The sequence below is a fragment of the Stenotrophomonas sp. GD04024 genome, assembly GCF_029837545.1.
Classification (GTDB): domain Bacteria; phylum Pseudomonadota; class Gammaproteobacteria; order Xanthomonadales; family Xanthomonadaceae; genus Stenotrophomonas; species Stenotrophomonas forensis.
The window spans coordinates 1-51577 of sequence record NZ_JAOEDV010000005.1; the positions used below are offsets into that span (position 1 = coordinate 1).

The following is a 51577-nucleotide window of genomic DNA, read 5'->3' on the forward strand; positions in this document are numbered from 1 at the left end:
GCCTCATCCGGCATGCCGGGGAAGCCGCTGTGCCAGACCTGCACCCCCTCATAGCTGCTCAGCAGGGCGTCACCGTTGTACAGCTCGTCCACGCGGCCAACGTTGAGCCCCGGCGTCAGCACCAGCGACAGGTACTGCTCGTCACCCTCATAGTTCATGTAGGGCTTGCTGGCCACGTCCGGCGCGATGCGCACCGTACCGAGAACGAACGACAGCGGCTCATAGGCACGCATCCGATTCCGGGGCGCCGAAATGGAGAAGAGTGTGTCGGCCGGAGCCGAGGCGGCAGCGCTGGGCAGCTTAGGGCCCAGCACCTTGTTGATCAGCAGGCTGCCGGCGGCATAGACGGCCACGCGCGCGAGCGTCGTACCCAGCACCGTGGACGTGCCGATGCTGAAGCCGGCAATCGCCGCGCCGCCGAGGGTGAAGTAGGCCAGCGCGACCTGGGCCACCAGCCGGATCGCACTCTTGCCGACCACGCCCCGGATTTCGATCACCTGGCCGTGCTTTGGATACACGTTGCTCCACAGGTGCCGCTCAACCGGCCGGCCGCCGATGGTCACCAGCCACGCCTGCCCGTCCAGACCTTCCACATGGCGCGCCAGGAAGGCATAGAGGCTCTCGCCCGGGCGCAGGTCGGCCTGCAGGTTGCGCTGGCCATCAAGCATCACCGGATGCGGGGTGATGATCAGGCGGCCGGCATCGGTAGGCGTGTGCATCAGGCCCATGCGTAGTAACCCTCGATTCGCAGCCCGAAATCGGGCAGATCGCGCACGCGGTGCAGCACGCTGCAGCCGTTGCGCTCGTTGCTGTGAAGGACCCAGCCCTCATGGGCCAGGAAAAAGAAAACCCCGGCATGGCCGGGGTTTCGGTGTCCCTGATCGAACATCAGGACAAGATCGCCGTCTTCGGGTGGTCCGTCTCGGCGGTGGGCGTAGGGCCGCGACAGTGCCCCCAGCTCAGCCGCGCCCTGCAGCCCGCGCGGGCGGCGCCCCGGTAGGGTGATCACCCTATCGAACAGCTGCAGCTGTACGAGCACCACCAGGTCGGCGCAGTCGAACCCGTCTTCGTCGTAGGGGATGCCCACAAACTTTTCCACCTCGCCAAGGCGCATCAGAAAATCCCCGGCAGGGTGTACGGGTTGGCCCGCAGCGTCACGGCTTGCTGGCGCGTCAGGAAGTCCACCCCGAGCTGGGCCGATGCCGTGCTCGTGTTCACCACGACCTGCGTCATCGGCAGGTCGTAGCTCGCCTCGATGACATTGGCATCGGCGCGGTCGGTAATCATCAGGCGCGCCGTAACCAGCTCCCCCGGCTGCAACCGCTCCAGATCTTCGGTGATCGATCGGCCCACGTTGTCCAGCACCAGTTGCGCCCGCGGCGCCTGCCCGCCCACGTCGTCAGGCAGCTTGAAGCCGAACGGGAAGCCCATGTAGGACTTGCCCTGACTCACCCAGTCTGCCGTGTCATTGACGATGCGCAACGCCTCCACGAACGATGGGGCGCTCAGCTCCAGCAGCAGCAAGATGCCGGTGGTGTCGTCGGTGCGCTGTCGGCGCTCGGTGAAAGTGCTCATCGAAGATACTCCACGACCGCGTCCAGCCTGAAGTCCCCGGGAAGCTTTTCGTCAGGCACAAGATCGCCAATGGCTCCATTCTCAAACCGTGCCTTGATCACCTTCCCTGTATATGGATGCACCATCTCAAACCACCCGATTCGCTTGATCGCGTCGAAGTACCAGGCATCGAAAGCCATGGCATCATCGATGTTCGCGAAGTAGAAATTCATGGATTGCTTGACGAGCACATGGCTGTTCAGAAGCCGCTGCCGCGGAACTCCCCTCTCCATCTCCGTCCGCTCGACCGAAGGATCGAACGAGCGCTTCTGCCCGTCGAAAGTGATCCTTGCAACTGCTGGCAGAGTTTCCATCAGATCGAATCTCCCAAACCGAAACGGCCCTTGATTGCCGCGTACGTTGAACCTGTGCCGCCAGCGATACGCCCGCCAATTGCCTGGTCCAGCTGGCCAAGCAGCACCTCGATCTCGAGGCCGCCGTTCCCGGTACGCGATGCGCTGGCCGTCGTGCCTGCTGGAGCGTTCTTCACGCTCACATTCACGTCCAAGGGTCCAATCGCGCCCCACGCACCTCGACCAGCTACCACGCCTCCGTCTGCATAGCCGCGCAACCCACGGCGCATGGCCTCGACCACACCCAGGCCGCCCGCACGTGCGATGTCAGCCTGCGACCAGACAACCTCGCCCTTGTGCACAACGCCGGCTGGTTCGTACATGCCTCCATCACCGGTGTAGCCGCCGGACGAGAAGCCCCACGAGCCGGAGAACAGGGTTCCCACGTTCCCGGTGTGGCCACTGCCTCCGCCAAAGCCGTTCGCGATACCCATGACCGCCTGCCGCAATGCGATCTTGGCCAGATCAGCCAGGATGGAGCGGGTCATGTCTGAGAAGCTGACCTTGCCGTTCTGCGTGAACTTCACCCACACATCTTCGAGTCCGCTGAACACCGATCCGACAACACCACCCATCTGCTGCGCGGCGTTGGCGGCCTGCTGGCGGTAGTTCTCCCATGCGCTGGCAGCCCCCAGCAACCAGTTTCCCTCTGCGGACTGGAGCTCTGCATACCCATCGCGGACAGCCTGCACGCGATCCAGCGTCTTGGCCAGCAGGATCGCCTTCTCTTCGTCGAAGGTGGAATCATCGATCTGATCCGCGTTGCGCTGAAGCGTGAGCTGCCGGAGCTTTTCAGCCTGATCGTCGTATGCATCGTTGATGCGCTGCTGGATCTCATACTCGCGATCGCCCATGCCGACCTGGGCAACGCGTGTTTCCAGGTGGCGCCGGAGTGCGACGTTGCTGGCCTCCAGGGCGGCCGTGTAAGCGTCGATCGCGGACTTGCGGTTCTTGGTCGCCCGCTCTTCCTCAGTAGCCAGCACCTCCAGCTTTGCTGCCCCTTCAGTTCGAACTTTCGCCAGCCTTGCTTCGAGCTCTCCGAGCTGGCGTTGAACGGTGATTCCTTCCTTGCCAGCAGCGTTCTGCGCGCGCAGGAATGAGATCTGCCCCTCCAGAGAGCGGGCATCGGCATCAGTGCCGGCCTGGGTCAGCTCCCGCATGCGGCTGTAGTACGCCTCGGCAGTGATCTGCCGCGCGGCATACTGTGCGCGAAGCGTCTGGGTACTGGCAGTAATGGACGCCTGCTCCTGCACCAGATCGTCCTTATACCCTTGAAGAGCTGCGCCGCGTGCCACGGATCCGTTGCCTGACTTCGCCTTTTCCTTGTACTTCTTCTCGATCGCCTCGACCGCCGCAGCGCGACGACCTTCGATCTTCTCGACCTCTGCGGTCAGGCCGGCAGCCTCGGCCTGGCGCCGAACCTTCTCCGCCTCTCCGTTGATCCGAGCAATCTCGTCCTTCTTCTTCTGCTGCTTGCTCGCCTGTGAATCGATGATGGCATCACTGCGTTGCAGAAACTCAACGCTTGCGTCTTCCGCAGCCTTCAGCTCCGCTTCCTTCCGCTCCTTTGTAAGGTCGGTGGCCAGCGCCTTGATCCTGTCTGATCGATCCTTGATCGACTTCTCCATCGCAGCGAGCGCGATCGGATTCCTCGCCAGCGGCAGGCCTCGCTGGGTGCCGTTGGCCAGATCGTTCAACTTCGCCAGCTCTCGCTGGTTCTCGGCAATCAGGTGCTGCATCTGCGCTGCCGCCGGCGCGAGGCCTACGTTCGCCTGCATGGCTGACCACGCCTTGGTGGCTTCGGCCCACAGATCCTTGAAACCACGGATTACCTGGTTTTGGCTGGCACGCACCTTGGCCATGGCCATCACCGTCTCATCGGCAGCAGCACGGGTGATTACGGTCACCGCATCCTGATTTCGACCCTGCTCTTGCAGCGCTTTCACCTGCTCGTAAAGCGCCACGGTCATGAAGTTGACCTGTTCGTTGAGCTTCTGCGCTCCCTTGACCGGGTCTTCGGCCAGCTTCGCGTAGAGGGCAATTGTGTCTTCCAGCGCCTGGCCGGTGACTTCCTTCATGGCAACAGCCGCGTTGGCGACGTCCTGAAGATTCTGCGCTGCGATCTTTCCGTTCGATCCAACAGCCTGCGCCGCCTCCGCTCCTGCGCCAGCCGATACCTGCAGCGTGTCACTGGTCTTCTTGGCCATATCGACCAGCGTTAGAGTGGTTGCTGCCGCTTCATTGCGCGACAGCACCAAGGCCCTTGTGTAGGCTTGGGCTTGCTGTTCCGCGTCATACCATGCGTAGACCACTAGACCGACAGCTGCTGCCGCGACGGTGTATGGGTTCACCATCCCCAGCAGCGCCGACGACACGCCCTTCAACGCCGGCTCGACACCACCGAAGCTGTCCTTGATCTGGCCACCTTGCTGCACCAACACGGTAAAGAACGGCATGCCGCCCTGCAGGCTGGTGAAAATATCGGTGAACTGCGCAGGCAGCTGACGCATCGCCTGCGCCGTCTGGCCCGCAGATACTCCGAGATCTGCAATTGGGCTCTTCGCCGGCAGCGGCCTGCCTGCCTCGCTGCGCACTTCGCGCAGCTGCCTGGTCAGCATGCCAAGGCCCTGTCGAATGTCGGCCAGGTCGGCGCTGATACGTACACGCAGGTTGGCAGAGGGCTCAGCCATTTGTGGGTAACTCCTTCGGGGGTTGAGCCGGACCGGTGCCGGTCATCAGGTTCTGGAACTGCTGCCAGCCAGCGGCATCGGCGCCGAATGCCACGCGAACGGCCAGTGCGAGCTCGGCCAGTCGCTGCCGGTCATCCCTGGCCGCAGCGGCGGTGAAGGCCCGCAGCTGCGCCAGGGTGTAGCCGAGTACTTCGCGCCGGCGGTGCCCGCGCGCGATCAGGTACTGGGCGAGGTCGGCGGCACCGACGGGATGACCGCCGTCCTGATCGCCTCCACCATTCGCCTCAGTCGGAGGGCAAAAAAATCGCGATTGAGGCCCGCCACCGCCTCGAGCAGCTGCGCCACTTCTTCCAGTGACCCTGCAGCAATCCACTGCGGTTCGCGCCCGACCACCACGGCCAAGGCAGTGGCGATCTCGGTGCTGTCCTGTTCGAGCAGGTCCAGCACCAGCGCTCCGACGTCGACCGCCGACGAGCCCTCGGGCAGGCCAGCGATCATCGCGATACGCCCGATCGTGGAACGGCTGGCGGTTATGAATGGCCCCAGCTGTTCGAGCCGCAACGGCCCCACTACCAGCACTTCACCGCGGAATGAAACTGAGCGAGTGGGCGGGGTGATGGCGTCCATGTCCTGCACCGTCACTTCTCCTGCTGCCAGTAGAAGTAGGCCGATTTGTCGCTGCCAGTGGCCTTGGCGGCGTCCTTCAACAACTTGCCCGGCACGCTACCCTGGCCGAACTCGTTGCCGATGAGCCCCATGCTTTCGATGACGCCGCCAGACACCTTGTGGCACACCAGGCGTACGGCCTTGCCGCTGCGTGCTTCGTTGGCGCCGTAGAACTGAACTTCGTAGAACTTCTGGCTGGTAACTGCGGCTTCGACGTGGCCCAGAGCCGCGTTCTTGTACGAAACCTTGACGTTCGGGCTACCGTCGGGGTCTCCGGCTGGGATTGAGGTCCCGACCGGGATGAACAGCATCCCGCGCTCCAGGCGGTAGTCCTTGCCAGCCTCATACGTGGCGGTACCCGTCATCGGCTTGACCGAGGTGATCTCGGCAGCAATGCGCGCCAAGGGTGCATATGCCCCTACCGATACGCGCACTGCCTCGTCAGCAACGGTGCCGGCGGCGATGTCGGAGGCCTTGCCGCGGGTGGCGCGCGCGAAGTTTGCCGGGCTGAAGTCGTGGAAGGCGTAGTTGAGATTCCACCCGGTGACACGGTCGACGCTATTGGCCGTTCCGCCACCCGGGTTCTGGTTGTCGGCCAGCTCGATGGTGTTGGTCTGCGCCGAGGTGCTGAACGCGGATACGTTGCCGATCTCTTCGAACGGCAAGCCGCTGTTCCACTCGCGGATGAGGACGATGCCGCTGCCCAGGTAGCTGTAATCTTCGGCCATGATGGCTCTCCAGTTGGGTTGCCGCGGTGCGGCGGGTTACTTCTTGGGGATGTGGGACTGGTAGGTGATCAGTACGCCGACCCAGCCTGCGCCGGCCCTCTCCGGCATCAGCGGCTCCATGCCGACGTACACCGGCACCTGGATGCCGTCAGGGAAGTTGCGGGCGACTTCGCGGGTGTCCAGAGCCGCCTCGATGTCGGTCACCAGGTCGTCCAGCACCTGCTGGTATTCCTCGGTGTCGGAGGGAACCTTGGCGATGACGCTGACCGTGGTCAGGCGGTGCGTGTTGACCTTCGAGGGGCTCTCCGCCCGCTGCTGCTTCTCGATCACGGCCGTCAGCACGGCCTGGGTGTCCTGGTCACCGGGTTTCGGCTCCAGCGTCCACCCCGCGCCAGCGTCGGTCAGGTAGTCGTTCGCGGTGCTGATCTGCTGCAGTGTCTTGCCCATGGCCAGCAGCAGCTGCTTCCGTGGGCTGGGGGCGCGGTCAGACATTGGCCACCTCCCACACCGCCGTCGATTCATCGGCGCGGATCTTCTGCACCAGCTTCAGGCGGCGCCCGGTGCCTTCAATGCGCACCACACCACCAGCCCGCGGCTCCACTTCGGACAGCTGCAAGGTCACCTTGTCGATGGTGGTGGCCACAGGCGCCACGTCATCCGGCGTGAACTGCTCGACGCCCTCATCCAGCAGCACCGTGCACGGCACCTCCACGCTCGCACCAGGCGGCAGGTAGAAGGCGCCGTCTGCAACGCCGGCGGCGCGGAATGCGCCCATGGCCACGGCGTCGAACGCCTGTAGGAACGCTTTCTGGTTCAAGGCAGCGGCCTCGCGGTTTCCATCGCCTTCTCCAGCTCGCGCTTCAGGAAGAACGGCATCAACCGCTTCCAGGTGTCCTCGGCCATGCCGAAGATGTCGTAGCGCGGCGTGTAGGCAGCGGTGTTGGTGAAGATGAAGATGGAGCGGACACCGGATCCGCGTCCGATCCGCTCGTAGATGCCCGGGCGCAGCACGCCGCGGCGTTTGGTGATCACGAAGTACTCGCCATCACGGTTGTTGTGCTTGCCCCGCCGTCGTTTCTGGCTGACGTTGGTCTGGTTCTGGTACCGGTCCCGCTGGGCGCCCAGCTGCGACAGGATCTTGGTCACCTGGCCGGCCGGCACGTTGCCGAACTGGTTCGCTTGGGCACCGCGCCCCATCACCGCAAACTGCGTCGGCGAAAGCAGACCTCGGCTCTGCAGCAGCCGCTCGAAGCCCTTCCGGCGGCGCTGACCACCATCGACCTCGGCCAGCAGGTACTTGGCCGGCGGCGTGCCCTTAAATGCCTCGTCTCGGATGAAGATTTCGGCGTAAGGCTGGTCTTTGGTGGCCTTGCGGTACATGGCCGCGTTGACCGTGAGCGGCGTCGGGCGGTCGAACACCTTCGGCGCTTGGCGCTTCCATCGCTCGCGGATCTCGTAGGCCACCTTGTTGGCGGCCTGCGATGCGGCATAGGGGAGCTGCGACTGCTCCAGGTCGGTCAGCTTTCGCCCGAAGGCGTTGTCGGGGTCGACCCCGATACTGATCTGGGCCATACACCCTCCTGCCCGGCCCGCCGAAGCGGGCCAGGCACTGCTTGCTTACTTCGAGCCGGCCTTCAGGCGGATCACCGCGTCCGGTCGGGTGTTGATGTTCAGCGGGTTGGACTGGCTTTCCAGCTGGATGCCCTTGTTCATGCGCATCGGGGCGGTCTTGGTGTAGTACGGCAGGCCGATGCCGCGCACCGTTTCCAGGTAGTCCGCCGGCGCAAAGCGGGTCAGGAACATGTCCGGCACACCCAGCGGGAACGCGATGGCTTCGCCGTCGGCCAAAGCCAGGTCGCCGCCGGTGTTGCCCTGCAGCTCTTCGAAGGTGATATCGCCGAACACGAAGCCCTTACGGACGTCATCGCGCAGCGCAGCACCGTCCTGCCAGCGCTCGTAGGCCTTCTGCACGTCCGGGTGGTCGGTCAGGGCATCGAAGAAGCCGGCGCTGCAGAACACATGGATGCCGGTGTACGGGATGCCGCCCAGCTTTTCCTCGATCGCGCGCTTGATGGCCATGCACTTGGCGCGGACCTTGGTGGCGTCCTTGTTCAGCTCCATGCCGATGATGGCCTGGTCGACACCGAATTCTTCATAGAAGTCGATGATCACCGAGCCGTCGGCATCGAGCATCTTTCCCTGCAGCGCGCCCATGCGGTGATACTCGATGGTGAAGTCCAAGTCACGCTTGTGCACCGCCTGCAGCGCGTTGACCACGGCGGCAACGTTGTTGCCTTCCGGGTCGGCCGGGTCATAGACGCCCAGCAGCTGGTCAGCCATGACCGTCGAGTTCTGCGGCAGGTGAGTGGTTTCCAGCAGCTTCACCTTGCCACGCTCCAGGCCCTTGGGCTGGCCGGGGGCACCGCGCGGCACGTTCGGCACCAGCACCAGCTTGGTGCCGTTGATGCCCACCTTGACGATGGTGGTGCCGACCAGGCCCTGCTCCTGGAACAGGCCCATGTCGGCAAGGCGGGTGGAGATGCGCGGCAGGTTGTTGATGTAGGCGTTCAGGGCATCGAAGCTCAGCACGCCCAGCGCCAGAAGGGTCTGCAGATCCATGGTGGTTGTTCTCTCGATAGGGGATACGAAAAGGCCCCGCCGAAGCGGGCCTAAGGGTCTATGGTTGAAAGGTGGGTGCTGGGCGATCAGCCGCCGGAGGCAGCGGCGATGGTGATGGTGTCGCTGATGGCTTCTTCCAGGTCGGTGGCGGTCACCTTGAGGGTGTAGTCACCGGCGGCGCTCAGCGTCGCGGCATCCCAGGTGATGACGCCACCAACGGCAGCCTTCGCACCGCCGCCGGCCAGGTTGCCGGTACCGGTGGCCTTGGCCAGGGTGGCGCTGACGGTGCTGCCAGTGACCAGCGCGCCGAAGACGTCCTTGACATGTGCCACGATCGGGCCCAGCGCAACGCCGGCGGTGCCGGTCAGCGGTGCGGACACAAACACCAGGTGATCGGCGGCGTTCGACGCGATCGGCTGCTGGGTCCAGCGGGTGATGATGCCGGACTCGGCCAGGCTCAACGCGGCCAGCAGCTTCTGGTCAGCGGTGACACCGCTGGCCCACACCAGCTTTTCACCGAACACTTCGGCGTCGCGCGCGATCGCGGCGCCCTTGACGGCCAGCGCCGCGGAACTGGTGCCGGTATCGATCGGGCCGTACAGCACTTTCACTGCGTCGGTGCCGTTGGCAGCGACGGTGTTGTCTGCCTTGAGCAGGGTGCCAGCGGACAGCATGCCCTGCCCGGCCGGCAGACGGATCAGTTCGCGGCTGCGCTCGCCGCCCGCTTCGGACAGCAGGAATTCGCCGGTACGGGTGCCGGCCAGGGAGATTTCCATCGTCAGTTACCTCGTTGCTTGTAGATGTGATTGGGATTCAGCTTCGCCTTGTTGTCGGCGGCGCGTTGATCGGCCATGGAAGCCGGGTGTGCGGTGACGACCTGGGTGCTGCGGCCTTCCTCCGCCTTCATCGACAGCAGCTGTGCACGCACCGTGTCGAGGTCGGTGTTCTTCTCGATGAAGCTGGCTGCGAGGGTGTCATCGCCGCGCAGCGCCGCAGCACAGGCGTCCTGCACGGCGGTCGCGTATTCGATGGCACTGGCGGCCGGCTCGGCCTCTTGCAGTGGGCGCCGCAGGAGGGCCACCGCGAGAGCCGGCGGCAGCACACTGGATGTGATTGCTGCTGCCAACGCTGCTGCCGGGTTCTCCACCACTGCTGCAGCCGGTGCAGTGGCCGCCTCGGGCACCGGAGGTGCTGCCGCTGCCTCCGGCTCGTCGTCCGGGTCGGGATTGGCCGACGCGGGCGGCGGCGTTGCTTCGGCGGCACCGAGGTGCGCGATCAGGTCGTGCCAGGTGCCGAGCCGGGTAGCGAAGCCCACTGCCACGGCGGCCTGACCGCGGTAGCAGGCCGCCTCGGTGGCGCGCACGGCCTCAGCCTCCATGCCGAGATTCCGCGCTACGGTGTCCACGAACATCGTGCGCATGTCCTCCAGATCGGCCATGGCCTCAGCGTGCGCTTCCTCGCTGAGCGGGAAGTTCGGGTTGAAGTCGACCTTGCGGGCGCCGGCGAACAGCGGCGTCACCTTCAGGCCGATCTGGGCGTTGTTGCCGCTCCAGTCCTGGTGGAAGCGCACCACGCCGACCGATCCGACGCCGCCGGTACGGCTGATCCAGATCTCATCGCACGCCGAGCCGAGCGCGAAGCCGGCCGAGTACGCATGGTCATCAACCAACGCGTACAACGGCTTTCGGCCGCGCGCCTCGAAGATGTGATCGACCAGGTCGAAGCAGCCCGACGCCATACCACCCGGCGTATCCAGCCGCAGGATGATTGACGTCACCGCGTCGTCGTTGAGCAGTTCATCGAAGGTATCGCGCACCGCGGCATAGCTCACCGGCCCGGGCCCGCTGGCGCCGGGCATCGGCCGGTTCACCATTGCCCCGGACAGGTTGATCACACCGATCAGGTTCTGTGCAACGCCTACCGGCTGACCGTCGGAGCCGGACACTTCGAAGCGGTCGGCCTTCAGCACGCTGTCGTCGCTGGTGACCTTCCCTTCCAGATAGCCGCCCACCAGTGCTTCGCCGATGGCCGGCTGCACCAGCAGGGGCTGATTGAGGACCGCGGCAGCGAGCGAGGCCACCACGGGCGCACGGCTACCGCGACCCAGCATTCGGGCCAACAGGCCAGGCTTACTCGTCATCGTCATTCCTTTCATCGTCGTTGGCGCCAGTGGCGCCGGGATCGTCGTCCTGCCGGGCACCGGAGGCGTTCGTTCGCCTCGGGTCGCTGTCGTAGCGAAGTCCGGCCGCATCTGCGCGCTCGTTGTCCAGCGCCTGCTCGGCGTCGACCTGTTCGGGGTCCTCGCCGGCGCTCAGCACCACCTTGCTGCGCGACTTGAAGCCCGCCCGCACCGCCTTGAGTTCGGAGGTCACGTCCTGCACCGGGTGGCTCCAGGGCCAGCCCTCGGGCACCCACAGGGTTTCGGTCACGTCATCGCGCAGAGCCGCATAGCGCGGCACCTTCAGCAGACCCGAAAGCACGGCCTGGTCGATAAAGGCGTCTCGCACGCGCTGGCAGAACATGGGGATCATGAAGAGCCACTGGTCCTGCTCAATCACCCGGCGGAACTCGTTGAGGATCAGGCGCAGCGCGCGGTCGGATACATTGCGCAGGTCGCCGGTGAGCACCTCGTAGGGCACGTCCTGACTGGCACAGATCGCCAGCAGGTGACCGCGCAGGAACTCTGCATAGTCCGAGCCGGCGCTGGGCGGGTCGGCGAACTCGATTTTTCGACCCGGTGGCAATTCCTGCAGGGTGCCGGGTTCAAGGCCACCCACGGCCGTCCCGTCCGCATCCTCACCGGTGATCAGGTCTCCGATGGCATCACCCTCTTCCCCATCCGCGTTGGCGTCGGTGGTGATGAATCCCGCAAACAGGTTAGCCAGCGCCTGCCGTTCCAGCACCGCGTCATCCAGGCGGTCGAGATTGAACATGCGCAGCAGGGCTGGCGCCGAGCCCGGCACGCCCCGCATCGCACCCGCGCGGTTCGGCCGGTACAGGTGCAGCACCTGCTCCGCCGGCACGCGCACCAGCTCGTTGCCGTTGACCGTCAGCTGCAGGTCGCCGGGGTGCTCCCGGTACATCCAGTAGGCCACGCGGCGGCCGATGCTATCGACCTCGATGCCCTGCCGAATCACGTTGCCATTGCTGGCCAGGCCGTTGTAGTGCTGCGGGCACTGCTCCGATTCGATCAGCTGCACCTGCAGTGGCACCGGCAAGCCGTCCTCGGGCCGTCGGTACCGGAGGCGGGCGAACACCTCACCGGCCTCCTTCCACTCGCGCCAGGCCAGCGCCTGCAGGCCTTCCCACACCAGCACGCCATCGGCGTCAGCGTACTTGCCCCAGCGGGTCCACAGCTTGGTGAGCTTCTTCTTGTGGTCCTTCGTACCCCAGATGGGCTTGGCCTGGATGCCGGTGGCGATGCCATTGGACACGCTCTTGTTGAGCGCGCTGACCATCCAAGGGTCATTCCGGGCCAAGTGCCGGGCACGCGCCAGCAGCGTCGGCAGGCCCAGCAGCGAGGCGTTGGGTCCGAGCGAGGTCGGCCGGAATGTGCGAAGGCGGCGGCCGCTGCCGGCGGCGCGGTAGCTGCTCTCGGCGGTATCAGACATTGCCGGTCCCCGATTGGTAGAGGCGCACGATGCGGCGGCGCCGCGGTGCACCTGCGGCCTGGCCCAGCTCGTCGCGCATCTGCTTCAGCAGGCGGCGCATCTCCACCAGGCTCTGGTAGGTCACGGTGCGGTCGGCGTAGCGGACGCTCAGCACGCCGGCTGCGATCGCGGCCTCCAGCTGCTCGACTTGCTTGTTGGTGAATGCCATTTCAGCGTCCCAGGTACTTGCTTCGGATGACGCGGCGCGTGCGCGTGCGCGGCACTGGCGCCGGCGCAACGTCGTCTGCCCTCACGTCAGGGTTGTCGTCCCACGGCGCGGCCCATGCCGGCGGCGCGGTCCAGTTGATGGCCGGAACCTTCAGCCACAGCGCCATGCCCTCGGCATAGCCGCACAGGTCGAACGCCTCATTGCGCCGTTTCGCCAGGTTCTCCCAGCCCTTGGCCGTTCTCGACTCGGCCGTCAGCTCGGCGTAGAACGCTTCCGGTAGCCAGTCGGGGAAGTGGTAGTAGCCCGGGCCGGGCTCGGCCCGCTTCACGTTGGCGTCGACGGTGTCCTTCAGGCGGTCGACGTTGAGCAGCAGCTGCGGCACATCGCCCTTCGAACCTGATTTGCGATCCCGGCGCTTGCTGCTGTCGGGGAAGGTCTCGCGAAACAACCCGCCCTCGCGGCGCGCATCGCCCTTGATCAGCCTGACCCTGGTGTGCAGCTTTCGGGCCTTGAGGGAACGCCAGAACTCCAGTGCGCGCACCGAGGTTCCCGACTTGCCGCCCCAGTCGATGCCCACGGCGTGGACCGGCATGCTGCGGCCGGTGGCGTCGTCCAGCGGGTAGCGACGGCAGATCACCTTCTCGACCAGGCGTTCCCAGTCTTCCAGGTACTTCGGCGGATCCAGCGGCAGGAAGCCGCCCGAGCCATCCTCGCGCTTGGACGTGCGCAGAGTGAAGGAGTCCACCACCCAGCGCTCCAGCTGCCCGGATTCGCCGATGCCGAAGCCCAGCACCAGCACGACAAAGCGGTTGGCCTGGACGTCGACCTCACCCAGCAGGAAGCGCACGCCAGCGGGAACAGCACCAGCCGGCCAGACCTCTGCGCGCTCTTGCATCTCGTTCGGATCGCTGGCCGACCGCGCCGCCATCGGCACGTAGTTGATGGCTCCGTCCACGTTGTGTGTGGTCTTCAGGGGCCGCTCTTCACCGGTGGTGGCGAAGGTGCGCAGCGCCTGCAGGTAGCGCTCGATCAGCGACTCCCATGACTGGTAGGAGGCGGCGACACCGCCGAGCCAGTAGCTGGCAATGCGCGCCTCCGGCCGGTCACCGGTGACCGTACCGTCGGCGTGCACAACCTGGCCCTCCGCAGCCCAGACGCCGCTGCGGTTCATCCCATCCTTCCACCGGTGCTGCAACCCCACACCGCAGTGGGGGCAGTGCAGCAGCGAGTAGTGCCGCGCCATCTTCTGCACGTCGTCCAGCACGACCCGCTCGAGCAGTTCCTCCATCGGCGGGAGCGCAAAACCGTCATAGCCAGGCGCCGCCTGAAACCGCTCGCCGCACTCCGGACAGGGCCAGTACCAGCGGCGCCGGTCGCCGCGTGCATACAGCGCGGCGATGCCGGCGGCCGGTGGGCCTTGGTGCGGGTGCAGTGGCTTCCAGGCGCCGTCGGCGTAGTCCGTTGCCGGGCTCGATTCGGCCACCACCATGCCGGCGGACATGTACGTCTGGGTGCGCTTCAGCCCCAGGCCGAAGCACTCATCGATCGTCAGGTCGCCGGTGTAGTTGTCCACGTCCGTCATCAGGACGTCGTGGATGTCCTTGCCCGAGAGCACCGACACCGACGGCCAGCCCATGCGCAGCGACATTCCCGACCGGAAGAACTTCAGCAGGATGTTGTCGTCGTGGGCACGCGGGCTCAGCCGGCAGCGTAGCTCCGGGCTGGCGGCGATGCTGCGGGCGATACGGGTCTTGCTGTAGTCCTCGGCAGCATCCTTGGACATCTGCACAACCATGGCATCGGCCGGGTTGCAGGTAATCAGGTAGGCCAGTCGCGCATCGATCAGCGAGATGGTTTTGCCCGACCGCGCCGGGCCTACGAACACCACGGCCTCGTAATGGCGGCTGCCGGTCGTATCCAGCGGCTCGACCATGTAGGGCGTCGTGTCCGGATCCCAGGAGCCGGCGGCGCCGGCGGCGTTGGCCACCTGCAGCACCCGTGCACCCTCGCTCACCCTGATGCGGCGCGGTGGCCGGATCATCTCGGCAACGCCTTGGCGCACGCTACGCGCTGTCGCGTACGTCGTCATCGGTGATGCCCTCATACATTGATTGCCGGACGCGATCGCACTCGTCCTGGACCTTGACCACCTGCTCTGGCGTGAGCCCTGCCTTGCGCTCGAGCACGTCAGGCAGCGTGTCGAAGAACTGCACGACCTTCTTCACCAGCTCGGCGTAGTCGGCCTCAACCTCTGCGGCCGGCACCAGCTGCCCGATGGTCGACTCGACCTTCAGCCGCTCGTTCTCCGACTGGTAGTAGGCGCGGCGCTCCATCGGCGGCAGGTCGCGTGGATCGACCACGCCTTCCGCGCCGAACGCTGCGGCACCCGGATTCACCAGCGCTGGGGCTGCGTCGGCCAAGCGATAGACGTCATGCCCAGCGCGCTTGGTCAGCGGCGGGACGCCGGCCTCCTTCAGGCGCTTGCTGGCCGTTCGGCGGTCCATCCCGAACTCATCCGCCAGCCTGGCCACGGACCAGCCTTTGGTGAACTCGTGGATGTCAGCCATGTTCTACCCGATGCACAGCCTATTCAGGCCAGAAAATGCGGTTTCTCCCGGCAAAAACCGCTAAATGCGTGGCCTGTGGTGGAGCACCCTAGAGGCCGAAATACTGTCTTTTACCGGGGTCCGAATTCCCCCCGGTGGGCTGTGGATATCTCAGGGGCCCCGGCGATTTATCCACAGCTTGCGCACAACTCCGTGAAGGCTGCCAAAATGGTTCCACGTTACGTTCCACGGGAGATGGGCGAGTACAACCTCCGCCTGATCAACTCCCAGAATCCGGCACAGGCTTGCCTTGCACTTGGTTGACGGCATCGAGCTGCGCCTCGTACTGAAGGAGGCATCGTTTCCTTCCGTTGCTCACATCGAACACCTCCGATGGCTTCCCATCGCGCACCCAGCGACAGCGCTTGGTCAGCGCGGCATCGATTGGAACGTAGGTGGCCACCGGCACTTTGATCACGGCCGGCGCTGGCACGTTCTGCTTGACGGGTGCGGCTTGGCAGCCGGCCAGCAGCATGGCGAAGGCAACCACGATGACGCGCATATCAATACCCCTTCAGTGCCGGGCAGGCGGAATCGAGCAGCTCCAGTGCTGCCTTGCAGGTGTCGGGCCGCTGTTCATAGCGACCGCGCCAGATGGAAACCTCCTTCTCGGAAACCTCGATCTTCCCGGCCAGGTCCTGCAGCGCCGCAGCGCTCTCCGCCTTGAGCGCTTCCAGCTTCTGGGCTTCCGTCCGCAGTGCGGCGGCGACCTCGGCCAGACGCTGATCGCGGCTGTCCACGTCGGCCTGCAGCCGAACAGTGTCGGCCTGCCAGTCGGCCCGGACCTTGATGACCTGAGCGCTCAGGTCGCGGATCTTCTGCTCCTTCTCGTAGGCAGTCAGTCCGGACACCGCGCAGCCGAAGGCCAGCACCGCGCACACCACCTTGATCTTGCTGCCGGGCTTGCTCAACCACTGCAATGCGTCGGCGGCGGCGCCTATGACCAGGTCCCACGCGGCGCGAAGGAATCGAATCAGTACAGTCATGGTTTGTCGCCTCCGATGGCGCCCGTGGCTTTTTCCACCATGCGCACGTAGCCGGGCAGCAGCCGGCGGATCAGCACGCCGGACAGACCAGCCAGCGGTAGCTGCGGGGCGCCCGCGAGTGCGGGCCAGATGGACGCGGCGACTGCGATGACCCATGCGGCCACGATGGCATACGCCACCACTGCCACTGCCAGCGCGGCCCAGCGAGCAGCCGTCTGCAGGAATCGGTGGCCTCGCCTGCGATTGGAATCAGCGGCAACTCGCTCGGCGTCCTTCTCCGGCAGCAACAACACGCCGATCAGCGCGCCGGCCATTGCCACGAGCAGCACGGACTGCGGCACGCCCAGGATGATTCGCTCGGCCTCGCGCAACGCGTCAGCCGTCGCCGGAGCCACCACCGCAGCGGTGAACGTCCCGACGAAGGTTTTCAGGGTGCTCATCGGCTCGGTCACGGCGCCACTGCCCCGCCAGCCTTGCGGTAGGCAGCCAGCAGCTTCTCCACCGCATGCTCCGGCTGGCCGTAGCCTGCGCCCGGCAGGCTCGCCCAGATGTTGCGCACGGCCTGAATGGCATCGGTGATGCGCCCCGCTTGGATCAACGGAAGTGCGCGGCGTTCGCGGATCAGCTGGATGGCCCAGAGATCCTGCGAGAGCGGCCCGAAGTCAGGCAGCTTCAGCAGCGCGCGGTAGTGGGCATAGTCCTTCAGCATGAACTGGTAGCGACCAGAGGCGTTGGAGATGAGGCCCTTGCTGTTGATGACCTTGGACTTACGCCCACGAGAGAAAGGGTGCACCGAGTAGTCGGTGAAGATCTCAGGCACACGATCGGCGCCGGTCACGATCACGTCGTAACCCTGGTTCTGCGTTGCGGGGCTGGTGCTGGTGCCCTCGGACCAGGCCAGCATTTCCAGAAAGGCGACGACGTTGGTGCCGCCTGCCTGTTGAGCGGTGATCTTGGCCATCGAAGATTCCTGAAGAAAGGTGCCCGCCCCGCTGCCGGCAAGGCGCGAGGGTTGATCCGGTCGGGGTGAGCGGGCGTTGACTGGTGGGTGGGCCGGCTCTTTTAGCCGGCGGGTCGACCGTTTACAGCCTTGAACCCTTTGAACAGCGGGAGGCTTCCAGGAATACAGACCAGCTTTCGCATGCGCGCGGCGCGCGCCATCCACCCATAGCGGTATCGGCTCCCGAGGTGCGTCCCTCACCGGAAGCCCGGTCCAGTGAAGCCGACACCGCTATGAATGGAGCGGGCCATGGGAATCGAACCCATGTACTTAGCTTGGAAGGCTGATGCCTAAACCACTCGGCCAGGCCCGCGAACAAGTTCCAGAAACGACGAACCGCAGGTCACTGGACCTCCCGAGTCCAGGCCTGCGGCCGTTGAGTGCGGGTAGATCGGAACCTCGCCCACGATATCGATTGGACAACAATCCTGGTTCCCGATGCAACTGCGGTAATGTTCCTTACCGCAGTCGTGCGAATGCGGTAAGGTTCGCGGCGACTGCGGTAATCTTCCTTAATACTCTGGACGCGGTGATGACCAACCCGACTACCGTTGTTGTCACGGCAGATGCCTCCAATCACATCGCAGTCGTAGGTCAGGCAGTCAGTTCAGTAGAGCGCTCCCTGGATGGCCTGACTGTGACCATCGTGATGAATTCTGGAGATCGTTACACGTTCAGGTTTAGAACTGTCGAAGAGAGCGAGGCCTTCTACGAACAGCTGATTGAGTTCCTGTGCAATGTCTCTACGGTCCAAGACGTGTTGAGTATTTCTGTAGAGGCCTATCCGGAGTCAGGCGCGGATCATGCGGAAGAGGATGGGGTAGATGCATCTGCTGAGCAGAGTGGGCAAACGCCTTCTCGGATTCTTCTCTGAGGTCGTGAAGGCTTACAGAGGCCGGTAAGCCTCACGCGTACCCACGTGGGAAGTTCAGACATTGAACACCCTGCCGCTAAACTCCTTTCTCCCGTCCTCCAGCGCCTGCCTCAGCGTCGCGGCAGCGATCCCGTACACGCGTAGGTAGTCCCCCTTCCGCATCTTTGCCGCCTTGGCAGCATCCTGTGCGGCGATCTTCCCTTCGGGCCACACCAGGTCGTTCACCGCGTCCTGCAGCACCAGCCTCATGCGCCAACGGTCGGCCGGGTCATCCATGCGCAGCGCGGGCTTTCCGCCGCTGCGTCGCTGCCACTGGATCTGGCGCAACACCCGCCTGGCCAGGGAACGCCCAAGCGACGACAGAGACACACCCTGCCCCCGCAGCGCCACCGCCATAATTGCCTGCTTGGCCACGGAGTCGCGCATCATGCCGACGGCACCGGCAATGTCGGCGGCAGTCAGCGGCGTCATGGTTGACCTGCCATTCGACGGCTCGCGAAAGCTCCCGCCGACCAGCATGCGGGCGATCAGCTCGAGCGGATCTCGCTCCAGGGTCGGCTCTGGAACCGGCACTCGGCCATGCACCACCCTGACCGCCGCCGGCGCCGGTATGTAGGCGGGTCGGTTCGCCCAAGACCTGCATGCGCGCTCGTCTGCATCTGCCCCAACATGTAGCTCTCCGCGCGCAGTGCAACGCGCGCACACCACCTGCGCGGTTCGGCGGCTACCGGCACTGCCCCGCGCGCGCATGCACACGTCGTCGCTGCCGCAGTTGCCACACGGCGTCAGGTCCACCGCGGGCGTGGCCACTGCCGACATCAGGCCACCTCGCAGTTGCTGACCCAGCGGGACCGACCGTCCTGCCAGACCTCCCACAGACTGTCATCGACCTGGCACCTGATGGGACCCTCCTTTCCTTCGAGGTACAGGTGGTGGGTTGCCTCGTCCAGGCTGAGGAAGGCGGGAATCATCGTGTCATCTCCATGTTCACTACTCTCCGGATTACTTGGTTCAGGGCGGGGCATGACTTCACGTTCTGGCATACAGAACGACGTCTCGCATTACCAAGAGGTAAGCTTTGCCAGACACAGGCCTTCAGGAGACTGGCAAGGAAATGGAGAGGATTTTCAATGGCATCTACCTTGCCGCAGCGGTGATCGTGGGGGTCACTTTTGGCTTCCTCATGGCCGCTCCGTTGGTTCCGGGGATTCCCCCGGACCAAACGCTGATCGTTGCAGCAGCTGTCATAGCGGCTCTTGGCACCTGGGCGGTTGGCTTCGGAGCCATGCATTTCGCCGAAGCGTCCCACAAGCTGCGACTGGCTGAGATCCAGAAAACCGAACATGGGGAGTACATTCACATTCGAAGCCAGCTCGTCAACTGTAGGCTGGCCGTTACTGTGTACGAGACAATCATTAGGGACGCGTCTGGCGGTACTTTGACGCTCGAATCCCGGCATACAACACTTCGAGCTATTCTGAGCCTGATACCAGCCCAACCCATTGGCATATCTCAGGGGTTCAGGGAGCAGGAGCGCGCGCGAGCTCAAGCTATTGACGTCGCCACCGCAATGCTGCGAGTAGGTGCCACGCAGTTCATGGAAAGGTATCCTGTTGGAGTTGCTCATCGCACCACTGACATGAACGCGAATTTTGATCACGTGATCGAACAGCTTCGCAGCCTGTCCCGACAAGCAATGTATCTTGGAGAGCTTCAGGATGCCGCACGCGGTATCACTGGTGTGGACTCCAAGAGCAGCAGTCGTGCAGTCACGATTGCAGAAACCAGTTGATCGGCTCCGAGGTGGTGGTCCTGCCACCTCGATAGTAGAGATCATATCTGTGTCAACTGCCTTGCTTCTTGATATGGTCACAGGCTTGTCTCCGCAGCCAACTGCAGCCAAGTAGCCGAATCGGCCTGCGCCCAGGTCATCTGGCCCCGGTCGATGCTCTCGGCCAGCCGCGACAGCCCCTTCGCGGTCACCAGCACCTGCTCGTGTACGCGCTCCTGCTCACCGTCGGTGCGCTGGATGCACGCCTTGTGCACCAGCACTCCCTGCTGCAGGCGGTTCTGGTATGCCAGCCAGTTCTTGCTGCCCGCGCGGCGGTAGATCCAGCCGTGCTCGGCCAGCCAGGCGAACAGCTGTCGCGGCTGCACCTGCAGCATCTTGGCCGCGGTGCTGATGTTGAAGGCGCCATCGGCCTGGGTCAGCCGCAGCAGCGCGCGCACCTGCGGTTCCTGGTACTGCACGCGCGCCTCGAGGATCTCGGCCTTCTCGCTGTAGGACAGCAGCAGCGCGCGCAGCGTCGCCGGATCGGTCAGGGCCTGCATCGGGTCAGGTGCCGGTGTGCCAGCGGCCAGCGCGTCATAGGCGCGGATCACCTGCAGGCTGAAGCTGGCGCTGATCCACATGGCATAGGCATAGACCAGCTCGCGCACCACGTAGCTGCCGCCGTAACGGCCGGCCACCGAGTGCACAGGGTAAATCCGGGAATCCCCGGAATTGGCCAGCTCGGCCACCAGTTCCTCGGTCTGCTTCAGGCGCTGCCAGTCGCCGGGCTGGTGACGTTTGGCGCCGCCGGCGGCTTGGTGCAGATCATTCAGGCAGAACCTGCCCACGTCATCGCGGCGCACGCTGGCGCCGCCAATCATCATCGCGTTCAAGAAAACACCTCCGTTTTCCAGCCGCCGCCGGGGGCGCGCTGGACTGCCAGGAATCGGAACGGGTACATCTCAGCGGCCACCTTCACCTTCACGCGAGCGTCTTCCTCCCAGAAGCCCTTCACCTCGTGGGCCTCCAGTTCGCCGGCGGCCGTCATCACGAAGAAGTCGATGGTCAGGTGCGTCTTCTCGGCCAACTTCAGCTTCACGGACTCGAATCGGAACCATGCGATCTCGCCAGCGGCCATCTGCAGCGCCAGGTGCGCGGCGTAGGCCTCTTCTGTCTTGTTCATCTCACCGGGCACATGCCGGGGCCGGCCACGCGCAACCTTGCCGGCGGCGTTGCCGCTGCCGGTGGACTGTGCCGCTGCCGGCGGGCGGTAGGCGCGTGCGGCGGTTGGCGCCGGGGCGGCGGCGGCCGTGCTGGCCTGGCCTTGGACCAGACGGCGCATGCCCTCCGGCATATCCTGCGTGGAGGCGTAGCGCAGCGATCGGCTGGACGTCTTCTTCGGCGGCATCAGGCAGATGCCTCCATTGCGCCCCAGACGCGCATCGCGCGCTGCCGGAATGCGTCGAACTCCTGCCGGGCGCGCTGTTGCGCAGCCTGGTGCTCTCGGTCCATCTGTTCAAGCATGCAGTCGAACTCGACGTTGAGCAGGCCCATCAACTGCTCCATGGAGATACCGCCCCTCGTGCGGTGGGTAGGCGCTGGGGCCAGCTGCGGCATCGCCAGCTGCTGCTGGCCGGAGGGCGGCAGCGGCATGCCATCCACGCGGCCGGCGTCGGTCACCGCCCAGGTGGCCTCCGGACGTCCGTGGCGGGCGCTGACGCGATTCTCGCAGCGACGCACCAACCCATCACGATCCAGCTCACGCAGCAGGCCAGCGGCAGCGGCAGTGGTCAGCACCATCGCTTCGCGCGGCGCGCCTGCCTCGAGCGCCGCGTTGCCCATCAGCTCCAGCGCCTCAGCTGCGGTGCTGTCCCCGTGGATGCCCAGGCAGAACAGGATCAGCTGCCGCTGGTAGGCGCGAATGTCAGCCGGCTCCATGCGCATCTCCGAAGCCCAGTTCGGCAGCCGCCAGCGCCATGGCACTGCGTGCGGCATTGCGATCGCGCACCACCTGCGGCTCCATCGTCGGCGCGGTCAGCGCCGCTGCCGGTTCCGGTACGGTGCCACCGTCCATGACGTGCTTCACTGCCCGCTCGTACGCGTTGGCCAGCATGCGCTGCTGCTGCGCGCCGCCCTCGGCAGTGCGATAGGCGTGCAGGTCCAGCTTCGACCTGACCAGCACGGTGAATCCGCTGTGGGCCTGGCCGGGCCGCATCTGGCCGTCGACTTCGGCCAGCGCCGGAACGCCCAGGCACATGGCTCGGAACTGGCCGGGGTTCGGTGGCCACTGCAGCGCGCTGCGAAGGCAGTTGGCCAAGCCCTCGGCCACCTGTCGCGGGGTGATGCCGGACATCACCTGGAACCACAGCTCACCGGCGGTGGTCAGGCTGCCAGCGTTGTTCACCGGCGCTGCGCCGTTCTCGCGCACCCACTTTCCGGGGAACATGCCGGCCATGCGTTCCCACACGGTCCACAGGGCGCTCACCGCGCGCTGGTCCGGGTCAGTGCTGGACGAATTGGAACTCTCCGTCGATGACATCGCAGCCTTGTCCGCCAAAGCTGCCAGCTGCCGCGCGCTGCTCGTGGAGTCGCCGCTGCTCAGCGACGTGTTCGGCAGAACCGAGTTGAGGGTTTGCATTGGGGCCTCCGGTGTTGGTGGTGTGCGTCGGCACTGCGCCGGCGGCGTGTCGGTTGCGGGCGGTCCTGATCGCCCAAGAGAACGGATTCGAAACCGGTGGCGATCGCGCCAATCCTTCAGCGGCCGTATGCCCCAGAGCCTCCGGCGTCACGCCCTCTTCCAGCGCCGCCAGCAGTTCGGGGTGGCTGGGGTTGGTCGAATGGCAGCCTGCCTTCCGCATCAGCAGGCACGCACGCCCCGCATCGGTCACACCGCTCAGAGATCCTTGAGCGTGCTGTGATGTATCTGGAGTAGAAGAAGTGGGGCCTGGGGTCTGGTTACCCGTGTTCACACCTGTGTTCACGCCCCCTGTCACACGTGACTCGCCGTGACCTGTCACGCGTGACAGCTTGTCCAATGTCACGCCTTCGTCGCCGGTCACGTGCGTGACGTGCAACGTCTTCAGTTCCGCCATGGTGGACATGCCGCTCGGCACGACACCCACGTTGCGCAGATCTTCGAACAGCATCGTGCGACGCGCACGGGTGCGCGCCTGCCGCTCCGCTTCGGCGGCCTTCCTGTCTTCCCGTCGCCCCTGCCCGTCCGCGATGCGGGCCTGGGCCGTGGCGATCTGCTCGTCACACCGTTTGCTGTGGCGAAGGCCATCGCTACCCACCGGAAAATAGCGCTCGGCGACCTTCTTAACCGCGGCCTTGTCGCCTGCGGTGATGGCACCGGCGATGACGTACAACTCCGCCAGGCTCTCTGGCAGCGCCTGCTCTTCCGAGTAGTACGCCAGCATCAGCTTGAAGTAGACGCCGTGGTCCGTCAGGGACAGCCTGGTCGTGTCCTTGAGGTAGTCGCCCGGATACATCTCGAAGTAGATCATCAGGGTTCCCCGGCACCGTGATTGCCGCTCGCTGCGGCGCCTGGGCTGCCGATCCGGATCAGCTCATGCTCGTTGGGCGGCAGCTTCTCCAGCCGGTAGGTTTCGCCCAAGCTGTTGCGCCAGCGGTACGCCGTGGCGCGGCTCACGCCGAAGTGCCGAACAATGGCCTCCACGGTCGGGAACTCGTGGCGCTCGACGGCCCACCGCATGAACTCCATGACGATCCTGGTGGTGTTGTAGCCGGCAAGCGCGTGCTGGGGCGCGCTGCGTCGCGGTTCATTCACCGCCAACACTGCGACAACGGGTGTCTCGGCTGGTGACGCGCAGCGGGCAGAACCACATCGCAGGCCGAGAGTCGGACTGATGTTCATCCTGTCGCCTCCGCGTGGCCCGATGCGGGAACCTCACGGCCTAGTGCCGTGCTCAGCTGCCGCAGGCTTGGAACTCGCCGCTTTGCTGCCACAGGGTCGTTCAGATCCTGCAGCGCGAGCAGCCAGCGATATGCGGTTGCGCGTGACAGGCCGAATCGCTCCTGCAGCGCATCAACGCGGAGCGGCTGCGCCTGTTCCTTAGCCCACAGGACCACGTCCACCATCGGCAGTAGCGGCACCAAACTCTCGGGGATCCGACGGCCTGCACTGTCGAACTCCCCGACCACCGCGATTGCCCAGCTCACCATCGCACCGTTGCTCATCGCTGCGCACCCTGCACCGCTCGCGGCGCCAGATCCTGCAGGTGGCCGGACACATACCGCTTGGCCGTCACCAGTTCTGCCTCGAGCTGGCCGATCTCGTCCAGCGCGCGGCGCAACTCAGGGATGTCCTTCGGGCAGATGCGGCCGTCAGCGAGGACGTTGGTGATCGCCTCGAGCGTGTGGCCGAACTCCACCGACAGGCGGGCAACAGCCAGCACGCCGGCATGCGGCTCCATCATCGGGATCCGCGCGCCAAGGAAGCCGTAGCGCTGGGCAAGTTCGCGGGAGCAGGCATCGCGCCACTGCGGCGGCAGCGCGCGCACCCACGACTCTTCCAGGTCCACCGGCATCTTCACCGTGCCATTGCGGATTCGGCCGACGATCTGGGCGTTGGCTTTCAGCGCGCGCTCGGTGCTGTCGGCATCGGTGCCGATGTGGAACTGGACGATGCGCTCGCCAGGTGCCACGTCCGCCATGTACTGCTCGGCGATCGCCTGGGCCAGGCTGCTATCGGTGTGCCCGCTGTTTCGGATGGCGTCGGTCGTGTGCCGGAACACCACCGCAGAGCGCGGCTCGTGGTACTGAGGATCAGGCTTCATTTACGCACCTCGGGAGGCGATGCAAAGTGGTCGCCATGGACAGGACGACCGGTATCAAGGAATTAGGCGTCGCCCTCTCTGCGTTAAGCTTGTTGTGCCAACAACACAGCCCGCAGGGAGGGCGACATGGAAACTCAGTTGCTAAGGGACATTCGGGCGCTTCTGATCTCGAAACGGGCGAGGGAGCTGCAGGCGTATTCAGAATTGGCCAAGGTGGAGAGCGAGGTGCAGGTGACCCTCGACATAGCAGGTCGAGAAGTGCGCACGCTGACCTTGGAAGCAGCATTGCGGCTTGCCGTGATCGAGATGGAAAACGCGCGCGAAGTCATCGACGAGTACTCAACGACTTAAAGTCGGGGCGGCATGCTATGGCCTGGCGTGCGTCAATCCGCTCAAGTGCCTCGACGATCCTGAGCAACAGACCTTCGACGCGTTGCTCCGACGAGAGGGCCGCCGATTCGCTTTCGCCTTCAGCGCCGTCAGCGCTTGTCGTGGTCGATGACTTGATCTGCGACGCGTTCGTCAACGCAAGTTTGGATTCGGCTTGCTTACGCGCTCGCTCAATCGGGCACTTTGCCGAGGCCGCCTCGAGAGCAAGTTGCTGGCCGCGCAGCAGATTCAACCTGCTGCGCAGCTTCTCCATGGTCCCGAGGCGACGCTTCTTTGAACGGGTCATGGCTCAGGCCCCCTCAACCGGAACGATGCGGTCAGCGTCGGGGTCGACGAAGGCAGCCCCAGGCGGATCGAAAATGTCGGGGCGCAGCTCGCTTCGGGAAACCTGTCCCCCGCTCTGCTCGTCGAGACGGCGAGCCAGTGCGCCATCGAATCGGGTCCGCTTGCTCAGGGCCTTTCGCAGATAGCCAATCGTCGTTCCAGCCTTGACGGCGAACGCCGCCTGGTCGTCTGGTGCCAAGGTGCCGAGGTAGGTACGGAGTGTGTCCATGGGCGATGACTTTACCAGAAGGTAAAGACATTGCAACACCGTTTGGTCAATTACCAGTAGGTAACGGAAACTGACGACATGAGTACCGATGACACCCCAACCGTCGCCGCCCGCCGCCATCGCCTACAGCAGTGGATCGCCGAGCATCACGGCGGCAGCCAAGCATCGTTCGCCGCTGCTACCGGGGTTAACCAGGGCGAGTTGTCCGGGCTACTGAAGCGCAAGTCTTTCGGTGAGAAGCGGGCGGCATCACTGGAGGAAGTGGCGGGGATGCCGCCGGGATTCCTGACCTTCCCTCTCACCAGCGAGTCAGGCCGACCCGCTGTCTCACGCGTCGCAGAGACTGCGACAACGTCTGGCTATGTTCACGTCCAACAACTGGACGGAGAGGCGGCAATGGGGGATGGACGGATCAATGATGATTTCCCGGAAGTGATCAGGTCGATGGACTTCACATCGAGCTACATCCGGTCAATCGTGGGATTTGTTCCGCCGCCGGGTCGCCTGGTGCTTGTCACAGGTCGAGGTGACTCGATGATTCCGATCATTCAGCCGGGCGAATCACTTCTCGTCGACTCTGGTGTACAGACGTTCGACGGCGATGGCATCTACCTCATCAACACTGGCAGTGGCCAACAGGTAAAGGGGCTTCAGGACAGGGGGGACGCGGTCTACATTGTCAGCGCGAATTCGATGCTCTACCCGGCGTTCCCGTTGCCAAGCGGCGCGATGATCGGTGGCAAGGTGTACCTGCGCAATCGAATCGACCGCTTCAACTGAGCGAGTGCTGGGACCGCATCATGGCTCGCGGCCCCACTTTGCCTTGTAGTCGTCGCGTAGGTTCTTACACAGCTGTGCGTACACCCGCAGGTCTCCCGTCGTGTACTGCCGATCGGAGTTCATTTGAGCGTAGCGCTTGTCGCAACGCTCTACAGCATCGAGCAAGTTCTTCTCTGCTGCTTCCGCCTGCTCTGCCTTAGCTTCAGCTTGCGTCTGCGGCACAGCCGCCTTGAATGCCATTTTCCACAAGAGAACGCCGACTAAAGCCAATAGCAGGACGAGGGATATCCAAAGCGCTGCCCTGAACTCGGAGCGTTTCGCCGGCTGCGGACGCGACAGCTCAGCCGGCGGTCCACCGCCTTCTTCCTCGATTACCTTGGACAACGCGACGGGCGCCCCACAGCCAACACACGCTGTCGCCGCTGTACTGATTTCCCTACCGCACTCGTAACAACCTACCAATGCCATGGCCCCATCCCGCTTTCGCCCGCACATATCCTCTGTGCCGGTCTCATCTTAACAATGTAGGGGTTGGAAGCCTCAGCACGGCCAGTTCCTGCCAGGCCTACAAAAATAATTACCAAATGGTATTGCTTTAACTTTACCTTTTGGTAATCTGCATCCGTTCCCAACGACGGATGCCGCCATGCCCCTGACCAACAGCTCCAAGCGAATTGCCCGCATCGGGCTCGCTGTGATTGCCTGCTTTGCCCTCCTGGCCTTGGTTGGCTGGGCGGCTCCCACGGACCCGCCTGCCTCTGAGCCCGGCGCCGACACCCCTCGTGACCTGGTGATCACCAGCCCGCGCATCTGCGCCGCTCTTGCGGTGTATGAGCTGGCAGCCGCCGACGACTGGGGCCTGCGCAGCACCGTTGCCAACACAAGCCTCAACGCCTTCCGCACCGCAGAGCACGTGCCCGACTGCGCGCCGGGGATCACCAAGGCTCTCACCCAAAGCTTCCAGCCTGAGCGCTGGCAGCTCGCCCTGGACGCTGCCGATGCCGTGTTGAACGGCTCCTACGAGATCTCCCCCGGAGCATGCGTCCGAGCCAATGCGGTTGTTCGCCTGTCGACCGCAGACGGCAAAGAATCGAGCACCTACCCCGTGCTGGGCCGGGCGCAGTGCGTGATGTACGACCTGGCCTTCATCGAGGTGGCGCCGTGATCACCGGCCTCCGCACTGAACCACGCGCCGCGATGGTCGGCGGTCAGCGCCTGCCCCTCAGCCCCACCGAATCGAAGGTGCTGCAGCTCATCATCAATGCCGGCGACATCCCAATCAGCCGCTTGCAGATCGAGCGAGAGATCTACGGCGCCTCGGGCCGGAAATCGAACACCATCGAAGTGACCGTCTGCCGCCTGCGCCAGAAGTTGGTCCAGCACGGCTACCGCATCAACGTCACCCGCAGCCGTGGCTACACCCTCAGCCAGGCAGGTGCAGCATGATCGCCGCCATCACCTATCCGCTCGCCCAGCGCGCGGCCGTCGCCGCCACGGCGGCTGCCACTGCCGCAACTGGTATGGGCTTCGCCCCGAACCTGGTCGCCGCAGCCGCCGACGTCGCAGCTCGTGCCGTTCTGGAGCGCCGCGCTAGCGCAGGCCGAGCCATCGCCGATGTGCGCAGAAACCTCCGCCGCATGCTGCGGGCACAAGGCGGTGCTGCGTGACCGCCGCCGCCCCGGGCGTCCCCGTCATCGAGGTAGCTGGCTGCGGCATGCGCCTGCGTGTGATGAAGGATCCGGCAGGCTGGAGCGTGTCGGGCTGGCGCCGGGCGAGAGGCACAACGGCCATGGTCGCTTACGTGTCCTCCGAGTCCGTCCCGGTTTTCATGGAGACCGCCGGCCAGCACCACGTCATCGCCGGCCGCACCTACTTCGCGCTGCCGCACGCGAGTCAGAAGAAGCTGCAGACGTTCATTGCTGCCATCGAGGACACCAGTGCCCAAGGCGGTTCCGCATGAGGGCGCCTGCAATCAAGCTCCCGGCACCCGACCTGACGCCTGACCAGCGCGCGGCCTTGGAGCGCGCGAAGCGTCCCCGGCGCCATCCCTACCGCGTGTACTGCACGCATCAGGCTAGCGCACAGCGCCAACGCGAGGCGGAAGAGCAGCGTCAGCGCGTCTCACCGAATCTGCACAGGTTGGTGCGCTGATGGATGGCCTGCACCCAATAGGCGGCGGCCTGGACGCGGTGATCGTCAGCACGGCCGCACCGACGCCCGAAGAAAGGCTGCAGCGCTACGAGGCAGCAGTTGCTGCCCACCCGTGCCGCTGGTTCGCCCTGCGCGTGCAGTTCGGCCGGACCCTGCAGCGCTCGCTGAAGAAAGGCATCCGAATCGGCTATGCCGCATGGCAACGGCAGATGCCGGCGCTCTGGCCACGCACACAACTCCGCTGACGCTCCGCCGGCGGCATCCATGGACCTCCGCAACCAGCTCGACATCTTCAATCAAGACCCAGCCCGCCTGGCCATCCCCAAGCGCTGAGGAAGGTTCCCCATTCCTGCACCCATTTCAAACCGAGATCCGCCATGACCGATTTAGTCGTTGTTGATTTCCAGCACGAGCCCGAGTTCGCCAAGAAGGAAAACGGCGAGCTACCCCGTATTGAGCAGATCCGCGAGCAAGTCGCCGGCTTCGTTGACGGCTACACGACCGCCAAGGGCCAACGGCCGTCGCGCATCGTGCTGCAGATCTCCGACCTCAAGCACTGCGTGCGCCGGATCTTGGCCCGAATGCAGAAACCGCATCGGGATGAAGCCAAGGCGGCATGGATGCGAGCGCGCAAGGCCGGGTCGAAACAGCCCTGGCGCGAAGCGAGGCCCGAACCGATTCCCGGCGCAACGCTCACCTGGTGCGGGATCCCCATCGAAGGCATGGGCTACAGCCGTCACCGCGCCGTCGACAAGCACTGATCCATGGCCAAGCCGGTCCAGATGGACATTTTCGACGACGACCCAGCGCGCGAGGCAGCCGCCTGGCGCGTGCAGGCGGAAGAGTCGTTGAGGCACTTCCAGTTCCCCGAATCGATCCGTCTGGAACGGCACGCCTACTACCTCGGCGTGGCCGAACAACTTGAAGCCAGGGCGCGCGGCGCGCGCTCCACGAACAGCAAGGACATGCAGGCATGAGCAACGACAAAACAACCCTGGCAGACGTGCAGCCCGGCGGAAGGGTGAGGCTGGGGAGTGGCCTTCTGCCCTGCCCGTTCTGCGGTGCACCCGCTGAACGCATCGACTTCGGTATCGGGTCGGGGGAAAACGAGGGTGGCTCGTGCATCGCGTGCACCGTCTGCCAGCACAGCGGCCCCATTGAGTTTGGCTTCAAGGAGAACTTCGTTTCCAACTGGAACCGTCGCGCCCTCTCCGCCCAGACCTCCCAGGGTGGTCAGACCGACGGCTGTGTCCAGGTCCCGATGCAGACACTGGAATCTATTCGCGATAGCAGCTCCTGCGCGCACGCCCGTGGCTTTGCGGCTGGCGCCCTGCAGACACAGCCCTCCCTGGGTGGTCAGGGGGATGCACACGGCTGCCTTGCGGCGACGCTTGGCGATCTGTTTATGCGCGGCTGGATTGACGATGTGTCGGGAAAGTTGATCGGCGAAGCCGCACGCAAGGACATGGCTGCCGCCCTCGCCGCCCGCCATCCAGTGATGGCTGTGCCGCAAGGCTGCGATGCATGCGATCGAACCGGCATCCGCCAGAACGATGAAGGCCGCAACATCTGCTGCCCGGACTGCGAATTGGGCAGCGCCTGCGCTGGAGATACCCGCCAGCCGGTAGGCGATCAGCACCCGGACGACCTGGCCGTGGATGCATTCGCCGCCGCCATGAAGGCCAAGATGGCCGCAGCCCGCGCAAAGGGCCGTGGCGGCTGGGAAGACCCCGCGCAGTGCACCGCCGATGACCTGAGCCGCATGCTCCGCGACCACGTGGACAAGGGCGACCCACGCGACGTGGCCAACTTCTGCATGATGCTGCACCAGCGCGGTGAGTCCATCAGCGCCCGCCAGCCGGTGGGGGAGCCGGTGGACGATGACGCAGCCAGCGAGGCGTTCGCCGAGTTCGCGGACGACTATCTGACCGATGGCAACGGCTACGCCCCGGCTTCGACCTACGAAGCGTGCGGCCATGCCTTCAAGGCGGCATGGCCGGATCGTGATGCCGCAGTGCGCGCGGCACGGGCCGAACTGAAGCGCCTGCACGGAGACGACCGCACGGTGGGCGCACGGCGTGCTGAGGCCCTGAATCGTGCAGGTACGCGCGACGATGCCGAAGATGACGCCGCCCGGCCCGTGCTGGCCGTGGACCTGGGGCCGACCTTCCAGGCTGGCGTGGCCGAATGGATGGGCCAGTGCTTCCTGCCATCGCTCTACAGCAACATGACCGAGCGCGGCGACCGCCTGCTGGAGGAAGTGCTGGAGCTGCTGCAGGCCCACGGCTACGACATCGCGCGCGTGCCCACGCTGGTCGACTATGTGTTCGGTCGCCCGGTCGGCGAGCCCGCGCAGGAGGTCGGCGGCGTCATGGTCACGCTGGCCGGCTACTGCTGGGTGGCGGGCCTGGACATGCACGCTGCCGGCGACGCCGAGCTAGCCCGTATCAGCCAGCCCGAGGTAATGGCGAAGATCCGGGCCAAGCAGGAGGCAAAGAACGCCCTGCACTTCGACACGCCGCTGCCGGGCAATGCCGGCCCGACCGTGCAGGCCGTGGACCCGTGGCCTGTGATCGACCGGGTAGCGAAAAATTGGGACGGATGCAGCATCGGCGCCGCGATTCGTGCCGAGGCCGAGAAGCTGATCGGGAAGCCCGCGCAGGCCGTGGACCTGGGGCAGTTCCTCCCGGCCGTGCGCATGCTGGTCGTCAGCGCTCGCACCTCCGGCGGCACTGCGGGACGTGATGCCCACCTCTGCGAAGCGCTCGACCGCGTAGAGGCTTTGCTGCCGAAGTTGGACAGCCAGGCGGTGGGCAAATGAGCTGGTTCAGCCGCAAGAGCAAGGCTCGCGAGTCGCTGGATGAGACGATCAAAAGGGCCAAGGCCAACGTAAGCGCGCACCTGCACACTCTACCCATCGATGTGGTGGAGCACGTCACCGAGTATCGGGACGGCAGACGCGACTGGCGGAATGACACCATCGGTCACCAAAAAATGCGCAAGTGGCTGCAGACGCTCAAAGACCTTCGGGACCGCGTGGACTATCTGGAGCAGGCTGAGGCGAAACGAAATCAGGTCGCCGCCCACCTGGGATTGCCGGCTGCCAGTCTTGATATGGATGGCCTGTTGCGCTTGCTGCATGAGGCCGACACCCACGTGGGGAGCGAACCGGAGCCGACCAATGGCTGACCAGCTGCTCACCGCTGAAACGGATCAAGACGAGTCTTTCGACACCGCCTACGCCCATGGCCCCGTGTGGGATGCCTTCGGCTTGACCCGCGCCGCATACCTGGTCGTTCCTCGCAGAACGCTCCAGTCGATGCCGCTGGAATGGCAGGAACGCTTCGTTGCGCTGATGAATGAAGCCCACGCCCATCTGCCAGGCGATGCGTTCCCCGAGTACACCGTGCGGCGCCTGGGCAACGGCAAGTTCGTCGCCGACCCGCTCCGTGACTATCGCCACAGCGGCCCCATTACTCCGAAGGATTCCACCAATGGCTGACGGCTCCCGCGCTTTCAACTTCCCCCTGCCGCAGCGCTCCCGACTGCGCCCCGGCGAGATCGTTGTGGATCTGTTCGCCGGCGGCGGCGGGGCATCGGAAGGGCTCAAGCAGGCCCTGGGCATCGATCCCGCCCTGGCCTACAACCACGACGAACTGGCCATCGGCATGCACGCCGCCAACCACCCGCTGACCCAGCACCACCGCGAGGATATCTGGCACGCCGACCCGCGCGTGGACGTGGCCGGCCGTCCCATCGGTTGGTTCCATGCCTCGCCGGACTGCACGCACTTCAGCCAGGCCAAGGGCGGCCAGCCGCGCAGCCGGAAGACCCGCGCCCTGTCGTGGGTGGTGCTGAAGTGGGTTGGCCAGCTGCTGCGCGCTGATCGCCTGCACCGCACCAACACCGCGCCGCGCATCATCTCCATGGAGAACGTCTGGCAGATCCTGACCTGGGGTCCGCTGGTCGCGAAGCGCTGCAAGGACACCGGCCGCGTCATCAAGATGGACGGCACCGTTGCAGCGCGCGGCGAGCGCGTACCGGTCGAGAACCAGCAGCTGGTGCCGGACAAGCGGCACAGCGGACGCACCTGGCGTCAGTTCGTGGCCGCTCTGCGTGCGCTGGGCTACGTGGTCGACTGGCGCAAGCTGGTGGCCAGCGACTACGGCGCCGGCACCAGCCGCGAACGCCTGTTCCTGCTCGGCCGCCGCGACGGGCAAGCCATCGTGTGGCCCAAGCCGAGCCACGGCCCTGCTCCGGGGCAGAAGCCGCGCGTTACCGCCGCCGACTGTCTGGACTTCAGCGATCTCGGCCGCTCCATCTTCGGGCGTAAGAAGGACTTGGCAGACGCGACAATGCGCCGCATCGCCAAGGGCGTAAAACGCCATGTGATCGATTCGGCGGATCCGTTCATCGTGCCGATAACGCATCAGGGTGGCGATCGCGTGCACAGCATCCACGATCCGCTGCGCACCATCACCGCCGCCAACCGCGGCGAATTGATGCTGGCCATGCCGGAACTGGCACCCTTCATCGCCGAGCATGCGAACGCCAGCAATCAGCGCACCATGCCTGCTGACGAGCCGCTGCGCACAGTCTGCGCTGGCGTAAAGGGCGGCCACTTCTCCGTGGTGACCCCGATTCTCGCCGGGGTTGGTGGCCGCGCCGGGCAGTCGGAACCGCGTTCTGGCGCCGATCCCCTTTACACGATGACCGCCAAGGCCGATACGGCACTGATCGCACCCGTGCTGGTCCAGACCGGCTACGGAGAGCGCGAGGGTCAGGCTCCGCGCACACTGGACCTGCAGCAGCCGCTGGGCACGGTTGTCGCGGGCGGTGTGAAGCACGCTGTCGCCGCGCCGCACCTGGTGAAGTTCCGCGGCGACAGCATCGGATCGTCCGCGACCGAGCCGGTTCCGACAATCACCTCCGGCGCAGGCGCAGCGCGGCCGGCCGGCGCAGCGCACGCCTTGGGCCTCGCTTCCGCTTCGCTGGTGACCCTGCGGAGGAACATGGTCGGCGCCGATGTACGGACGCCGCTCACGACAGTTGCAGCGCAGGCCGAACACCATGCGGTGGCAACTGCCTTCCTTGAGCAGGCCAATGGCGGTTTCTACCAAGGCGACGGCAACGACGCACGCGATCCTGTCAGCACCATCACTGCCAGCGGCAGCCAACAGCGGCTGGTCAGCGCAGATCTGATCCAGCTCGCGCCCGAGCATGAGGCTGGGGCCCTACGCGTGGCCGCTTTCCTGATCAAGTACTACGGCACAGGGACCAACGTGCCCAGCCTCACCGACCCCGTGGACACGATCACCACCAAGGATCGGTTGGCCCTGGTCACGGTGGTCATCCAAGGCACTCCCTACGTCATCGTGGATATCCGGCTGCGTATGCTCAAGCCGCCGGAGCTGTTCCGTGCGCAGGGCTTCCCGGTGACCTACATCATCGACCGAACCGCTGACGGCACAGTGCTGAAGATCACAGCGCAGGTCCGCATGTGTGGCAACAGCGTCAGCCCGCCCCCCATGTTCGCGATCGCAGAGGCCAACCTGGACAGCGTGCCGGCCGACCTGGCAGTGGCGGCATGACCGGCGCGGCACTGGCCAAGCACGTCGCCCGCGTGCTGCTGACCGAATGCAGGGCACGCCGGCATGGCCACGGCTTCTGGTTCGCCTTCAATGCCGCACAGCGCGCGCGCATGCGCGCCATCGCCCCCGCCCCGCTGCCGGCACCGACTCGCGCACCGGAACAGCCCGCCCAACTGGAGATGTTCGCGTGAGCCCCGGCCGGAACGCGGCATCCATCCGAGCAGCGCTGCGCGGCCCCGCACCCGCGCACGTGACGGCGCGCGACATGATCCGCCGCCACTGCCGCGAGCACGGCAAGCAGCTGGCCTGCCTTGCACCGGCCTGGGGCTGCCAAGTGTTCAGCGTTTGGCGCGCGTTCGGTAGGATCTCGCGCCCACTGCAGCCACACCAGGTCGAGGGTGCCATCACCGCCCTGCAGCTGGACGAGTTCGACGCCAACGAGCTGCGCCTGCGTGCTGCGCGTGAGGCCGGTTGGAACATCGATCCCAAGATGCTGCTCGAGGGCGGAGCATGAGCGGGGACGCTACGCCCATCACCACAGAAGTCCCGCCCACTGCGAGTGACGCCGTGCGCGAGATGCGAACTGCAGCCCGCGCTGGTGAGCCCGTGCCGGCCTCTCAGGTGAATCGGTGGGCGACCATACTGATGAGCTTGTTTGGCCAGCAACGGGCCGTCAGGCTCGAGCAATGGGGCGGATCATTCTGGTTTCAGATCGATGAAAAGCAGTGGTATCGAGCCCTTGCAGCCGGCGAACAGGTCCGGGCTCTTTATACCCAGCCTTTGCTTCACGAGATCCGCGGGGCTGGGGAAAATCGGGACCACATCTGGTCGGCGGACCGAACCCACTGCGCCGTCTGTAACGACCCCTTCGATTGGGCCGATCCCTACTGCAACCCGCCCAAGCCGCCGGTGCCCATCGCGGTGAAACCCCAGCCGTTCAATCCCTCCTGGGTACTCCCACTACTCGACCGACTGGAGCGCGCGTTGAAGCGCGAAAGCAAGCGGGAGAGGGTCGAATGGGACTTCCGAATAGCACAGCTGCGTAAGTCGATCGAAGAGCATACGAAGGAGAAATCGCCTTGAACGTCGAGCACATCATCGCCGCCGCAGGTGACCGGTCAGCATTGGTCAACCAGCAGCGCGCGGCCATTGCGTTTGCAGCAGCGCTCGAAACTGCACTGACCAGCACGCATCCATCCAGTGGCGGCGGCCGCGCATTGACCTTCACGTTTGCCGGCGCGCCGCAGCTGCAGGCCGCATGCGACGCATGGCGCGCATACGCCCTCGCCACGATCGATACACCGGCGCCGGTGGCGGCGACAGCGACCCAGCGGCTGACTGCCCAGATCGGCCTCGCCCTCTTCGATGACCCCACCATGGACCTGACAAAGATCGCAAACCTTGTGACCACGGCACGGTCAGACTCCCAGACGGCACTGCTGCCGGCGCCCACCACTGAAGTAACGGAGGCCCGAGATGGGCGCAGCTGAGAACATCCCCGAAGTCCTGCTGAAGCTCGAGCAAGTCGAAGCCCAGACCGGAATGAAGAAGAGCTACATCTATCGCGAGATGGAGAGGGGCACCTTCCCCCCCAAACACAAGGTCGGTGGCGGCACTCGCTGGTACCAGAGCGACATCCAGTGTTGGATTCGCGCACGCAGGAGCGCTCCGCAGTGGACGTCCGAAGATGCGGGGCAACCCGCAGCCAACTGTGACAGCAGCGGAGCGTAAACGGTCACCGAGCGGTCACCGGGCGGCGCTGGCTTGACGAAGAAGGCACTGCGGTTGATCCTAAGTGCCTGATTCGATGGTGGGCCCATCAGGATTCGAACCTGAAACCAAGGGATTATGAGTCCCCTGCTCTAACCGTTGAGCTATAGGCCCTGTAAGGGTTTCAGGCCGATTTGCGCGATCGCCGTTGTAATTTCGGTGTAACCGCGCTGCCTGAGAGCTGTTTCTGCAGGGCCGCCATAGCGTCCTGCATCGAAGCCGCGTGAGTGTACCGTTCGGCCATAGCTCTTGTCTTCCAACCGCCCATCGCCTGGATGGTGGCCGCATCGAGTCCAGCATGCGCAGCGTTGGTCGCCGCGGTGTGGCGCATGGTGTGCGGCGTGACGTGCTTGGTGATGCCGGCGGCGCGCACGCATCGCGCGAACACGGAGTTCATCTGGTAGGCGCGGCCGCTGCCGGCGCGTGCTGAGGGGAACAGGTAGTCGTCGGCCTTCATACCCTTGATGACTTTGCCCAGGTATTCGGCCAGCACCTGCGGCATCGGCTGTTCGCGCCTGCCTGCCTTGTCCTTTCCGATCCACAGGATGCGCCGCTGCACGTCGACATCGCCGGCGCGCAGGTTGAGCGCAGCGCTCTGCCGCAGCCCGGTGTAGAGGGTCACCATCACGAACCGGTGCGCCAATGGCGACAGATCCTCCTGTGCGGCCATCAGCAGTCGCTGTGACTCTTCCGGGGTCAGGTAGACCAGCTTGCCCTGCGGCTCGCGCTGACGAGCCAGCAGCGGCGCTGCAGCGAGGATCTTCCGGCGCCGCATCGTGTTGAGCATGTGCAGCAGCGCGGAGCGCTCACGGTTGATCGTGCCGGCGCTGGCGCCCTCGCCTTTCCTGGTGGCCACATAGCCGAGCCAGTCGTCATCGGTGAGCCTGGCCACTGGCCGGCGCCCGAGGTGCGGCTTGATGTGATCGCGGAACCTGCGTTCCTTCGTGTCGATGTCTTTGCCATCGTGCGCGCGCAGGTACTTCAGGTAGTGGTCGACCGCCTGAGCGACCGTCTGCGAGGCGTTGCCCTTGCTCCCCTGCACCCCATGCGCTGCAGTGCGCTTGGACGCCTTCAGCGCGGCCACGACGTCCTCTGCCTGCGTGCGGGTGTACCCCTCCGACTCCAGGCCGATCACCTGGTGGTGGCGACGGCGGCTGACCATGACGTTCACCGACCAGCGGCCATCGCCGTTGGCCGTTCGCGTGTAGGTGATCCCGTGCTCGCTGAGCGACTGGCCGGGCTTCAGGCCACGCATGCCGGTGCGGGTGAGCTTGGTAAAGGCGGTCATCGCGTCTTAGGCGGGACGAGGTACTCGCGCGCTTCCTCCAGCTGCTTCTCCATCGCCGCCTTGAGTTCGCGCATTTCCAGCAGAGCCTGCTGCGTCCGCTCCGCGTTGGCGGTCGTCAGCGCTACCACGTCCTCCGCCTGAGTTTGGATGCTGTCCACTCTGAAACTGGTTTCCAGCCTCATCACCACCTCTGCGCCAAAGGTCCGATTCGACTTTTTCGCAGCCTCCATGAGGCGGTCCTTGAGGTCAGCGGGTAGGCGGAGGTTCGTTTGTGGGTCAGTTCTAGCCATGTAAGGAACGATATCAGGTAGCACGGGGCTTGCGCGACACGTAGCCCGGTGCTACAAATGTCCGCAAGTAGCACCGGGCTACCCAACCAAACGAGGAAAAATGAACAACGTACACACCATTCCTGCCCCCCGTCTCCGCGTGTCGGAGGCTGCTCAATACCTCGGGCTCAGCACGAGCACATTGGACAAGATGCGGATGGAAGGCCGCGGGCCGCGCTACCTGAAGGTCGGCAGCCGAGTGTTCTACCGGCCTGAAGACTTGGAGATCTACCTGAACGCCTCCGTTGTCGAAACCACCGACAGCCGCGCCCGTGTCGGCTGAAAAAAGAACGGCCCGCCCGGATTGCAGCCGGAACGAGCCGTTGAGCCATCCCCGTACCCTCTCACAGGAACGAAGCGACCATGAACATGGTACTCAACCCCGCCGCCATGGCAACCCGACCGGCCCAATCGCGTAAGCGCATCCCGAATGTCTTGGATGCCCTGCCCCTCGATGACGTGATGCTCTCGCTGGTGGTGCTCCGCACCGAGCGTCGACTCCGGCAGGCCTGGCACAAGGCCTACACCAGCTCCCCGAACCTCCCTGCAGCCCGCGTGGCTATGGCTGAAATCGTCGCAATCGCCGGAGGGTTCAACGCATGAAAGCGACCGCACAGCCCAAGTTCCTGAAGGCCGTCCAGACCGTCACCGAACCCCCTCCGAGTGCAAAAGGCCCCCGTCACACCGAGCACTGGTCCGATGAAATCTGGCGGGAGAAGAAGCTGGAAGCCGCCATCTCCAGCCGAGTCGGAAGCATTGATCGTGTGCTGCAGGCGGTGACCGGCCTGCATCGCATTCTGCTGAACGACGAACGACGCGCTGAGTGGTCGGATGGTGTTCGTGAATCAGCTCCTTCCGGCCTTTTGCCAAGCAACATCGAGGATATCCACAACGCCATCGAGCTGCTGCTGTGGCAGGCAGAGAAAACGATGTTTCAGTTGCGCGAAGACCCTGGCGTCTGGGGCGCCAAAGAGGGTGCCCGATGAGTGCCTCAAATGTCATCCCCTTCCCGGTAGCAGGCAGCCGGCGAGAACTGCCCGAGATGCCGTCGGGGCTTGATGCAGCGCTTGCACGCCTGATCCGTATGGGTAACGACCCGGGAAGCGCCTTCGCCCGGAGGATGCAGCAACTCGATGCCGTACCTGCCTGCACCACCAGTAGGGGGACCGCATGAGTCGGCGCAGCCCTTCCTACTCGGAGCGCATTGCCGGCGTGGCCAGCCACACCGAGGCGATCTTCCAGGTCGCCGCATGGGCCACCCGGCGGCGGCGCGCGCCGACCATCGCTGAAATCGTGGAACGCTGGGGCATGTCTCGGGCCTCAGCCTGCAGGTACCGCCAGGCGCTGATCCGCGCCGGCCTTGTCCAGGAGGTGAACTGATGTCCTACCAACCGATTCGCTGCCTCACGGCCCGCCAGCTGCGCGGCATTCCGCGGTCGCACCTTCAGCGCTGGCTGGATAGCACCAAGGCGGCGGAGTGCGCTCTGGACACGCTCATCGCTATGGGGTGCAACGCCCCCCAGTACGCCAACGACCGCGCCGTGTGCGAGCACAACCGCAAGCTGCTGACCAAGCAGCTGGGCAAGGTCGCTGCGTGAGCGGTTTGGTTGCACGCTGGCGCCTGATGATGGCTGCGGCCACGGATACACGACTCCACCGGTCGGATATCGCCGTGCTGGCCGTCATCTTGGATCGAATGGACAAGGCCGGCCAAGCCTGGCCATCCATGTCGACCATCGCTTCCGATTCTGGGGTCAGCAGAGGCCAAGTCATCAAGGTCCTGGCACGCCTCAAGGAACTGGGCTACCTGACGGTCAACAGCGGCAACCAAACCCGGTCCAACACCTACCAACTTGGCCGCGCATGTAGGCGCCCACAGGAGCCTACACCTAGTATCGTGCAGGAGCCTACACCTAGGCTTCCAGAAGAGCCTGGGGTAGACGCCTACAGGACTTCGGGGGTAGACGCCCCCAGGCGTCCCGAACCAGCTTTACAAGCAACCAGAACCATAGAACCGGAAGAGAGCCGCGCTGCTGACGCAGTCGCGCCCCGCAAACGCGCACAAGGAATCACGTTCAAAGAGTGGGCAGAGACAGTCGGTCCCGACGACGATCTGATTCCTGCTGACCACCCGGCCAACAGCTACGGCGGCAAGGTCGGTCTGCCGGCTGCGTTCGAGGACCTTGCATGGGCAATGTTCGTGTCACGGCACAGAGACGGCGGAAAACGCTATGAGGACTGGCCAGGCACGTTCCTCCGAAGCCTCGAAAGCAACTGGTACGGGTTGTGGCGCATCGATGACGATGGGCAGTACCAGCTGACGACCGCCGGAAAGCAGGCCGAGCGCAGGTACTGCAAGGGGATGGCAGCTTGATGACCAACGCGAATGGCCAAACGCCAGAATCGGCGTCCGTCGCCGGCCATTCGCCGAGGACTCGCCGAGCGCTCGCCACCGGATCGAAATGTGCCAGTAGCAGGGGAACCCCTGCCAGTAGCAGCGTATCCGCTGCTTGTAGCAGGTCCGCTCACTGCAGCATCAATGAGGCCTCACTGACCCCTTGCCCACCCCTTCGAAGGGGCTTCGCCGAAGGCTTCTCGGAAGGCTTCTCGGAAGGCTTTCGCCAAGGCTTTCCGCGTCCATGAAAAGGCACGCGCCGGCCACCACCTACAACCTGACCGATGCCAGTGACCAGGCTCGGTGGGAACGGGTGCATTGCTACCAGCCAGGCGAACTGCTGTCTGCCGTGCTCTGGCGGGAGTTTGCGGAGGTGGATCGTGTGTGGAACCTGGACCCCGCTGTGCTGGAAGCCTATCGCCGAGACCTGCAGCGACACACCGAATGCATGGATGCGCTGGAGCTCTCCATCGGCAATCAGGTGGCAACCGGCGATGACCCAACATGGCTATTGCACCGGCAGTCCGCGGCAGTGGTGTTAGAACGCGCGCAGCTCGCACCGCGACTCGCCGCAGGCTGTGCATGGGCAAACGGGCAATCTAAGGGAGGTCGGCAGCGGGCAAAGCATGTCCGGGAGGATTGCGCCGATCGAGATCGCCGCATGATCGCCGTGGCCCAGACCGCTCTCAGAAATGGGAGGGCGAAGAGGGCATTGGTCGGCATCATCTGCGGAGGCTTCTCCTACCTGGGGAAGGGTGTTTCGAAGAGCACGGCTCGGCGCGTTTTGAGGAAGCACGGCCTGATCGAATAGCCGCAGTTCCATGAAGTAAGCACATGGAACTTTGCTCCGGTCCAATGCCCGTATGGACAACGGAACCACACCGACCAAAACCGACCGTAACAACGGTGCCGCTACGGCGCCCCGCGACAGCCGTGGGCGCTTCGGACAGGGCAACGCAGGCCGCCGGCCTGGCTCCCGCAACAAGACCACGCTAGCTGCGATGGCCTTGCTGGACAAGGATTCCAAGCGTCTCACGCAGAAGGCCATCCAGATGGCACTGGCCGGCGATGCAGCGGCGATGCGTCTGTGCATGGAGCGATTGGTCCCTCCCACGCGCGAGCGCGTGATCCAGGTGGAACTGCCGATCCCCGAGACTCCCGCCGATGTGCCGGCCACCATGCGCGCCATCCTGGCGGCCGCCGCCGACGGCACGATCACCGCCACCGAGGCAGAGAAGCTGGGTCGGTGCGTTGAGACCTTCGCGCGCGCCCACGAACTGGCCGACTTCGATGCGCGCCTGCGCGCCCTGGAGGGCAAGCATGCGAGCTGATCGCTCCCGCCGCTTGGCGATGCTGGAGGCCCGTGTGGTGACTGCGACGCCCACCGCCGGTGACATCGCCACCTGGGCCGCCATCGAGCTGCTGATGGATTCTCACGGGCACTTGGTGGATTCACGCTTTAAGGAGCAGATCGGCGATGGCTTCATCCGCGACGCCACCACGGCGAGAGAAGCCGCAGGCGTGGTCGTGGACTTCCTGGAGGCCATCGAAGCCGTGGACCCGGATGCAGCTGCCGAATTCTGGCGCGCCTCCGAATTCTGGGCAGAGCGCGATGGCGCCACCCGACCGGCCACCTCGCGCCGACGCGCTTAACCCCGCTGGCCTGGATCACCAGCACCACCGCCGCACTCAGCGGCACCCGAAGGAGGTACCAGTGAGCACATCCACCGCATTTACCGACCGAGTCACCGTGGGAGCAGCACGCAGAACCGCCGATGGCTACCTCGTGGCCGATGCCAAGGTGGCACGCACCGGCGTTCAGGAGTACCTGGGCAGCGAGGTGGGCCGGCCTGACATGGCAGTGGTGCGGGTCTACCGCCCGGCCGAGGAAGTCTTCTCGGACGCGACCATGAAGAGCTTCGCGCACCGCCCCATGACCAACGATCATCCGCCGGAGCACGTCACCGCTGATAACTGGAAGAAGTACGCGGTGGGCCAGACCGGTGCCGAGGTGGTCCGCGATGGCGAGTTCGTCCGCGTCCAGCTGGTACTGATGGACAAGGCCACCATCGCAGCCTGGGAAACCGGCAAGCGCCAGCTGTCGATGGGCTACAACGCCGAGATCCACTTCGAGAGCGGCACCACTCCAGATGGCCAGGTCTACGACGCGGTACAGCGGAAAATCTCCAACAACCACCTCTCGCTGGTCGACGTGGCACGGGGCGGCAGCCAGCTCCAGATCGATTCTGCGCCCAACCAGGCGGCGACCTTCCTGAAGCAGCTGACGGACGGCGGGCTGAGCGCAGCAGAGGCCGAACCGCTGGCGATCCAGCTTGCAGCCAATGCTGCTGCCGGCCAGCGCATGCTGGCGAAGGCCTCGCAAGACGCTGCGGCAGCCCGAGACCACGCCCAGCGCTACAGCACCCGCAGCGTCATCGACGCTGCAGCAAACCCTGCCGCTGCTGCCTACACCGAGATGTGCGCGCAGCTGCAGCACGGCGGCGCCCGATAACAGGAGATCGCCATGGTTGATATCGCCGAACTTGGCTATCGCGTGGACTCGAGCGGTCTGGTCGAAGGCACGAAGGCGCTGGACGACAACGCGGCAGCCGCTGAGAAGGCCGGCACCGCTGCCGAGCGCTTGGAAAAATCGCAGAAGGGTGCCAGCAAGACGGCGTCTTACTGGGCCAACGAGCAGGCCAAGATCAACGCTCGCGTGCAGGAGATGGAGCGGATCGAGCAGAGGGCTGGGCTGGCCACACGGCAGGCGGCAACCGCGACCGAGGCCCGTGAGCTGAACCTGCAGAAGCTGTTGGGGCAGATCAATCCGACGGTCGCTGCGCTGAACAGGCTGGCCGAACAGGAGGACAAACTGGCCCGTGCGCGCGATCTTGGGCTGCTGCAGCCGCAGGTGTGGCAGCAGTACCAGAACATGTTGGATATGACCCGCGCGAAGACACTCGAGGTTTCGCGGTCGTCCGGCGTACTGGGTGGATCCCTCGGGAGGCTCAACCTCCACACCATCGAGACCCAGCAGAGCATCGCCACGCTGCTCCGCAGCCTGGCCAGCGGCGACGTGATGAGCGCTCAGTCATCCATCACCTCGCTCACCGCCCGAACGGGAGCACTGGGGGGTGCGTTCACCGCGACCGGCGTTGCGGTCGGTGGCACGGTAGCCGCTATCGCCGCAATCGGCGTGGCAGCTGCCAAGGGCTACATGGAGATGCGCGACCTTGACCGCCTCCTCATCGGCATGGGTGGATCCGCCGGGGCACTGACCGGCAGCCTCTCCAATGCCAGGAATGAGATTGGCCGGATGACCGGGGACTACCAAGGCGCGTCCTCGGCCATCAACCAGGTGATCCAGAGCGGGAGGGTACTCAGCGACAATGCCGCCAGCATTGCCTCCGCGGCTACCAGCATCGCGTCCCTCACTGGGCAGTCGATCGCCAGCGTCACCTCCAGCATCATGGACCTCGCTGACGGCGGCACGGATGCGCTGGCAAAGCTCAATCGGCAATACGGATTCCTGACCGTCGCCAGCTTCAACCACATTGAGGCGGTGCGAAGCGAGAAGGGCGAAACGGCCGCACTGCAGCTCGCACTGGTGGAGCTGGAGCGTGCCCAGAACGACCGCGTGCGCAGCATGCGGGAATCCGCCGGCACGCTGGAGAGAGCGTGGCGAGGGGTCAAGGGGGAGATCCTCGACACGATCCAGGCATTCAAGAACATCGGACGCACCGACATCGAGCAGCGCCTTCAAGAGGCCATCTGGAACCTGCACAACGTCCGTGCCACCACGTTCGGTGATCCGCTGCAGTCCGAACGCTACATGAAGGCCCGCGCCGAGGTTTCCCGCCTGCTCGGCGAGCGAATGAACATGCAGGACAAGGAGTGGGCTGAAGAGCGCAAGCGGCGTCAAGAGCGAGAGGTGATCGACGTCCAAGCGGCAGCCAAGGCTGAGGCCGCGGCCGCCTCCGATTCCATCAGCCTGCAGCTCGCCGGCCTGGACCGTGTTTCGGCCAAGCTCCTCGCACGAAACAAGATCATCGCGGACTACAACAAGCTGGCCGACAACGATGCCCGGCACTTCGACGGGTCGATGCAGCGGCTGATCGCCAACGCTGAGGCGGAGGTGGACAAGCGCTTCAATCGCCAAGAGGGTGTCGGCAGGAAGAACGCCGACGATACCTCGACCCAGGCCTTCATCGCCAACATCCAGCGCCAGATCTCGGCGAACCAGCAGCTGGCCGAGAGCGGCAGCAAGGTGACAGCCAGCGATCGCATGGTGATCCAGGCGCGGCAGATGTTGGCCGACAAGACCAACACAATGACAGCGGCATCCCGGAGCCTGTTGCAGGCGCTGGTGCCGCAACTGCAGGCGACCGACGCTCAGGCAGAGGCTGAGGTGGAACGCCAGCGAGGGATGCAGGCGAGCATCGCCCTCACCGAACGCCTGGCGCAGCTGGAGAGCCAGCGAAAGAAGCAAGCGGCCATCGACCTGATGGGCCTCGGCTTGGGGACGGATGAGACCCAAGTGATGCAGCGCAAGCTGGACATCGAGCGCCAGTATCTGGACGAACAGGAGAAGCTGGACAAGGCCTATAACCGAGATCGCAACACGCTGAGTGCAGAGGCAATGGCGGTGCGCCAGGCTCAGTACGCTCAGGACACGGCAGCCCTGAAGGCCAGTCTGGCCGACTCGTTGAACGTCGAACGCGACTACCAGCAGTACCGGATGGCAGCACTGACCAACTGGCGCCTCGGGTTCTCCCACGCCTGGAAGGACTATGCCTTCGCAGCAGCCAATGCCTACGACCAGGCGGGCTCAGTGATGACCACCGCACTGAGCGGCTGGGAGGATGCCTGGGTGCGGTTCGCACAGACAGGAAAGCTGTCGTTCCGCGACATGGCCAACGCCATCGTTGCGGATCTGGCACGCATCGCCGCGAAGCAGGCGGCGGTGGGCATCATCAATGCGGTGGCTGGCGCATGGGGTGGCGGTGCCGGCGCTGGCAACTACACGGGCAACGGCACCGGCGCAGGCTCTATTGGCGGGTTCGGCAACAACTTTTCCAACTTCGGCGGCGGCAGGGCCAATGGTGGCCCCGTGCGTGGTTCGACGCTTTACGAAGTGGGCGAAGGCGGCCGGCCGGAGTTGTTCCAACAGAGGGGCAGGACGTATTTGATCCCGGGCAACGACGGCAACGTCATCCCGGCGGCACCAGCAGCGTCAAGTGGCGGGACCGCATCGAACGTACCAGCCCCTGTCCATGTGTCGATCACCATCGACGGAAATGGCAACTCCGATGTCCAGGCAGACAGCCCGGCACTGCAGCAGTTCGGGCAAGCGATGGGGCGAATCGCAGAGACGAAGTATCGAGAACTACAGTTGAAGGACATGCGCGATGGCGGCGTCTTGCGCTCGATGAAGTACCGCTAATAGACCATTTATGGCGCCGGGCCCTCGGCGCCCATCATCCATCAGGAGACCACATGAGCATTATCGAAGAGATCCGTGCGGAGATGAACCGCGGCACGCCCCTCACCTCAACGGAGGCCAAGCTGCTGTTGCTGAAGCTTGCGCCAGAGATGGCGAGCATCAATACACGTTGGTCAGAGATCGCTGTCGCCGGCCCGCGCAGTAGCAACCATGGTCCCGTCTACAAGAAGGCCCTGGCCAGCGGCACCCACGAAGAGGTGGCCGAGCTGCAGCAAGAATTCGACCGGCTCTCGGTCGATCGGGACCGCGTGAGGTCGATCCACGACAGCCTGCACAGGATCAGGCAGGAGATGGCCGTCAAGGAGGCCAGCGAGGCGCTGCCCGGTCTGCAGGAGAAGCTGGAGGCCAGCATCGCGCGCGCGGAAGAGAGGGCTCAGGAGCTGGAGTGCTCACTTGACAGCGTTCAGGACGCATACGTCGAGGTGTTCCAGGCCTTGGGCCTCGCCCACAGCGCAGGCCTGCCCAAGACGGGTGCAAAGCCGGACGTGGTGAGGCGACTGCTTGCGCTCAGTCATCGGTCCCAGAGGAATCGGGGGGCGCTCGTGGGGCGTCCCGACATCCACATCGACAACCTCGGCGTCGACCTCGATGAAGCACGGGCTGCCGCACACGCGGGGTGGCACGCATGAGCCGGACCCGCCTGATCATCGATGCCGCCCGCATGGCGCCGGGCGTGGATATCCAGGACGACGAGAGCACCGAGAGCATCCGCCGACGCGCCGTGACCGCGGTCATGGGCGCTGACTGGACGGACGGCAGATGCGACGAGTACGTGTCCGGGCTCTTCGACATCTGCGTGATGGAGAAGCGCGAGGCACCGCCGACCCCGATGCCGCCGGCCGGTAGGCCCAGGCACCACTGAATGCTCCGCGCGGTTTGATGGGCCGCGCCGGACCAGCCGGAGGTGTCCGTAACAACATCGGCAGTCGCTACGCTTTGTGGTTGGCGTGAAGCGACCGGTACCGCCCCTGGCTCAGGGGCGGCATCGTCAATCCACGTAGTTGGACCGAGGGTCCGTGCGCCGGCCCTCCCCCGTGGCCGTGTTCATCTCGATCTGGTCACCGGCACTACGCCAGCACATGAGATCCCTCATGCCCGAGGCCGGGTCGCCAGGCTTCTGGACCGAGACCGCGTACCAGCCGTCGCATTGCCCACCAGCAGGCGATGAGGCATAGGTCAGCTCCCATTCGATGCCGTTGCCGCGCAGCTTCCCGGTGTAGGCACGGTCGGCTGCTGCTGAAGGACCGCCGCTCACGCCCTCGGCGATGCCGGCGACCACAGCTGACCCGAAGAACAGGACCACCGGCAGGCCCAGCACCAGGACGATGCCCCACATGACCCGACGCGTCCTGCGCTCCTTGCGACTGATCGTCGGTGCACCGCAATGCGGACAAGCCTCTGCTTGGTCGCTGACCGACTTCCCACATTCTCCACACGTGATGAGCGTCATTCAGTCCGTCCTTAGCGGCAAGGGTGACTCCGAATCGCTTACTCAGTGGCCGGCTGCGAAGTAGCCAGCAGCCTTCTTGATGAAATCAAGCGTTTCCTGAGATCCCTGGAGATAGACATTGATGTCAAATGCATCGGGAGTCTTGCCCGTCGTGGCAGAGGCGCCTTCTTGCATTTTCTGAGAGCACGAATCAACGAGCGCGGCGATAGATGCCACCTGATCGCTGTCGTTCTCGGTGGACTTCGCCAAAATTGCCGCGAGAAGCGCTTTCATTGCCATTATCGCGCCAGCTTCTTTCTGCTCGTAGTTGCTCATCGGTTGCCCCTAGGTGTCGGTGTAAGTTCGGTGTAACAGTGCCGGAAAAGCCTGGAAATTTCTAACGACCATAGATGACTGACAGCCCCGAGAATACGCTTCAAATAGCGTATTTTTGAGGCATTCTGCGCGCTAATGAAAAGAAGGGAATCCCGGCGTAACCGGATTATGAGTCCCCTGCTCTAACCGTTGAGCTATAGGCCCTGCGAAGCGTCACAGTGTAGTGGAGCGCGCCCCTGCCCGGCTACTCAGACGTCAACCGCCAGCGCCTTGGCCACCCGCTCCAGCCGCACTTCCGCAATCTCCGCGAAGTGCTGCATCTGCCGAAGATGCGCCTGGTACAACGCAACCGTCCTTCTGGCCCCTTCCAGCCCGGGCTGGTTGCAACCACCAAAACCCTCAACCAGTTGCGCACCAGACCGCGTCAGAAGCGCCTGCGTCGTGCGACGGGCGAAACCCAGCCGATCCTCGCGCTCGTCCTGCTCTACTTCCTCCCAATCCAGCAGCGGCGGGAAGTCGGCTTGCAGGGGATCAGGTATTTCGTGCTTGACAACATTCATGGCGTAACTCCAGATGCATAGGGGATCCGTGCAGCAGGCAGCACGTGGTGTGCATGGCCTGCTGCCTGTCTGCATCGGTGCCGGTGAAGATCCGGCCCGCCTACGCGATGTGTTGAGCATCTGCCCGGCCAGCGTGAGGCTGTCGCGAGGAGAATTCAAACGGCAGATGCGACACAGCGCGAAATCACCCGAACCGCGCCCCCATTGCCCTCACGCCCTCGACATTCCCCCGCGCCAGCGCGCGTAATCCATCCGACCCCACCCGCGCATCCCCCGCAACGCGCTCCCAGAACTCGCTCGCCAGCGGCGCGGCCCAGCGCAGATGTTCAAGCTCGCCGCTCTCACGCGGTGCAACCGCGTCCAACGGCGCATCCTGCCGCAGCACGCCCAGCCGCGAAGGCGCCAACGACATCGGCAACATGTCGTAGGCCGGCGCCAATGGCAGCGGACCACGGTCCACGAAGTGGAAACCGATGTTGCCCTGATGCATGTCGCCGTTACCGATCAACCGCCCAAACGCATGCAGCCGCGCCATGACCTGCACGGTTTCGGCAGACAGCCAACCCGCCGCCTGCAGCAGCGCACCCGCGCGCGGCCACTCCGCAGTCGCCTCACCCGTAAACGCAGCCGAAAGCGACAGCAGCGAAACAAAACCTCGCCGCCCCAGCACATCGGCGCTGCGGTCGAAGCGCGTCACTTCCAGGAAGGTATGCGTGGGTGTCTGCAGCAACTCGCTGCTCGCTGCGTCCACGCCGGCGGCGCGCAGGATTTCCAGCGCGAGGTGTTCGCACACCAGCAGGTCGGCCCAGCGCTGTGCGGCCTCCCCGCCATCGGGCTGGGCGAACTTCACGATCACCGCGCGGCGCCCGCCGTCGCTTTCCACGGTGGCGGTGAACTTGGGCTGCTCGCCGCCAGGCGACGAACCCACGTCCTCGCCGGCCAATGCGGCACGAGCCCGTTGCGGGTACTGCTGCGGGCGGTCGCGCGCAGCCACCCGATCGGGCGGTGCATCCAGCGCCGCCAAGGCCGCCTGTACGGCCTCACCGCCCAGCAGCAGGTCGCCGGTCTCGGTTCCGCCACCATGCACCAGCGCCACCAGCACGTCGTCGCGCTGCCAGCGCGTCAGGTCCGCGGGCAGACCCAGGCCGCGCGCACGGCCATGCGCGAAGCTGCGGCCGAGGAAGCCCTGCGGACGCAGGTCATCGAGGTACCACGGCAGGCCCGGGAAGAACGCGGCAATGTCGCCCTCCGGTGTGCGCAACAGGTTGGGCCGCGCGCGGCTGGCGTCCAGGTGGAAGGTGTCGCCACTGAGCGCGATCAGCCGGCCCAGCTCTTCCAGCGTGGCGTCCTCGCGCAGGCGGTACAGCGGCCATTCGCTGCCCACGCGCGAAGGCTGGCGCAGGGCGTAGGCGGTGGCACGCGTCTGCCCCAGCCGCACGACCTGATCGCCGCTGGCCGCGACCAGGCGGCTGAGGGTCATGCGATTTACGCCCAGGCGCTCGGCCAGCGCGGCCGCCGGTTGTGGCTGGCCGGGGGGCAGCTGGGCGATCAGGTCCTGGGGCTGCAGGAGTGCGCGGCGGGCCATGGACGGGCCTTGGAGACGAATAGTGTTACGTATTTATCGCAAAAAAAAGCGGACTGCAAGCTGGAATCAGTATCAAATCTGCTGTTTTTCAAAGGTTTTCAAGAGGACAGCAGCGGTATTTATCAGAAATAGTGTTACGTAAAAATTACGAATTCTTCAGAAAATCCACCGGGCATGGCTCTGCGCTACCTTCGCGGGGCGTGGCCCTGCCCACCCAAAGAAAAACCCCGCCGAAGCGGGGTTCTTCTTGACTGAAGCAGTTGCCGAGCATGGGCTCGGCACTACCTGGCTATCAGTCGATATCCAGGAAGCTGCGCAGCTGCTCCGAGCGGCTCGGGTGACGCAGCTTGCGCAGGGCCTTCGCTTCGATCTGGCGGATGCGCTCGCGGGTCACGTCGAACTGCTTGCCGACCTCTTCCAGCGTGTGATCGGTGTTCATATCGATGCCGAAGCGCATGCGCAGCACCTTGGCTTCCCTCGGGGTGAGGCCGGCCAGCACATCGCGCACGGTTTCAGACAGGTTGATGTTGGTGGTGTTCTCGATCGGGGACTCCACGTTGGTGTCCTCGATGAAGTCGCCCAGATGGGAATCCTCGTCGTCGCCGATCGGGGTTTCCATCGAGATCGGCTCCTTGGCGATCTTCATCACCTTGCGGATCTTGTCTTCCGGCATGTCCATTTCCTTGGCCAGCTCCTCCGGCGTGGCCTCGCGGCCGTACTGCTGGAGCATCTGGCGGGAAATGCGGTTCAACTTGTTGATCGTCTCGATCATGTGCACCGGGATACGGATGGTGCGTGCCTGGTCGGCAATCGAGCGGGTGATCGCCTGGCGGATCCACCAGGTGGCGTAGGTCGAGAACTTGTAACCGCGGCGGTACTCGAACTTGTCCACGGCCTTCATCAGGCCGATGTTGCCTTCCTGGATCAGGTCGAGGAACTGCAGGCCGCGGTTGGTGTACTTCTTGGCGATCGAGATCACCAGGCGCAGGTTGGCCTCGACCATTTCCTTCTTGGCCTTGCGCGCCTTGGCTTCACCGTAGGCCATGGCACGGCTGATTTCCTTCAGCTCTTCCAGGTCCAGCTGGGTCAGCTTCTCGATGTCGATCGTCGCCTGCTGTTCGGCAATGATCTGGTCCTTCACTTCACGCAGCGCCGAAGACCACTTCTGCTTGCGCTTCAGTGCATCTTCCACCCATTCCAGGTTGGTCTGGTTGCCTTCCCAGGAACGGATGAAGTCCTTGCGCGGCATGCGGGCGGTAACGGTGGCCAGGTTCAGCACGCGGCGCTCATGCGACTTGATGTCGGCCATGGTGTCGCGCAGCTGCTTGGTCAGCACGTCGGTCAGCGGCAGCGGCAGCTTCAGGGTGACGAACACCGCCGACATCTCTTCGCGCAGGCGCGGCAGGTTCTTCTTGTCGCCCTTGGTCGCCGCCTTCTTGAAGGCAGTGAAGGCATCGCTCAGCGCCTGCATGCGCGCGGCGACTTCCTCCGGGTCCGGACCGGTCGGTGCGGCTTCTTCCTCGCCACCCTCGACATCATCGTCCTCGTCCTCGTCGCCATCGGCGTCGGCATCGTCGCCGTCGTCGGACGCGGCAGCGGCCGGCGCAGGCACTTCGTCCGTAAGGTCGTTGAAGCCGACGATCACTTCGGCCAGGCGCTTCTTGCCTTCCTTGTGGGCTTCATAGTCGTTCAGCAGCGACTCGACCGACACCGGGAACTGGCCCAGGGCGGCCTGCACCTGCGAAAGGCCTTCCTCGATGCGCTTGGCAATGGCGATTTCGCCTTCGCGGGTCAGCAGCTCGACGGTGCCCATTTCGCGCATGTACATGCGCACCGGGTCGGTGGTACGGCCACCTTCGGTGTCGAGCGCGCTCAGCGCGGCGGCGGCTTCTTCGGCCGCGGTGTCATCGACTTCGCGGTTACCGGTGTTGCCGTCGTTGAGAAGCAGGGTTTCCACATCCGGCGCAACTTCATGGACATCGATGCCCATGCCGTTGATCATGCCGATGATGTCTTCAATCTGTTCCGGGTCGACCATGTCGTCCGGCAGATGGTCATTGACTTCGGCGTAGGTCAGGTAGCCCTGTTCCAGGCCCTTGCTGATCAGTTGCTTGATTTCGGATTGGGCAGGACGTTCGTTGGCCATGTAGTGCTCGCGCCACCGGCTAGGGAGAAATAGGGAACGTAGCATTATACCAGCCCGGGGCCCCGCCTGCCGGGCGGTGGTCCCGCAGGCTCAGGGCCTGAGAAGGAAGGTCACGGGACCGTCATTGACCAGGCTGACGACCATATGGGCACCAAATCGGCCCGTTTCCACCCCCGGCGCGTGATTTTCACGACAGATCCCGACAAAACGGTTGAACCCGCGTTCAGCCTCGTCCGGCGGCGCCGC

Annotated in this window: 73 protein-coding genes, 2 tRNA genes and 1 pseudogene (1 of these 76 cut by a window edge); 33 read left to right on the plus strand and 43 right to left on the minus strand. The window is 64.8% G+C overall.

The window, feature by feature from the left end:
- The 22 genes and pseudogenes from N7590_RS02495 to N7590_RS02600 form a co-directional block, all read right to left on the minus strand.
- Window positions 1–719: pseudogene (locus tag N7590_RS02495) on the minus strand (phage tail protein); the annotation flags it as partial.
- Window positions 719–1114 carry a peptidoglycan endopeptidase gene (locus N7590_RS02500; RefSeq protein WP_279935057.1) on the minus strand — a complete coding sequence of 132 codons (396 nt, stop codon included), beginning with the start codon at window positions 1112–1114 and terminating at the stop codon, window positions 719–721. The gene N7590_RS02500 and the pseudogene N7590_RS02495, both read right to left, overlap by 1 nt.
- Complete coding sequence (locus tag N7590_RS02505; protein ID WP_279935058.1) at window positions 1114–1575, minus strand: DUF1833 family protein; 462 nt, start codon at window positions 1573–1575, stop codon at window positions 1114–1116. Before N7590_RS02505 ends, N7590_RS02500 begins: the two co-directional genes overlap by 1 nt.
- On the minus strand, window positions 1572–1928 hold the full coding sequence (locus N7590_RS02510; RefSeq protein WP_279935059.1) for a hypothetical protein: 357 nt from the start codon (window positions 1926–1928) through the stop codon (window positions 1572–1574). Before N7590_RS02510 ends, N7590_RS02505 begins: the two co-directional genes overlap by 4 nt.
- Complete coding sequence (locus N7590_RS02515; protein WP_279935060.1) at window positions 1928–4657, minus strand: phage tail tape measure protein; 2730 nt, start codon at window positions 4655–4657, stop codon at window positions 1928–1930. The genes N7590_RS02510 and N7590_RS02515 overlap by 1 nt, the downstream gene beginning before the upstream one ends.
- 216 nt (window positions 4658–4873) lie before the next feature.
- The gene (locus N7590_RS02520; RefSeq protein ID WP_279935061.1) at window positions 4874–5284 is read right to left on the minus strand and encodes a hypothetical protein; all 411 of its coding nucleotides are present in this window, start codon (window positions 5282–5284) and stop codon (window positions 4874–4876) included.
- Window positions 5285–5295: 11 nt separating this feature from the next.
- Window positions 5296–6051 carry a hypothetical protein gene (locus N7590_RS02525; protein ID WP_279935063.1) on the minus strand — a complete coding sequence of 252 codons (756 nt, stop codon included), beginning with the start codon at window positions 6049–6051 and terminating at the stop codon, window positions 5296–5298.
- A 36-nt stretch (window positions 6052–6087) separates the two neighbouring features.
- Complete coding sequence (locus N7590_RS02530; protein WP_279935064.1) at window positions 6088–6543, minus strand: hypothetical protein; 456 nt, start codon at window positions 6541–6543, stop codon at window positions 6088–6090.
- A complete protein-coding gene (locus tag N7590_RS02535) occupies window positions 6536–6868 on the minus strand; it encodes a hypothetical protein (RefSeq protein WP_279935065.1) in 333 nt (110 codons plus the stop codon). The genes N7590_RS02530 and N7590_RS02535 overlap by 8 nt, the downstream gene beginning before the upstream one ends.
- Window positions 6865–7623 (minus strand): hypothetical protein, encoded by a 759-nt coding sequence (locus N7590_RS02540; protein WP_279935066.1) that lies wholly within the window; start codon window positions 7621–7623, stop codon window positions 6865–6867. Before N7590_RS02540 ends, N7590_RS02535 begins: the two co-directional genes overlap by 4 nt.
- A gap of 45 nt (window positions 7624–7668) precedes the next feature.
- Window positions 7669–8670: a major capsid protein gene (locus N7590_RS02545; protein ID WP_279935067.1), complete on the minus strand. Its 1002-nt coding sequence runs from the start codon at window positions 8668–8670 to the stop codon at window positions 7669–7671.
- A gap of 86 nt (window positions 8671–8756) precedes the next feature.
- Window positions 8757–9446 (minus strand): head decoration protein, encoded by a 690-nt coding sequence (locus tag N7590_RS02550; protein ID WP_279935069.1) that lies wholly within the window; start codon window positions 9444–9446, stop codon window positions 8757–8759.
- A 2-nt stretch (window positions 9447–9448) separates the two neighbouring features.
- Window positions 9449–10870, minus strand: a complete 1422-nt coding sequence (locus tag N7590_RS02555) for a S49 family peptidase (protein WP_279935070.1) — start codon at window positions 10868–10870, stop codon at window positions 9449–9451.
- Window positions 10800–12281: a phage portal protein gene (locus N7590_RS02560; protein ID WP_279935071.1), complete on the minus strand. Its 1482-nt coding sequence runs from the start codon at window positions 12279–12281 to the stop codon at window positions 10800–10802. The genes N7590_RS02555 and N7590_RS02560 overlap by 71 nt, the downstream gene beginning before the upstream one ends.
- Complete coding sequence (locus N7590_RS02565; protein WP_070471463.1) at window positions 12274–12489, minus strand: hypothetical protein; 216 nt, start codon at window positions 12487–12489, stop codon at window positions 12274–12276. The genes N7590_RS02560 and N7590_RS02565 overlap by 8 nt, the downstream gene beginning before the upstream one ends.
- A 1-nt stretch (window position 12490) precedes the next feature.
- A complete protein-coding gene (locus tag N7590_RS02570) occupies window positions 12491–14530 on the minus strand; it encodes a terminase gpA endonuclease subunit (protein ID WP_279935072.1) in 2040 nt (679 codons plus the stop codon).
- Between the two features lie 22 nt (window positions 14531–14552).
- Complete coding sequence (locus N7590_RS02575) at window positions 14553–15056, minus strand: DUF1441 family protein (RefSeq protein ID WP_008265668.1); 504 nt, start codon at window positions 15054–15056, stop codon at window positions 14553–14555.
- A gap of 259 nt (window positions 15057–15315) precedes the next feature.
- Window positions 15316–15597: a hypothetical protein gene (locus tag N7590_RS02580; RefSeq protein ID WP_279935074.1), complete on the minus strand. Its 282-nt coding sequence runs from the start codon at window positions 15595–15597 to the stop codon at window positions 15316–15318.
- Window position 15598: 1 nt separating this feature from the next.
- Window positions 15599–16081, minus strand: coding sequence for a hypothetical protein (locus N7590_RS02585; protein ID WP_279935075.1), 483 nt, complete (start codon window positions 16079–16081; stop codon window positions 15599–15601).
- The gene (locus tag N7590_RS02590) at window positions 16078–16521 is read right to left on the minus strand and encodes a hypothetical protein (RefSeq protein WP_279935076.1); all 444 of its coding nucleotides are present in this window, start codon (window positions 16519–16521) and stop codon (window positions 16078–16080) included. Before N7590_RS02590 ends, N7590_RS02585 begins: the two co-directional genes overlap by 4 nt.
- An 8-nt stretch (window positions 16522–16529) precedes the next feature.
- Complete coding sequence (locus tag N7590_RS02595; protein WP_279935077.1) at window positions 16530–17042, minus strand: glycoside hydrolase family 104 protein; 513 nt, start codon at window positions 17040–17042, stop codon at window positions 16530–16532.
- A gap of 277 nt (window positions 17043–17319) precedes the next feature.
- Window positions 17320–17394, minus strand: a tRNA-Gly gene (locus N7590_RS02600).
- A gap of 219 nt (window positions 17395–17613) precedes the next feature.
- On the opposite strand from N7590_RS02600, the gene N7590_RS02605 reads away from it, so the two are divergent.
- Window positions 17614–17955: a hypothetical protein gene (locus N7590_RS02605; RefSeq protein ID WP_279935078.1), complete on the plus strand. Its 342-nt coding sequence runs from the start codon at window positions 17614–17616 to the stop codon at window positions 17953–17955.
- Between the two features lie 54 nt (window positions 17956–18009).
- On the opposite strand, the gene N7590_RS02610 is transcribed toward N7590_RS02605, so the two are convergent.
- Complete coding sequence (locus tag N7590_RS02610) at window positions 18010–18426, minus strand: hypothetical protein (RefSeq protein ID WP_279935079.1); 417 nt, start codon at window positions 18424–18426, stop codon at window positions 18010–18012.
- 643 nt (window positions 18427–19069) lie between these two features.
- Between N7590_RS02610 and N7590_RS02615 the strand changes: the two genes are divergently transcribed.
- A complete protein-coding gene (locus tag N7590_RS02615) occupies window positions 19070–19747 on the plus strand; it encodes a hypothetical protein (RefSeq protein WP_279935080.1) in 678 nt (225 codons plus the stop codon).
- 77 nt (window positions 19748–19824) lie between these two features.
- Here the strand turns inward: N7590_RS02615 and N7590_RS02620 are convergent, their stop codons facing one another.
- The 8 genes from N7590_RS02620 to N7590_RS02655 are packed head-to-tail and all read right to left on the minus strand — an operon-like array spanning window position 19825 to window position 24525.
- The gene (locus N7590_RS02620) at window positions 19825–20610 is read right to left on the minus strand and encodes a phage antirepressor KilAC domain-containing protein (RefSeq protein ID WP_279935142.1); all 786 of its coding nucleotides are present in this window, start codon (window positions 20608–20610) and stop codon (window positions 19825–19827) included.
- Between the two features lie 5 nt (window positions 20611–20615).
- Complete coding sequence (locus tag N7590_RS02625; protein WP_279935081.1) at window positions 20616–21134, minus strand: hypothetical protein; 519 nt, start codon at window positions 21132–21134, stop codon at window positions 20616–20618.
- The gene (locus tag N7590_RS02630) at window positions 21134–21664 is read right to left on the minus strand and encodes a hypothetical protein (RefSeq protein ID WP_279935082.1); all 531 of its coding nucleotides are present in this window, start codon (window positions 21662–21664) and stop codon (window positions 21134–21136) included. Before N7590_RS02630 ends, N7590_RS02625 begins: the two co-directional genes overlap by 1 nt.
- Window positions 21651–22265 (minus strand): hypothetical protein, encoded by a 615-nt coding sequence (locus N7590_RS02635; RefSeq protein ID WP_279935083.1) that lies wholly within the window; start codon window positions 22263–22265, stop codon window positions 21651–21653. Before N7590_RS02635 ends, N7590_RS02630 begins: the two co-directional genes overlap by 14 nt.
- Entirely contained in the window at window positions 22228–23232 is a 1005-nt protein-coding gene (locus N7590_RS02640) for a YdaU family protein (RefSeq protein ID WP_279935084.1), read from the minus strand. Before N7590_RS02640 ends, N7590_RS02635 begins: the two co-directional genes overlap by 38 nt.
- Entirely contained in the window at window positions 23232–23603 is a 372-nt protein-coding gene (locus N7590_RS02645; RefSeq protein WP_279935085.1) for a hypothetical protein, read from the minus strand. Before N7590_RS02645 ends, N7590_RS02640 begins: the two co-directional genes overlap by 1 nt.
- Window positions 23600–23926 (minus strand): helix-turn-helix domain-containing protein, encoded by a 327-nt coding sequence (locus N7590_RS02650; RefSeq protein WP_279935086.1) that lies wholly within the window; start codon window positions 23924–23926, stop codon window positions 23600–23602. The genes N7590_RS02645 and N7590_RS02650 overlap by 4 nt, the downstream gene beginning before the upstream one ends.
- Window positions 23923–24525 carry a hypothetical protein gene (locus N7590_RS02655; RefSeq protein WP_279935087.1) on the minus strand — a complete coding sequence of 201 codons (603 nt, stop codon included), beginning with the start codon at window positions 24523–24525 and terminating at the stop codon, window positions 23923–23925. The genes N7590_RS02650 and N7590_RS02655 overlap by 4 nt, the downstream gene beginning before the upstream one ends.
- 126 nt (window positions 24526–24651) lie before the next feature.
- On the opposite strand from N7590_RS02655, the gene N7590_RS02660 reads away from it, so the two are divergent.
- The gene (locus N7590_RS02660) at window positions 24652–24876 is read left to right on the plus strand and encodes a hypothetical protein (protein WP_279935089.1); all 225 of its coding nucleotides are present in this window, start codon (window positions 24652–24654) and stop codon (window positions 24874–24876) included.
- On the opposite strand, the gene N7590_RS02665 is transcribed toward N7590_RS02660, so the two are convergent.
- Window positions 24851–25201, minus strand: coding sequence for a hypothetical protein (locus N7590_RS02665; RefSeq protein WP_279935090.1), 351 nt, complete (start codon window positions 25199–25201; stop codon window positions 24851–24853). The genes N7590_RS02660 and N7590_RS02665 overlap by 26 nt on opposite strands.
- A 3-nt stretch (window positions 25202–25204) precedes the next feature.
- On the minus strand, window positions 25205–25468 hold the full coding sequence (locus N7590_RS02670; RefSeq protein WP_279935091.1) for a hypothetical protein: 264 nt from the start codon (window positions 25466–25468) through the stop codon (window positions 25205–25207).
- A gap of 78 nt (window positions 25469–25546) precedes the next feature.
- Between N7590_RS02670 and N7590_RS02675 the strand changes: the two genes are divergently transcribed.
- Complete coding sequence (locus tag N7590_RS02675; protein WP_279935092.1) at window positions 25547–26248, plus strand: S24 family peptidase; 702 nt, start codon at window positions 25547–25549, stop codon at window positions 26246–26248.
- An 18-nt stretch (window positions 26249–26266) separates the two neighbouring features.
- On the opposite strand, the gene N7590_RS02680 is transcribed toward N7590_RS02675, so the two are convergent.
- Window positions 26267–26632, minus strand: coding sequence for a hypothetical protein (locus N7590_RS02680; protein WP_279935093.1), 366 nt, complete (start codon window positions 26630–26632; stop codon window positions 26267–26269).
- A gap of 262 nt (window positions 26633–26894) precedes the next feature.
- Here N7590_RS02680 and N7590_RS02685 point away from each other — a divergent pair, with 262 nt between their 5' ends.
- From N7590_RS02685 to N7590_RS02760, 16 genes are all read left to right on the plus strand, one after another.
- Entirely contained in the window at window positions 26895–27413 is a 519-nt protein-coding gene (locus tag N7590_RS02685; RefSeq protein WP_279935094.1) for a hypothetical protein, read from the plus strand.
- Window positions 27410–27694, plus strand: coding sequence for a helix-turn-helix domain-containing protein (locus N7590_RS02690; protein WP_279935096.1), 285 nt, complete (start codon window positions 27410–27412; stop codon window positions 27692–27694). The genes N7590_RS02685 and N7590_RS02690 overlap by 4 nt, the downstream gene beginning before the upstream one ends.
- Window positions 27691–27915 carry a hypothetical protein gene (locus tag N7590_RS02695; protein WP_279935097.1) on the plus strand — a complete coding sequence of 75 codons (225 nt, stop codon included), beginning with the start codon at window positions 27691–27693 and terminating at the stop codon, window positions 27913–27915. Before N7590_RS02690 ends, N7590_RS02695 begins: the two co-directional genes overlap by 4 nt.
- A complete protein-coding gene (locus tag N7590_RS02700; protein ID WP_279935098.1) occupies window positions 27912–28208 on the plus strand; it encodes a hypothetical protein in 297 nt (98 codons plus the stop codon). Before N7590_RS02695 ends, N7590_RS02700 begins: the two co-directional genes overlap by 4 nt.
- A gap of 190 nt (window positions 28209–28398) precedes the next feature.
- Window positions 28399–28644: a hypothetical protein gene (locus N7590_RS02705; RefSeq protein ID WP_197604917.1), complete on the plus strand. Its 246-nt coding sequence runs from the start codon at window positions 28399–28401 to the stop codon at window positions 28642–28644.
- Between the two features lie 132 nt (window positions 28645–28776).
- Window positions 28777–29160: a hypothetical protein gene (locus N7590_RS02710; RefSeq protein WP_279935099.1), complete on the plus strand. Its 384-nt coding sequence runs from the start codon at window positions 28777–28779 to the stop codon at window positions 29158–29160.
- A gap of 3 nt (window positions 29161–29163) precedes the next feature.
- The gene (locus N7590_RS02715) at window positions 29164–29376 is read left to right on the plus strand and encodes a hypothetical protein (RefSeq protein ID WP_161771697.1); all 213 of its coding nucleotides are present in this window, start codon (window positions 29164–29166) and stop codon (window positions 29374–29376) included.
- The gene (locus N7590_RS02720) at window positions 29373–31220 is read left to right on the plus strand and encodes a hypothetical protein (RefSeq protein ID WP_279935100.1); all 1848 of its coding nucleotides are present in this window, start codon (window positions 29373–29375) and stop codon (window positions 31218–31220) included. Before N7590_RS02715 ends, N7590_RS02720 begins: the two co-directional genes overlap by 4 nt.
- Window positions 31217–31588 carry a hypothetical protein gene (locus tag N7590_RS02725; RefSeq protein WP_279935101.1) on the plus strand — a complete coding sequence of 124 codons (372 nt, stop codon included), beginning with the start codon at window positions 31217–31219 and terminating at the stop codon, window positions 31586–31588. The genes N7590_RS02720 and N7590_RS02725 overlap by 4 nt, the downstream gene beginning before the upstream one ends.
- Window positions 31581–31901, plus strand: a complete 321-nt coding sequence (locus N7590_RS02730; RefSeq protein ID WP_279935102.1) for a hypothetical protein — start codon at window positions 31581–31583, stop codon at window positions 31899–31901. Before N7590_RS02725 ends, N7590_RS02730 begins: the two co-directional genes overlap by 8 nt.
- Complete coding sequence (locus N7590_RS02735; RefSeq protein WP_279935103.1) at window positions 31894–33990, plus strand: DNA cytosine methyltransferase; 2097 nt, start codon at window positions 31894–31896, stop codon at window positions 33988–33990. Before N7590_RS02730 ends, N7590_RS02735 begins: the two co-directional genes overlap by 8 nt.
- On the plus strand, window positions 33987–34181 hold the full coding sequence (locus N7590_RS02740; protein WP_279935104.1) for a hypothetical protein: 195 nt from the start codon (window positions 33987–33989) through the stop codon (window positions 34179–34181). Before N7590_RS02735 ends, N7590_RS02740 begins: the two co-directional genes overlap by 4 nt.
- A 74-nt stretch (window positions 34182–34255) precedes the next feature.
- A complete protein-coding gene (locus N7590_RS02745; RefSeq protein ID WP_279935105.1) occupies window positions 34256–34504 on the plus strand; it encodes a hypothetical protein in 249 nt (82 codons plus the stop codon).
- 131 nt (window positions 34505–34635) lie between these two features.
- Window positions 34636–35073, plus strand: a complete 438-nt coding sequence (locus N7590_RS02750) for a hypothetical protein (RefSeq protein WP_279935106.1) — start codon at window positions 34636–34638, stop codon at window positions 35071–35073.
- On the plus strand, window positions 35070–35480 hold the full coding sequence (locus tag N7590_RS02755) for a hypothetical protein (protein WP_279935107.1): 411 nt from the start codon (window positions 35070–35072) through the stop codon (window positions 35478–35480). Before N7590_RS02750 ends, N7590_RS02755 begins: the two co-directional genes overlap by 4 nt.
- Window positions 35467–35721: an AlpA family phage regulatory protein gene (locus N7590_RS02760; RefSeq protein WP_279935108.1), complete on the plus strand. Its 255-nt coding sequence runs from the start codon at window positions 35467–35469 to the stop codon at window positions 35719–35721. Before N7590_RS02755 ends, N7590_RS02760 begins: the two co-directional genes overlap by 14 nt.
- A gap of 77 nt (window positions 35722–35798) precedes the next feature.
- Here the strand turns inward: N7590_RS02760 and N7590_RS02765 are convergent.
- The 3 genes from N7590_RS02765 to N7590_RS02775 all read right to left on the minus strand — a co-directional run bounded on the left by N7590_RS02765 (window position 35799) and on the right by N7590_RS02775 (window position 37338).
- Window positions 35799–35874 (minus strand) — tRNA-Ile (locus N7590_RS02765).
- Between the two features lie 10 nt (window positions 35875–35884).
- Window positions 35885–36922, minus strand: a complete 1038-nt coding sequence (locus N7590_RS02770; RefSeq protein ID WP_279935109.1) for a tyrosine-type recombinase/integrase — start codon at window positions 36920–36922, stop codon at window positions 35885–35887.
- Between the two features lie 122 nt (window positions 36923–37044).
- Window positions 37045–37338, minus strand: coding sequence for an Arc family DNA-binding protein (locus tag N7590_RS02775; RefSeq protein WP_279935110.1), 294 nt, complete (start codon window positions 37336–37338; stop codon window positions 37045–37047).
- 100 nt (window positions 37339–37438) lie between these two features.
- Between N7590_RS02775 and N7590_RS02780 the strand changes: the two genes are divergently transcribed.
- From N7590_RS02780 to N7590_RS02840, 13 genes are all read left to right on the plus strand, one after another.
- Window positions 37439–37660 (plus strand): helix-turn-helix domain-containing protein, encoded by a 222-nt coding sequence (locus N7590_RS02780; RefSeq protein WP_279935111.1) that lies wholly within the window; start codon window positions 37439–37441, stop codon window positions 37658–37660.
- Between the two features lie 80 nt (window positions 37661–37740).
- Window positions 37741–37980 carry a hypothetical protein gene (locus tag N7590_RS02785; protein ID WP_279935113.1) on the plus strand — a complete coding sequence of 80 codons (240 nt, stop codon included), beginning with the start codon at window positions 37741–37743 and terminating at the stop codon, window positions 37978–37980.
- Window positions 37977–38363, plus strand: coding sequence for a hypothetical protein (locus N7590_RS02790; RefSeq protein ID WP_279935115.1), 387 nt, complete (start codon window positions 37977–37979; stop codon window positions 38361–38363). Before N7590_RS02785 ends, N7590_RS02790 begins: the two co-directional genes overlap by 4 nt.
- A 184-nt stretch (window positions 38364–38547) precedes the next feature.
- Window positions 38548–38757, plus strand: a complete 210-nt coding sequence (locus N7590_RS02795) for a helix-turn-helix domain-containing protein (protein WP_279935116.1) — start codon at window positions 38548–38550, stop codon at window positions 38755–38757.
- Window positions 38757–38975, plus strand: coding sequence for a hypothetical protein (locus tag N7590_RS02800; RefSeq protein WP_279935117.1), 219 nt, complete (start codon window positions 38757–38759; stop codon window positions 38973–38975). The genes N7590_RS02795 and N7590_RS02800 overlap by 1 nt, the downstream gene beginning before the upstream one ends.
- Complete coding sequence (locus tag N7590_RS02805; RefSeq protein ID WP_279935118.1) at window positions 38972–39751, plus strand: helix-turn-helix domain-containing protein; 780 nt, start codon at window positions 38972–38974, stop codon at window positions 39749–39751. The genes N7590_RS02800 and N7590_RS02805 overlap by 4 nt, the downstream gene beginning before the upstream one ends.
- A gap of 265 nt (window positions 39752–40016) precedes the next feature.
- On the plus strand, window positions 40017–40583 hold the full coding sequence (locus N7590_RS02810) for a hypothetical protein (RefSeq protein ID WP_279935120.1): 567 nt from the start codon (window positions 40017–40019) through the stop codon (window positions 40581–40583).
- A 190-nt stretch (window positions 40584–40773) separates the two neighbouring features.
- Window positions 40774–41103: a hypothetical protein gene (locus N7590_RS02815; RefSeq protein ID WP_279935122.1), complete on the plus strand. Its 330-nt coding sequence runs from the start codon at window positions 40774–40776 to the stop codon at window positions 41101–41103.
- The gene (locus N7590_RS02820) at window positions 41093–41425 is read left to right on the plus strand and encodes a hypothetical protein (protein ID WP_279935123.1); all 333 of its coding nucleotides are present in this window, start codon (window positions 41093–41095) and stop codon (window positions 41423–41425) included. The genes N7590_RS02815 and N7590_RS02820 overlap by 11 nt, the downstream gene beginning before the upstream one ends.
- Window positions 41426–41486: 61 nt before the next feature.
- Window positions 41487–42284, plus strand: coding sequence for a DUF2213 domain-containing protein (locus N7590_RS02825; RefSeq protein WP_279935124.1), 798 nt, complete (start codon window positions 41487–41489; stop codon window positions 42282–42284).
- A gap of 12 nt (window positions 42285–42296) precedes the next feature.
- The gene (locus tag N7590_RS02830) at window positions 42297–45215 is read left to right on the plus strand and encodes a phage tail tape measure protein (protein WP_279935125.1); all 2919 of its coding nucleotides are present in this window, start codon (window positions 42297–42299) and stop codon (window positions 45213–45215) included.
- A 53-nt stretch (window positions 45216–45268) separates the two neighbouring features.
- Entirely contained in the window at window positions 45269–45904 is a 636-nt protein-coding gene (locus N7590_RS02835; RefSeq protein ID WP_279935126.1) for a hypothetical protein, read from the plus strand.
- Complete coding sequence (locus tag N7590_RS02840) at window positions 45901–46137, plus strand: hypothetical protein (protein WP_279935127.1); 237 nt, start codon at window positions 45901–45903, stop codon at window positions 46135–46137. Before N7590_RS02835 ends, N7590_RS02840 begins: the two co-directional genes overlap by 4 nt.
- Window positions 46138–46263: 126 nt before the next feature.
- Here N7590_RS02840 and N7590_RS02845 read toward each other — a convergent pair whose 3' ends face one another.
- The 6 genes from N7590_RS02845 to dtd form a co-directional block, all read right to left on the minus strand.
- Window positions 46264–46611, minus strand: coding sequence for a hypothetical protein (locus tag N7590_RS02845; protein ID WP_279935129.1), 348 nt, complete (start codon window positions 46609–46611; stop codon window positions 46264–46266).
- Window positions 46612–46767: 156 nt separating this feature from the next.
- Window positions 46768–47040: a hypothetical protein gene (locus N7590_RS02850; protein WP_279935131.1), complete on the minus strand. Its 273-nt coding sequence runs from the start codon at window positions 47038–47040 to the stop codon at window positions 46768–46770.
- A 248-nt stretch (window positions 47041–47288) separates the two neighbouring features.
- Window positions 47289–47600: a hypothetical protein gene (locus tag N7590_RS02855; protein ID WP_053510178.1), complete on the minus strand. Its 312-nt coding sequence runs from the start codon at window positions 47598–47600 to the stop codon at window positions 47289–47291.
- 184 nt (window positions 47601–47784) lie between these two features.
- Window positions 47785–49185, minus strand: coding sequence for a type II toxin-antitoxin system HipA family toxin YjjJ (gene yjjJ, locus N7590_RS02860; RefSeq protein ID WP_164241506.1), 1401 nt, complete (start codon window positions 49183–49185; stop codon window positions 47785–47787).
- Between the two features lie 292 nt (window positions 49186–49477).
- Window positions 49478–51331 carry an RNA polymerase sigma factor RpoD gene (gene rpoD, locus N7590_RS02865; protein WP_053510180.1) on the minus strand — a complete coding sequence of 618 codons (1854 nt, stop codon included), beginning with the start codon at window positions 51329–51331 and terminating at the stop codon, window positions 49478–49480.
- A 90-nt stretch (window positions 51332–51421) separates the two neighbouring features.
- Window positions 51422–51577: the 3' portion of a D-aminoacyl-tRNA deacylase gene (dtd, locus tag N7590_RS02870; protein WP_006472318.1), read on the minus strand. It continues 285 nt past the right edge of the window; only the last 156 of its 441 coding nucleotides appear in the window; the start codon falls outside the window, past its right edge; it ends in the stop codon at window positions 51422–51424.

Excerpts from the sequence above, each read along its gene's own strand:
- N7590_RS02500 (WP_279935057.1), bottom strand. The coding sequence starts at position 1,114 with ATGCGCCTTGGCGAGGTGGAAAAGTTTGTGGGCATCCCCTACGACGAA.
- N7590_RS02505 (WP_279935058.1), bottom strand. The coding sequence starts at position 1,575 with ATGAGCACTTTCACCGAGCGCCGACAGCGCACCGACGACACCACCGGC.
- N7590_RS02510 (WP_279935059.1), bottom strand. The coding sequence starts at position 1,928 with ATGGAAACTCTGCCAGCAGTTGCAAGGATCACTTTCGACGGGCAGAAG.
- N7590_RS02515 (WP_279935060.1), bottom strand. The coding sequence starts at position 4,657 with ATGGCTGAGCCCTCTGCCAACCTGCGTGTACGTATCAGCGCCGACCTG.
- N7590_RS02520 (WP_279935061.1), bottom strand. The coding sequence starts at position 5,284 with ATGGACGCCATCACCCCGCCCACTCGCTCAGTTTCATTCCGCGGTGAA.
- N7590_RS02525 (WP_279935063.1), bottom strand. The coding sequence starts at position 6,051 with ATGGCCGAAGATTACAGCTACCTGGGCAGCGGCATCGTCCTCATCCGC.
- N7590_RS02530 (WP_279935064.1), bottom strand. The coding sequence starts at position 6,543 with ATGTCTGACCGCGCCCCCAGCCCACGGAAGCAGCTGCTGCTGGCCATG.
- N7590_RS02540 (WP_279935066.1), bottom strand. The coding sequence starts at position 7,623 with ATGGCCCAGATCAGTATCGGGGTCGACCCCGACAACGCCTTCGGGCGA.
- N7590_RS02545 (WP_279935067.1), bottom strand. The coding sequence starts at position 8,670 with ATGGATCTGCAGACCCTTCTGGCGCTGGGCGTGCTGAGCTTCGATGCC.
- N7590_RS02550 (WP_279935069.1), bottom strand. The coding sequence starts at position 9,446 with ATGGAAATCTCCCTGGCCGGCACCCGTACCGGCGAATTCCTGCTGTCC.
- N7590_RS02560 (WP_279935071.1), bottom strand. The coding sequence starts at position 12,281 with ATGTCTGATACCGCCGAGAGCAGCTACCGCGCCGCCGGCAGCGGCCGC.
- N7590_RS02565 (WP_070471463.1), bottom strand. The coding sequence starts at position 12,489 with ATGGCATTCACCAACAAGCAAGTCGAGCAGCTGGAGGCCGCGATCGCA.
- N7590_RS02570 (WP_279935072.1), bottom strand. The coding sequence starts at position 14,530 with ATGATCCGGCCACCGCGCCGCATCAGGGTGAGCGAGGGTGCACGGGTG.
- N7590_RS02575 (WP_008265668.1), bottom strand. The coding sequence starts at position 15,056 with ATGGCTGACATCCACGAGTTCACCAAAGGCTGGTCCGTGGCCAGGCTG.
- N7590_RS02580 (WP_279935074.1), bottom strand. The coding sequence starts at position 15,597 with ATGCGCGTCATCGTGGTTGCCTTCGCCATGCTGCTGGCCGGCTGCCAA.
- N7590_RS02585 (WP_279935075.1), bottom strand. The coding sequence starts at position 16,081 with ATGACTGTACTGATTCGATTCCTTCGCGCCGCGTGGGACCTGGTCATA.
- N7590_RS02590 (WP_279935076.1), bottom strand. The coding sequence starts at position 16,521 with ATGAGCACCCTGAAAACCTTCGTCGGGACGTTCACCGCTGCGGTGGTG.
- N7590_RS02595 (WP_279935077.1), bottom strand. The coding sequence starts at position 17,042 with ATGGCCAAGATCACCGCTCAACAGGCAGGCGGCACCAACGTCGTCGCC.
- N7590_RS02605 (WP_279935078.1), top strand. The coding sequence starts at position 17,614 with ATGACCAACCCGACTACCGTTGTTGTCACGGCAGATGCCTCCAATCAC.
- N7590_RS02610 (WP_279935079.1), bottom strand. The coding sequence starts at position 18,426 with ATGACGCCGCTGACTGCCGCCGACATTGCCGGTGCCGTCGGCATGATG.
- N7590_RS02615 (WP_279935080.1), top strand. The coding sequence starts at position 19,070 with ATGGAGAGGATTTTCAATGGCATCTACCTTGCCGCAGCGGTGATCGTG.
- N7590_RS02620 (WP_279935142.1), bottom strand. The coding sequence starts at position 20,610 with ATGATGATTGGCGGCGCCAGCGTGCGCCGCGATGACGTGGGCAGGTTC.
- N7590_RS02625 (WP_279935081.1), bottom strand. The coding sequence starts at position 21,134 with ATGCCGCCGAAGAAGACGTCCAGCCGATCGCTGCGCTACGCCTCCACG.
- N7590_RS02630 (WP_279935082.1), bottom strand. The coding sequence starts at position 21,664 with ATGGAGCCGGCTGACATTCGCGCCTACCAGCGGCAGCTGATCCTGTTC.
- N7590_RS02635 (WP_279935083.1), bottom strand. The coding sequence starts at position 22,265 with ATGTCATCGACGGAGAGTTCCAATTCGTCCAGCACTGACCCGGACCAG.
- N7590_RS02640 (WP_279935084.1), bottom strand. The coding sequence starts at position 23,232 with ATGATCTACTTCGAGATGTATCCGGGCGACTACCTCAAGGACACGACC.
- N7590_RS02645 (WP_279935085.1), bottom strand. The coding sequence starts at position 23,603 with ATGAACATCAGTCCGACTCTCGGCCTGCGATGTGGTTCTGCCCGCTGC.
- N7590_RS02650 (WP_279935086.1), bottom strand. The coding sequence starts at position 23,926 with ATGAGCAACGGTGCGATGGTGAGCTGGGCAATCGCGGTGGTCGGGGAG.
- N7590_RS02655 (WP_279935087.1), bottom strand. The coding sequence starts at position 24,525 with ATGAAGCCTGATCCTCAGTACCACGAGCCGCGCTCTGCGGTGGTGTTC.
- N7590_RS02660 (WP_279935089.1), top strand. The coding sequence starts at position 24,652 with ATGGAAACTCAGTTGCTAAGGGACATTCGGGCGCTTCTGATCTCGAAA.
- N7590_RS02665 (WP_279935090.1), bottom strand. The coding sequence starts at position 25,201 with ATGACCCGTTCAAAGAAGCGTCGCCTCGGGACCATGGAGAAGCTGCGC.
- N7590_RS02670 (WP_279935091.1), bottom strand. The coding sequence starts at position 25,468 with ATGGACACACTCCGTACCTACCTCGGCACCTTGGCACCAGACGACCAG.
- N7590_RS02675 (WP_279935092.1), top strand. The coding sequence starts at position 25,547 with ATGAGTACCGATGACACCCCAACCGTCGCCGCCCGCCGCCATCGCCTA.
- N7590_RS02685 (WP_279935094.1), top strand. The coding sequence starts at position 26,895 with ATGCCCCTGACCAACAGCTCCAAGCGAATTGCCCGCATCGGGCTCGCT.
- N7590_RS02695 (WP_279935097.1), top strand. The coding sequence starts at position 27,691 with ATGATCGCCGCCATCACCTATCCGCTCGCCCAGCGCGCGGCCGTCGCC.
- N7590_RS02705 (WP_197604917.1), top strand. The coding sequence starts at position 28,399 with ATGGATGGCCTGCACCCAATAGGCGGCGGCCTGGACGCGGTGATCGTC.
- N7590_RS02710 (WP_279935099.1), top strand. The coding sequence starts at position 28,777 with ATGACCGATTTAGTCGTTGTTGATTTCCAGCACGAGCCCGAGTTCGCC.
- N7590_RS02715 (WP_161771697.1), top strand. The coding sequence starts at position 29,164 with ATGGCCAAGCCGGTCCAGATGGACATTTTCGACGACGACCCAGCGCGC.
- N7590_RS02720 (WP_279935100.1), top strand. The coding sequence starts at position 29,373 with ATGAGCAACGACAAAACAACCCTGGCAGACGTGCAGCCCGGCGGAAGG.
- N7590_RS02725 (WP_279935101.1), top strand. The coding sequence starts at position 31,217 with ATGAGCTGGTTCAGCCGCAAGAGCAAGGCTCGCGAGTCGCTGGATGAG.
- N7590_RS02730 (WP_279935102.1), top strand. The coding sequence starts at position 31,581 with ATGGCTGACCAGCTGCTCACCGCTGAAACGGATCAAGACGAGTCTTTC.
- N7590_RS02735 (WP_279935103.1), top strand. The coding sequence starts at position 31,894 with ATGGCTGACGGCTCCCGCGCTTTCAACTTCCCCCTGCCGCAGCGCTCC.
- N7590_RS02740 (WP_279935104.1), top strand. The coding sequence starts at position 33,987 with ATGACCGGCGCGGCACTGGCCAAGCACGTCGCCCGCGTGCTGCTGACC.
- N7590_RS02745 (WP_279935105.1), top strand. The coding sequence starts at position 34,256 with ATGATCCGCCGCCACTGCCGCGAGCACGGCAAGCAGCTGGCCTGCCTT.
- N7590_RS02750 (WP_279935106.1), top strand. The coding sequence starts at position 34,636 with ATGAGCTTGTTTGGCCAGCAACGGGCCGTCAGGCTCGAGCAATGGGGC.
- N7590_RS02760 (WP_279935108.1), top strand. The coding sequence starts at position 35,467 with ATGGGCGCAGCTGAGAACATCCCCGAAGTCCTGCTGAAGCTCGAGCAA.
- N7590_RS02770 (WP_279935109.1), bottom strand. The coding sequence starts at position 36,922 with ATGGTCAGCCGCCGTCGCCACCACCAGGTGATCGGCCTGGAGTCGGAG.
- N7590_RS02775 (WP_279935110.1), bottom strand. The coding sequence starts at position 37,338 with ATGGCTAGAACTGACCCACAAACGAACCTCCGCCTACCCGCTGACCTC.
- N7590_RS02780 (WP_279935111.1), top strand. The coding sequence starts at position 37,439 with ATGAACAACGTACACACCATTCCTGCCCCCCGTCTCCGCGTGTCGGAG.
- N7590_RS02785 (WP_279935113.1), top strand. The coding sequence starts at position 37,741 with ATGAACATGGTACTCAACCCCGCCGCCATGGCAACCCGACCGGCCCAA.
- N7590_RS02790 (WP_279935115.1), top strand. The coding sequence starts at position 37,977 with ATGAAAGCGACCGCACAGCCCAAGTTCCTGAAGGCCGTCCAGACCGTC.
- N7590_RS02795 (WP_279935116.1), top strand. The coding sequence starts at position 38,548 with ATGAGTCGGCGCAGCCCTTCCTACTCGGAGCGCATTGCCGGCGTGGCC.
- N7590_RS02800 (WP_279935117.1), top strand. The coding sequence starts at position 38,757 with ATGTCCTACCAACCGATTCGCTGCCTCACGGCCCGCCAGCTGCGCGGC.
- N7590_RS02810 (WP_279935120.1), top strand. The coding sequence starts at position 40,017 with ATGAAAAGGCACGCGCCGGCCACCACCTACAACCTGACCGATGCCAGT.
- N7590_RS02815 (WP_279935122.1), top strand. The coding sequence starts at position 40,774 with ATGGCCTTGCTGGACAAGGATTCCAAGCGTCTCACGCAGAAGGCCATC.
- N7590_RS02820 (WP_279935123.1), top strand. The coding sequence starts at position 41,093 with ATGCGAGCTGATCGCTCCCGCCGCTTGGCGATGCTGGAGGCCCGTGTG.
- N7590_RS02830 (WP_279935125.1), top strand. The coding sequence starts at position 42,297 with ATGGTTGATATCGCCGAACTTGGCTATCGCGTGGACTCGAGCGGTCTG.
- N7590_RS02835 (WP_279935126.1), top strand. The coding sequence starts at position 45,269 with ATGAGCATTATCGAAGAGATCCGTGCGGAGATGAACCGCGGCACGCCC.
- N7590_RS02840 (WP_279935127.1), top strand. The coding sequence starts at position 45,901 with ATGAGCCGGACCCGCCTGATCATCGATGCCGCCCGCATGGCGCCGGGC.
- N7590_RS02845 (WP_279935129.1), bottom strand. The coding sequence starts at position 46,611 with ATGTGGGGCATCGTCCTGGTGCTGGGCCTGCCGGTGGTCCTGTTCTTC.
- N7590_RS02850 (WP_279935131.1), bottom strand. The coding sequence starts at position 47,040 with ATGAGCAACTACGAGCAGAAAGAAGCTGGCGCGATAATGGCAATGAAA.
- N7590_RS02855 (WP_053510178.1), bottom strand. The coding sequence starts at position 47,600 with ATGAATGTTGTCAAGCACGAAATACCTGATCCCCTGCAAGCCGACTTC.
- yjjJ (WP_164241506.1), bottom strand. The coding sequence starts at position 49,185 with ATGGCCCGCCGCGCACTCCTGCAGCCCCAGGACCTGATCGCCCAGCTG.
- rpoD (WP_053510180.1), bottom strand. The coding sequence starts at position 51,331 with ATGGCCAACGAACGTCCTGCCCAATCCGAAATCAAGCAACTGATCAGC.